The organism is Maribacter flavus (genome assembly GCF_008386635.1).
GTDB classification, from domain to species: Bacteria; Bacteroidota; Bacteroidia; order Flavobacteriales; family Flavobacteriaceae; genus Maribacter; species Maribacter flavus.
In genome coordinates this window covers 1112532-1170202 of the sequence record NZ_VUOE01000002.1, presented here as the reverse complement: position 1 = coordinate 1170202, position 57671 = coordinate 1112532, and the positions used below count along the sequence as shown (strand labels likewise).

Genomic DNA, 57671 nt, shown 5'->3' with positions numbered 1-57671 from the left:
ATAATGTCCTTGTGTACCTCCAACCCCAATGGCAACATCGTTGCCCATTACTTGGGCACATACCATGGTCATTGCCTCACATTGTGTAGGGTTTACCTTGCCCGGCATAATAGAACTACCTGGTTCGTTCGCCGGAATGATTATTTCCCCTATTCCCGATCTTGGTCCCGATGCCATCATTCGTATGTCGTTTGCAATTTTGTTCAACGAAACCGCCAATTGCTTCAGTGCCCCATGGCTCTCAACAATGGCGTCGTGTGCGGCCAGGGCCTCAAATTTGTTTTCTGCGGTTTTAAAGGGTAAACTGGTAAAATCTGCAATGTATTTGGCTACTAGTACGTCATAGCCTTCGGGTGTGTTCAGTCCGGTACCAACGGCGGTTCCTCCCAAGGCAAGTTCGCTCAAGTGGTCCAAGGTGTTGTGCAATGCCTTTAGCCCATGGTCCAATTGGGAAACATATCCGGAAAATTCCTGCCCAAGGGTTAGGGGAGTGGCATCCATCAAATGTGTCCGACCAATTTTAACAACATCCTTAAATTCCTTTGCTTTTTTATCCAAGGTATCCCTTAATCGCTTTACTCCGGGAACGGTTACCTCCACGATTTTTTTATACGCCGCAATGTGCATGCCCGTTGGGAAGGTATCGTTTGAAGATTGGGATTTATTGACATCATCGTTGGGTTGAATGGTCTTTTCACCTTCCCCGATGACCTTTCCCGCAATTTCATGGGCCCTGTTGGCAATCACTTCGTTCACGTTCATATTACTTTGGGTGCCAGAACCTGTTTGCCAAATTACCAATGGAAATTGTTCATCATGTTTACCAGCCAAAATTTCATCACAGACTTGGGAAATTAGGTCTCTTTTTGCTTCGGACAATACGCCTAACTCGCAATTGGCATATGCGGCCGACTTTTTCAAATACGCAAAACCGTAAACTATATCCAATGGCATGGATGCCGAAGGTCCAATTTTAAAATTATTACGGGAACGTTCCGTTTGTGCCCCCCAATACTTATCCTTGGGCACTTGTACTTCGCCCATAGTGTCTTTTTCTATTCTGTAATTCATGATGTTAATTATTTTGAATAACAAATTTAGGGGTTTGCCCAATTTTTTGGACTTCAATGCCTATTAAATATTTTTTTAAGTTTGACTTGGAAAATGTATCATTTTCAAAGTATCTTTGGAACATAAAACGAAGTATCATGTTTGAATTTGACCAATATTTAGGATTTCTAGCTTTTTTAACCATACTTACCATAGGTTTTTGGTTAATGATATTCTTGTTGACTTTTGTAGTACCATATTGGTTGTTTGGAAATATTCGTGAGCTTTTGAAGGAAAGACGTGAAAAGAAAAAAGCCGCAAGACAGGCTTAAAATATAGTAATTAAAAAGGGGAAGCATTTTGCTTCCCCTTTTTTTTGTATTCGTTTCTCCATTAACTTCCAAATTCTTCATCGTCTCCGGAGTCGTCCCTTTGCTGTCTTCTTTCACGCTGCTTTTGCTGGTTAATTCGATATACAAAGGAAAGATTGAATTGCCTTACCCGCCATTGAAATTCACTATCTGAAGTAAACGTAGGAGTCTGTGTGAAAGACATACGCTTTCTTGAGTTTAATAAATCGCTAACATTAAAGGCTATGGTGCCATTGTCTTTTAGAATGTCCTTACTAAATGCCAGATTTATGGAAAAAATGCCTTCGTTTTCTGTTTGGGCATTGTTGGTGGGGCCCCGATAGAAGGCGTTTGTTTGCCAATCAATTTTTCCTGGTAATGTAACCTTGGAACTAAATCTAGAAAACCAGCTCGTGTTTTTGGCGCCAAAATCCACACCATTAAATATACCGCTGGAATTAAACTGGAAAAAGTTAAAACTTCCGTTGATTCTCCACCATTTAAAGGGGTTGTAAAGTATGCCAACTTCTCCACCTATTCGCTTATTGGTTGAAAGATTAATGGGCAAAGAGCGTATAATTGCGATACCATCTGTTGTAAGTTGACCTGTTTCTTCTTGGATTCTTTCAAAGGAATTTGTCTCTTTTTGATAATACACAGAAGTTGTAAGTGTAATTTTTTCCCATCTTTTTAGATATCCTATATCATAGGCATTAGCAAAGGCTGGATCCAAATCAGGATTACCTTGAAAAATATTTGTTCTACTGGAAAACGAGGGAAATGGGTTTATGAAGAATCCCCTAGGTCTATTGATACGTCGATTATAACCCAAAGAAATATTTTCGTTTTCGGCTAGTTCATAAATAAGGTTCAAAGTGGGGAAAAGGCCCAAATAATTCTTGTTGAAATCCAAATCAATTTCCGGTCCCAAAATTTCCCGTAATGTTTCAATATCTACGCCGGTTACTTGACCTTTTAACTGTGTGTTTTCCAGTCTTAGACCAGCAAGAAATGAAAATTTCCCGTATTTGTTCCCATATTGGGTATACAGCGCATTTACGTTTTGATTAAAGATAAAACGGTTTGTCAAGCCTGGATTGGGTTCAAAAACACCAGTATTAGGATTACGTTGCTCCAAGGCGAAGTCATTGTCGTTTTCCTCAAAATTACCTCTATAGCCCGCCTCAAATTGTGCATCTCCCATAGGAAGTACATAATCAACCTGTACCAGTACTTCATTTTGTAATTCAATCTGATCTATGTTTTGAGCATCAATAATGGAATCCGTAGGAAAAAATTGGTCTTCACTAATTATGATGGGTTTTATCTCCTCATCAAAGGAATATTGAAAGTCAGCCGTTAATTTATGTCCTTCATCATTAAAATTATTGTTGTAATTAAGTGAAAGTTGATAGCTCTTTTCATCCTCTAATTCAATTTCCCTTCTTAAAGTTCTGCTATCAATATTTGTACCTATGAAACGTGTTGTATTATTATCCGTAACATCTTCTCCATCGTTCAACCTTCCAAAGCCACTAATGGTCAATGAAGATTGATCTGTTAGAAAGTATTCTATTCCTAAATTGGCATTAAATCCGCTATTGTTTCTATTGATATCCCTATCCTCGATAATTCGGTCAAAGGCACCATTAAAATAGGTGTTGTCAAAAAAGCCGTTTCCGGGACCTTTGTTATACCTATAGCCTATAGTAGTAAAAATATTGAAGTTGTCCGTACGAAGGTTAAGGTTTGGAGTAATGGAAAACGCATCTGGATAGCCTACAGTTGTATTTATGGTACCATTAAATCCACGGGTCTTTTCTTTCTTTAAAACGATATTTAAAATACCGGCGGTGCCTTCTGCATCATATCTCGCGGATGGGCTCGTAATCACCTCCACTTTTTCAATAGCATCAGCAGGTAGCTGTCTAAGTGCATCCGTGGAACCAAAGCCCGCAAGGGCGGAAGGTCTACCATTGATCAATATCCTTACGTTTCCATTTCCTCTAAGGGCTATGGCACCATCTACGTCTACAGTAACTGAAGGAATGTTATCCAAGGCATCACTTATGGTCGCACCACTATTCGTTAAATCCTTTCCTACATTATATACCTTTTTGTCCAAGCGTACCTCTACGGTGGTGCGTTCTCCAACTAACTCTACTTCGTTCAGTTGTGCAACATCCAGCGCAAGTTTAATGGTGCCTAAATCCGTGGATTTGGTAAAATTTTGATTAGGAAACTCCTTTGATTTATAAGAGATATATTCTATTCGTGCATTGTATCTTCCAGGACCTACTTCTACGGAAAATTTACCGTTGATATCCGTAATTCCGCCCGTAACCCGTTCTGGATTATCAACACTTTGTAGTACCAAAGTTGCATATTCCAAAGGTTGGTTATTTTCTTCATCTAGAACCGTACCTGTAATCGTTACAGGAGATCGACCGTTCCCTGGGCCTCCTTCTGGTCTTTGACTTATAACTTGTAAAGTGAATAATAGTAGGAGTAAAGGGAAAAGTTTTCTCATAGGTTTAGTTTTTGTCTTTCTTTCGTTGTTTCTTTTTTTCTTTTTTGTTCTTTTTTATGGTTTTGTCCACTCCGTTTTTTTGGAGTTCTACAAATGCCTCATATTTTTCTAGAGGTAAACTTGCTTTTAATTCTTCATCCTGCCGCTGCGTAATCTTATCATAGACCTCACGCATTTTTTCAGGTGGAAGTTTTAATATTTGTGCCTCAATTCTTTCCTGAACGTATTTTTTCAATATTGAACTTAGAATGGCACTTTCAAAATCGTTCAATTGCAAGGCCTCTTTAATGGAGGGCATTTCACCGTCTACCAATTCTTCGGCCGTCTTGGGCTTTACCTCTTCGGGAGTTTCTTGGGCCTGTGGTATGGCACTTCGTCCTCTTCCATATCCATAACCCCTACCATAACCATATCCTCCCATACCATTTCCAAACTGGGCGTATGTTTCTACACCAGCGAATAGAAATAGGGTCAATGTGATAATGCTTAAGCGATTCCATTTCTTTGTACTATTCATAATGTTTGATTTTGAAATTGAACTTTGGTTTAAGTCGCTTTGGTTAATTATTTGTTAATAGTTTCCGCGATTTTAAGGAACCTTAAGAAATCAGGGTCTTAATATTTTCTGGTGGCCTACCTATTACCGCCGTGTTGTTTTTTATAACTATCGGTCTTTCAATGAGTTTTGGGTTCTCTATCATGGCATCTAGGATTTCTTCTTCGGTCAAAAGACGATTTCTATAGTTCTCTTTCCATATTGTCTCGTTTTTACGGACCAAATTCTCCGCCGAGATACCCAAACACTGAAGAACTTGTCGCAGTTCCTCCTTTGAGGGAACATCTTCCAGATATTTAACCACTTCAAACTCCTTGCCAGAATTCTCCAAAATTTCCAGACCCTCCCTTGATTTTCTACATCTTGGATTGTGATAAATTTTAATCATTGTTAAAATATAATGTGTTTATTCCTCCTCTTTTTGTCCCATCATCATAAGGTAGGCCTTTAAAAAGGCATCTATCTCCCCATCCATGACCGCATCCACGTTGCCCGTTTCTTCGGCCGTCCGTACGTCCTTGACCAATTTATAGGGGTGCATTACATAATTCCGTATTTGCGAACCCCATTCTATTTTCATTTTGGAAGACTCTATTTCCTGACGGGCCTCCATTTTTTTCCGCAGTTCTATTTCGTAAAGTTGGGACTTCAACATTTTCATTGCGGTGGCCCTATTGTCATGCTGACTTCTGGAATCAGAACAAGATATTTGTATGCCCGTAGGATGGTGAACCAATTGCACCTTTGTCTCCACCTTGTTGACGTTCTGTCCTCCCGCGCCACTAGACCTTGCTGTGGTGATGGTGATATCCGCCGGATTTACGTCTATCTCTATACTATCGTCCACCAAAGGATACACATAGACAGAAACAAAAGAGGTGTGTCTTTTGGCGTTACTGTCAAACGGGGAAATTCGTACCAATCTGTGAACGCCGTTCTCACCTTTTAGCCATCCAAAGGCATATTCACCATCAATTTCCAAGGTGACCGTTTTAATACCGGCAACGTCACCTTCCTGAAAGTTCAGTTCCTTTACCTTGTATCTATTTTTTTCGGCCCACATCATGTACATCCGCATTAACATGGAGGCCCAATCGCAACTCTCGGTACCGCCCGCACCTGCGGTTATCTGCAGTACGGCGGGAAGTTCATCACCCTCTTCGGAAAGCATATTCTTGAACTCCATTTTTTCCAAGGAATTCAAGGCTTTTTCATATTGAGTTTCTACTTCTTCCTCCGATACTTCCCCTTCCTGAAGGAACTCAATAAGCACTTCCAGATCGGTTACCAATGTCTTGGCGGCATTGAAGTCATCCACCCATTGCTTTTTGGACTGGATGTATTTCATTTGTGCCTGTGCCTCTTGGGGATTGTCCCAAAAATCGGGTGCCAAGGTCTTTTCCTGCTCGTTCTCTATTTCAATAAGTTTGGCATCGATGTCAAAGATACCTCCTTAACGCACCAAGGCGATCAATAAGACCTTTATAATGGTCTGTAGTTACTATCATCTGAGATAATTTTCGGTAAAAATACTATTCTTTTTTACCAAATTTGATATAGTTTGTTCCGATTATTGCTGTATGAGGCGTTGCTGATTTTTAACGACAACGGAATACGTAGTTATATGGTTCTCGGCCGAATGGATTACGCGCTTCTCCGGTAAACAATCCATGGAATCCTTGCCATGGCAGATTTTGATGTAATCGGCATTGACCACCCTATTGTTGGTAGGGTCAAATCCCAACCAACCGTAACCAGGGACAAAGGCCTCCGCCCAAGCATGTATTTGCCCGTCGCCAAGGGATCCATTCTCACGATTCACAAAGCCCGATATATATCTACAAGGTATATTGTTGTTTCGGCCCACGGTACAGAAAAGATGTGCCAGGTCCTTGGAATTGCCCAATTTTGAATCCAGGATTGTCTCCATTCTAGACGTGCCCTCAGGTGCTCCCGATGCAAATTGGAACTTGGAATGTATCCAAAGGTTCAACTTTACAAGGTTTTCAAAAATTCCCTTATTTGGGTCGAACTGGTAGCAACCATTTTTGCCCTTCGGTAATCCCGTAAGTGGGGTTGCCCGTAAAAAACGCTCAAAGTGCACCTTATATTTGAGCGAGCCGATTTCCTCTAGTGTGTTTAGAATATCCTCGGACTTCGTTGGCTCGGGCATTTGTAGCAGGGAAGTACGTACTCTAAAGGTAGCTTTAAAGGAAATTTGGCTGAACGCCTTTTTTGGGTGCACCTTAATGGTTTTAAATCCAAAACCGTTTATTGATAATTGGTTCACACAGTGGGTGGAGTTTGAAAAATCGAATTCCAGTATCTCTTGGAACTCGTTTTCCATGGGGATTATCAGGAATTGCCAATACCCTTCGGCCACCTCATTTTCAAAAGTAGTATTGGATTCGTACAGAATGGTATGCTCTTTCCACATCTTGGATGTAAAAATAGCCTATTTGTAGACATTAATAGTTGAAAAACTCTTCGTCTACCTTATTGCTGATTTCCTCCAGACTTTTGAGAATACTTTCTATAAAGGATTTTATATCCTTTTCAATTTCCTCTATGTATTTGAATTCATATTCGGATCGAACGCGGCCAATCAGAAACGCTGTGGATTCCTTATTGTATTTTCTTTCTGGGTTTAGAATTTTCACATGCTCGTAAAACTGGTTCAGGGCATTCATGACGGACCTTGGGCAATTGGGGTTCAAAATGAGGAATTCCAAGGTGGATATGCTAGTAGGCGGTTTTTTATAGTACCTGCGCATCATGTCATAGGACTCCGCACATTTCAGTAGTGTGGTCCATTCAAAACTTTTCCGAAAACCATCCTCAAAATCGCTCTGAGACAATAATGCGTCGTTATATTTGGAATTGATCATACGGGTAATCTGTGTCGCCCTTTCAATATTTACGCCCATCATGATGATGGCATAAACGGAATCGTGCAATAGCGTACCTCTAATTTTACCCCTAAGTATAGCGCTCATTTCCGTCACATTGGTCGTGAAATCATGGAGCCCGCTTCTTACGAAAACCTCTTTGGGATAATTTAGGACAAAATGGTAGAATTTGTTGATGGATTCATAGAGTTCCGTAGAAATAAGGTCCCGTGCACTGTTGGCATTTTCCCTGGCATATTTTACATTGTTCAAAATGGACGATACAAAACTGGGGTCCACGCCAATTTTGAACAATACCTCTTCCTCCACCAGTGTTCCATTGGAATCCTTATCAGGTTCCCCAACCATAAACAACATCGACCTAAGAACAAACTGTCTGTCCTGGGAAATTTGGTTTGGTGCGTCCAGGGACGAAAAATAATTGACGTTCATATAACGCGCAATGTGCTCGGAACGTTCAATGTATCGTCCCATCCAGAAAAGATTATTGGCTACTCTTGCTAACATGTAGTATTTATTTTTTTAAGACCCAAGTGTCTTTTGACCCGCCGCCTTGGGATGAGTTCACGATTAAATTTCCTTTTTTCAACGCCACGCGGGTCAATCCGCCTTTTAAAACGAACTCCTTGTCCTTGCCTAGAATGGTAAACGTTCTTAGATCTACATGACGCTGTTCAAAAGATTCGGAATCATCGATATAGGTGGGATGTACGGAAAGTGACATGATGGGCTGGGCGACATATTTTCTTGGATTTTCCTTTACCTGTTTTCGTACTTCCTCAATTTCCTGTTGGGTAAGCCTGTTGCCTATGGAGATACCATAACCACCTGCTTCGTCCACAGGTTTTACGACCAGGTCCTTTATATTTTCCAATACATATTGCAACTCGTCCGGTCTGCTACAATGATAGGTATGCACATTGTTTAGGATGGGTTCCTCTTTCAGGTAATATTTAATGATGTCCGGCATATAGGTATAAACCGCTTTATCATCGGCGACTCCCGTGCCAGGTGCGTTTGCAAGTGTTACGTTCCCTTTTTTGTAAGCGGCGAATAGGCCCGGTACGCCCAAAGCGGAATCCGGCCTAAACTCCAATGGATCCAAAAAAGCATCGTCAATTCGCCTGTAGATGACATCCACTTTTTCAGGTCCCTTGATGGTTTTCATGTACACAAAATCGTTTTCCACGAACAGGTCACGTCCTTCTACAAGTTCGACCCCCATGGTCTTTGCCAAGTAGGAATGTTCATAAAAAGCGGAATTATACATGCCCGGGGTAATTACAACGCAATTTGGGATATCTACACCTTTTGGTTTTACGGATTCCAATTGCTCCAAAAGGTTTTCTGCGTAGTCCGTAACCGTATAGGTCTGGTAATGGTTAAAAACCCCAAAGAGGGCCCGTTTCAGGGCCGTGCGGTTGCAGATTACGTAGCTCACTCCGGACGGACATCTAATATTGTCCTCCAAAACATAATACTGGCCATCTTTGTGTTTAATGATATCGGTTCCCGATATATGATTGTAAATGCCACCGGGTGGATTGAGCCCGTTCATTTGATCCAAGTAATTGGCCGAAGACGTAATGAGTTCCAAGGGAACGACCTTATCCTTTAATATATTCTTATCGTGGTAAATGTCCCACAGAAAAAGGTTCAATGCCTTGGCTCTTTGAATTGATCCCCTTTCAATGATGTCCCACTCCTCCGGGTCGATAATTCTTGGGAATAGGTCGAAGGGAAAAATCTTTTCCTGAACATTGTCCTCACCATATACCTGAAAGGTTATTCCCTGATTGAAAAAAGATGCTTTGGCCTTGGAGTTAAGGTTGATATAATCCTGGATGGAATGCCCGCCATAAATATCAAAAAGCTTTTGATAGATATCCTTTATGTTTCCTTTGCTATCGTAAATTTCGTCATATAAATCAGGGTTTCTCTGATAGGAGGAAAAAATTTGGTTCTCAACGTTAGACATACAATTTGTTTTCATAAAAGGTAAAAAATTTTATAGAAAAAACGCTTAGTATTTCAACATAAATAGGGTGCTTAAATTTACTTTTCTATAAAAATCCTGCGACTTTTTTGTTTAAAAACGTGTTTCTCCAATTAGGACACCATCGGTTAAGAATTTAGCCGTAAATTATCTATTTTTAACTCCTAACTAAATTTTGAAACCAAACATCCAAGATGCTTTTTTCACGTATTCATTTGCGACTTATTGGATGTAAACAGTAATTTTTAAGAATCAATACCCATTAATAAATGAAAAATGCATCCCCGTTATGGCTGTTTTTGGCCATACTATCCCTATCACCGGTTTTTGGTCAGTTTTCAGAGAAAAAGAAGGATTTCCAAAAGTTTGAAGGCCTTTTCGATTTCTATTACGATTCCAAAACCGACAAAATTTATCTAGAGGTACCCCAATTGGAAAAGGAGTTTCTATATGTTTCTTCCTTAAGCAGTGGCATCGGAAGCAATGATATTGGCTTGGACAGGGGGCAATTGGGAAATGAACAAGTAGTCTTTTTTAGGAAGGCCGGAAACAAGCTCCTTTTGGTACAGCCTAATTTAAAGTTTAGGGCCTTGACGGACAATGCCCTTGAAAAGAAATCCGTGGAGCAGGCCTTTGCAAAATCCATTTTATATGGTTTTCCCATTGAAGAGGAAAAAGATGGGAAATATATTATAGATATATCGGGGTTTTTAGTGCAGGATACCCATGGTGTTACGGAAAGACTCCAAAGCACCGATCAGGGAAGTTATACGCTGGACAAGGAAAAAAGTGCCATGGCGATGGACCGCACCAAGGCCTTTCCAAAAAATATTGAATTTGATATTACCCTAACCTTTAAGGGAAGTCCCAAAGGAAGCTATGTGAGAAGTGTGGTGCCCAACCCCGGATTGATTACCGTGGCCCAGCATCATTCATTTGTGGAACTCCCCGATGACAATTTTGAAAAGCGCGAGTTCGACCCCAGGTCAGGGGCCTATCCCTTTTCCTATTACGATTATGCGACTCCCGTTGAGGAGTCCTTGATAAAAAGGTTTATCCCTAGGCATCGGTTGGAAAAGAAAAACCCCGATGCCGAGGTCAGTGAAGCGGTAGAACCTATAATCTATTATTTGGATAACGGAACCCCGGAACCTGTTCGTAGTGCCCTTTTGGAAGGTGGCAGGTGGTGGAACCAAGCATTTGAGGCCATTGGGTATAAGGATGCTTTTCAGGTAAAAATGTTGCCGGACGATGCGGATCCCTTGGATGTTCGCTATAATGTCATTCAATGGGTGCACAGATCTACTAGGGGATGGAGCTATGGTTCCAGCGTAGCGGATCCCAGAACCGGTGAAATAATTAAAGGACATGTTAGTTTGGGAAGTTTACGGATCCGTCAGGATTTTTTGATAGCACAGGCTTTGATGAACAAGCCTTTTGAGGAAAGGGACGATAATTACCTGCCTATGTTGGATTTGGCCTTGGCGAGAATCCGTCAGTTATCGGCACACGAAATAGGGCATACTTTGGGCTTTTCGCACAACTTTGCCGCCAGCACCAATGGAAGGGCTTCAGTGATGGATTATCCACATCCCCAGTTTTCGGTCAAAAATGGTGAAATCGATTTTTCCAATGCGTATGATACGGGCATCGGGGAATGGGACAAGGTAATCGTGGCCTATGCCTACAGCGATTTTCCCAAAGGTACCAACGAGCGGGAAGCGTTGAACGAAATTTTGGAAAAAGCAACTTCGGATGGTCTACGGTACATATCCGATCAAGATGCGCGTCCACAAGGCGGGGCCCATGTATTTGCTCACCTTTGGGACAACGGAAAGTCCATCAGCGATGAATTGTTGGATATGTTGAAGATCAGGGAGACCGCTATTGCAAACTTCTCTATAGACAATATCCGCACCAATGAGGCCAATTCCGTTTTGGAAGATGTGTTTGCACCCTTATATTTTTTCCATCGGTATCAAACAGAAGCGGCAACAAAGATTATAGGCGGTTTGGATTATAACTATACCGTAAAGGGGGATGGCCAATTGACCGTTGCCCCTGTAGATAAGCGAACTCAGGAACAAACCTTAGAGGCAATTTTAAGGACCTTGGATGCCGATGAAATTGCAATCCCAAAGGAGAAATTGAGTTTGTTCCCTCCCAGGGCCATTGGTTTTGGAAGTACCCGGGAATCCTTTAACGGCAAGACGGGCGTCACCTTTGACGCACTTTCCGCTCCAGAAACGGCCGCCGATATGACCCTTGGACTATTGCTGCATCCGGAAAGGGCTTCCAGATTGATCCAACAAAAGGCGTTGGACCCAAACAATCTTGGATTGGAAGAGGTATTGGCCGAAGTGGTTTCCAATACCTTTGGAAGGAACCTGAAAAATCCCTATAGCAATGAGGTTCAGCAAAATATCAATTTTAGGGTGCTATTTCATCTGATGAACTTGGCAGCGAGTGATGCCGTCCATCCACAGGTAAATGCGATTGCCAACATGCAGCTCAAAAAATTGAATACCATGAATATGGAAAATGCGGCTATCAAAGGGGAAATTAGCCGTAGGATTACTGATTTTTACGAACACCCAGATGAATTTAAAGTTGTCGCTGCGCCAAAGATTCCGGATGGTTCGCCCATTGGCATGGATTGTTTTCATTAATTCAAAGTAGCTTCCTGTAATGACAATAAATTTGATAAGTGATACGGTCACCAAACCTACCGCTGGTATGCTGGATGCCATGATGTCTGCCCAAGTTGGGGACGATGTGTTCAAAAATGACCCTTCAGTTAATGCTTTGGAGGAGAAATTGGCTAAAATGTTCGGGATGGAGGCCGCCCTTTTCTTCCCGAGCGGTACCATGACCAATCAGACCGCCATAAAATTGCATACCCAACCCGGGGAGCAATTGATCTGTGATAAATATGCCCATGTTTTTAATTATGAAGGGGGAGGGGTGAGTTTTAACAGCGGCGTTTCCTGTCGGCTCTTGGATGGACACCGGGGCATGGTTACGGCGGCACAAGTAGAATCGGCCATAAATCCGCCGGATTTTTATCACAGTCCGTTGACTTCCTTGGTATGTATTGAAAACACGACGAACAAAGGGGGTGGTGCCTGTTGGGATATTGAGGAATTGAAGAAGATAAAGGCGGTATGCGAAAAGCACGGTTTGCATTATCATTTGGATGGCGCCCGATTATGGAACGCCTTGGTGGCTCAACATGAATCGCCAGAACAGTATGGTGGCCTCTTTGAAACCATCAGTGTGTGTTTGAGCAAAGGCTTGGGATGTCCGGTGGGTTCCGTACTTCTGGGAAGTAAGGAACATATTTACCATGCCTTAAGGATACGAAAAATATTGGGTGGGGGCATGCGCCAGTCGGGATTTTTGGCCGCCGCGGGAATCTATGCTTTGGACCATCATATTGACCGACTCTCAGAGGATCATCAAAAGGCGGCAGAAATTGGTGAGGAACTAACGAAGCTGTCCTTTATAAAGAAAGTGGAACCCATAGAAACCAACATCATCATTTTTGAAATTGAGGAGGATTTTATGTCCAGTGCCCACTTCAACTCCAAATTGCAGGAAAAGGATATCCATATCATAAGCATGGGGCAGGGAAAGTTGCGTATGGTAACGCACATGGATTATACCAATGAAATGCACGACTATTTTTTGGAAACCTTACGGCGTTTCTAGGTTATCTAAAATTGGCCCTTTTACGGTTCCAGGATGTTTCGTAGATTTTTGATGCCGTTTTCCATACCGGCTTCGGAGTTGTAAAAACCACTACTACCAATTACGGTTCCTTCATCGTTTTTTAGATTGAAAAGAAATTTACCCTCGAAATTCGTTTTGCGTTCAAACCTTTTGGTTGGAAGGTTGACATTCTTTAGTTCGTTAAGCGTGTGCTCCAAGGATTTGGAATCCTTGAATTCCACACTTTCCAAAAGCACTTTTCCAGTGGCAGATTTTACCACAAACTGGTAAAATTCATCATCCTTGTTTTTAACCTCGATCATACCAATTCTTTCTTTTAAAGATAGGTAATTTCAAAGAATAGGGACTGGAAAACTTTCAAGCCATCGCCATAAGGTTCAACGATAAGTCTTGTCTAGATATCACAACTCTATTTCTTGGGAGTGCCATGTAGGCCTGCCAAACAGTAGTTTACTTGAACAAAGAATCCATTCCTGGAATATTGGGCATTCCTTCCTTGGCAACAGCCGCCAATTCGGTTTCGTTTATGCTCGTCGCCCTTTTAATGGCCTTGTTCAGGGTTAAGATTAGAAAATCCTCCAACTGCTCCTTGTCGGACAAAAGTTCTTCTGAAATTTCGATTTTTTTTATTTCCTTATTGGCGGTGATAGTTACGGAAACGGACCCATCGGAAGATTTTTCATCGATAAGGACCGTGTCCATCCGCTTTTTGGTCTCTTCCACTTTTTTTTGGGTTTCCTTTAGTTTGCCCATCATACCCATCAAATCTCCGAACATAGCTGATTTTTTTGTTTTCGTTTATATTTCAAAGGTACTAAAATGTTCATATTCGTTGCGGATCCAAAATCGGCCTAACATACAGAAACGCTCCAAATAATAAGTTCTATTTTTGCGACCATCTTCAAATTGAAAAGAGAACAGAATGACACAGCGCAATGCACCGGTAGCCAAAAAACGACCTAAGGAATTAGTTGCCCATAACGATGTTAGAATCGATAATTACTACTGGCTTAACGAGAGGGAAGACCCTGAGGTTTTGGCCTATTTGCAAAGTGAAAACGACTTTTACAATGCCATGACGGCGCATACCAAAGCTTTCCAAGAGGCACTTTTTAAGGAAATGAAGACCAGGATCAAGGAAGATGATGCCTCCGTACCCTACAAGCTAGATGAATATTGGTACAAGACCAGATATGAAGTAGGGGGTGAATATCCCATTTATTCCCGTTTCAAGGAAACCTTGGATTCCGAAGAAGAAATCATGTTCAATGGGAACGAGATGGCAGAAGGTTTCGAATATTTTAGTTTGGGCGGAATCGCGGTCAGCCCCAATAATACTTTGGCCATTTTTGGTGTGGATACCGTTTCAAGAAGGGAATATGCACTTCAGGTAAAGAACCTCGAGACAGGTGAAATATATCCAGATAAAATAGAGAATACCACAGGTGGCGGTGTTTGGTCCAACGATAACAAAACCTTTTACTATACCAAGAAGGAACCGGTTACCCTAAGATCGGATAAAATATACAAACACGTTCTGGGAACCCCCGTAGCAAAGGATGAGTTGGTGTTTCATGAGAAGGATGATACTTTTAGCACCTTTGTGTACAAGACAAAATCTAAAAAGTATATTGTAATAGGTTCCCATAGTACCTTGACCTCGGAGTTTCAGATGCTCTCCTTGGAAAATCCGGAAGCAGGGCTTAAAATTTTTTCACCAAGGGAGCGGGGCGTGGAATATTCCATTTTTCATTACGGGGACTCTTTCTATATCCTGACAAATAAGGACGGTGCTACCAATTTTAAGTTAATGAAGGTGGGAGAGGATAGCACGGAATCCAGGAATTGGCAAGAGTTCATTCCGCACAGGGAGGATGTGCTATTGGAAGATGTTGATATTTTCAAGGATTACTATGTCCTTTCCGAAAGGGAAAACGGACTCAACCAGATTCGGATAGTCCGTTGGGACGGTTCGGATGCCTATTACTTGCCTTTTTCAAGTGAGACTTATACAGCCCACGTGGGCAACAATAGGGATTTTGATACCCAAATTTTAAGATATAGTTATAACTCATTGAGAACTCCAAGTTCTGTAATCGATTTCAATATGGCCACCAAAGAGGAGACCGTTCTGAAAGAACAGGAGGTGCTTGGAGGAGGTTTCGATAAGGACAATTATATTGAAGAACGTCTTTGGGCCACGGCAAGGGACGGGATAAAAATTCCTATTTCCTTGGTATACCATAAGGATACGGTTTTAACCAAGAATACCCCGCTTTTACAATATGCCTATGGTTCCTACGGCTACACCATCGACCCCTATTTTTCAACCGTACGCCTGAGTTTATTGGACCGGGGTTTTGTCTATGCCATTGCCCATGTAAGGGGTGGTGAGTATTTGGGGAGGAAGTGGTATGAGGATGGAAAGCTTTTAAAAAAGAGGAATACGTTTACGGATTTTATCGATTGTTCCGAATATCTCATTGATAGGCAAATGACCAGTCCAGATCATCTATATGCCATGGGCGGTTCCGCAGGCGGACTTTTGATGGGGGCGGTCATAAATATGGCGCCGGAGCTTTACAACGGGGTAATTGCTTCCGTACCCTTTGTGGATGTGGTCACTACAATGCTGGATGATTCCATTCCCCTTACTACCGGGGAGTACGACGAATGGGGCAATCCGAATGATTTGGAATACTACAACTACATGAAATCCTATTCCCCGTATGACAATGTAAAGGCCCAGCATTATCCCAATTTGTATGTTTCCACAGGATTGCATGATTCCCAAGTCCAATATTTTGAACCTGCTAAGTGGGTCGCCAAATTAAGGGAATTGAAAAAAAACGATACCCTTTTATTTTTTGATATCAATATGGAAACGGGTCATGGTGGGGCTTCTGGAAGGTTCGAGGCACTTAGGGAAGCTGCGAAGGAATATGCATTTTTGCTGGATTTGGAAGGAAAAATAGTACTGTAGAAAAAAAATAGTAGATTTGTAGCAAATTTTAACAAATCGTTGATTTGCTAAAAATAAAAATCATATCCCCCTATGGAAAATAAGATAAAGGCTAATAACAATATCTTAGAATTAATTGGGAAAACACCCTTGGTGAAACTTAACAGAATTACCGAGAATCTTACAGGTGACTTTTATGCCAAAGTTGAGGCATTCAATCCGGGTCACTCCTCCAAAGACCGCATCGCAATCCACATAATAGAAGAGGCCGAAAGGAAAGGTCTTTTAAAGGAAGGCAGTACCATCATTGAGACAACTTCAGGGAATACTGGTTTTAGTATTGCCATGGTAAGTATTATCAAGGGGTACAAATGTATTCTGGCGGTCAGTTCTAAGTCTTCTGCCGATAAAATCGATATGCTACGTTCCATGGGTGCGGAAGTGTATGTTTGTCCTGCCCATGTGAGTGCGGATGATCCAAGGTCCTACTACCAAGTAGCGAAACGTTTGCATGACGAAACCAAGAACTCCATATATATCAATCAGTATTTTAATGAATTGAATATGGAGGCCCACTATCGATCAACAGGTCCTGAAATTTGGGAACAAACAGCCGGACAGATTACGCACTTGGTGGCCTGCAGTGGGACGGGTGGTACTATTTCCGGTACGGCCCGATATTTAAAGGAACAAAACCCGAATATCAAAATCATTGGAGTAGACGCCTATGGTTCCGTTTTAAAGAAATATCACGAGACGGGAACCTTGGATACCAATGAAATCTATCCGTACAGGATTGAAGGATTGGGTAAAAATTTGATTCCAACTGCCACGGATTTTGAGATTATCGATGAATTTATAAAGGTCACCGATGCGGAAAGTGCACATACCGCAAGGGAAATTTCCAGAACGGAGGGCATTTTTGTAGGGTATACTAGCGGAGCCGTTATGCAGGCCGTGAAACAACTGGATGAATTGAACACCTTTGATGCGAACAGCAAAGTCGTTGTTATCTTCCCAGATCACGGTTCACGGTATATGAGTAAAATTTACAGTGACCAGTGGATGGAAGACCAAGGCTTTTTGGAGGCCAATCCAGTGGAAGCGAAACAGGAAATCCAGTTCATTAAGTAAGCTGAGGTTTAAGAATACTACCAAAAGCGGGCTTTTTGCCCGCTTTTTTTTATTCATAACTACCTTAGGGAAAGCCCACGAGGCATTCTTCGAAGACGAACTTTTAATTTCGTGACTAACCTAGGTATAGTAAACCCTTTGGCGGTGCCAATAAATTATTTGTGAATGCTGTCCAAAAATTTTTACTTTTGCAGGCAGAACCAAAACTAGGTGATGAGAGATTTATTTGAAAGAATCATAGAAAATAAGGGCCCGTTAGGTAAGTGGGCTTCACAAGCAGAGGGATATTTTGTATTTCCTAAATTGGAAGGTCCAATTTCCAATAGGATGAAGTTCCAAGGAAAGGATGTAATTACCTGGAGTATAAACGATTATTTGGGTCTTGCAAATCTACCCGAAATAAAAAAGGTAGATGGTGAAGCAGCAACGGAGCACGGAGCGGCGTACCCAATGGGCGCACGTATGATGAGTGGTCATACGGACTACCACGAGCAATTGGAACGGGAATTGGCAGAATTTTCCCAAAAAGAGGCTTCCTACTTGCTTAATTTTGGTTACCAAGGGTTTATGTCGGTTATCGATGCATTGGTTACAAAGGATGATATTATTGTGTATGACGTGGATTGCCACGCCTGTATTATCGATGGTGTTCGATTGCATATGGGTAAAAGGTTTACGTTTACCCATAACAATGCCGAGAGTCTGGAAAAGAACCTTGAGCGAGCCACCAAAATGGCGGACCAAACAGGAGGAGGTATTTTGGTTATCTCCGAAGGTGTTTTTGGGATGCGGGGCGAACAAGGGATTCTTAAGGAAATTGTCGCGTTAAAAAAGAAGTTCAACTTTAGGTTATTGGTAGACGATGCCCATGGTTTTGGAACGTTGGGCAAAACCGGAGCAGGTGCAGGTGAGGAGCAAGGTGTTCAGGATCAAATAGATGTGTATCTGGCCACATTTGCCAAATCCATGGCTGGTATTGGTGCTTTTGTTGCGGCCGATCAAGAAATAATCGATTACCTAAAATATAATTTGCGTTCCCAAATGTTCGCAAAATCCCTTCCCATGGTTTATGTGAAAGGAGCTTTAAAACGTTTGGACATGTTACGTACCATGCCGGAGCTTAAGGCGAAGTTGTGGGAAAACGTTAACGCCCTTCAAAATGGTTTAAAGGAGCGAGGTTTTGATATTGGGACCACTACTAGCTGTGTCACCCCTGTATATTTGAACGGTAGTATTCCAGAGGCGATGGCATTGGTAAAGGATTTGAGGGAAAATTACGGTATTTTCTGTTCTATTGTCGTATATCCAGTTATTCCTAAAGGATTGATTTTGTTGCGTTTGATACCAACGGCAACCCATACCATGGAGGATATTAGCGAAACTTTGGATGCTTTTTCCGCTATCAGGGACCGATTGAAAAACGGAACCTATAAAAGATTATCCGCAGCGGTTGCAGCGGCTATGGGAGAGTAGCGTTCGATTTTTCAATAAGTAATAAATAAAGCCCAAACATTAAGTTTGGGCTTTTTTATAGGCTTTTTCTATAGGTTCTTCTTCTTTTGTAAACCTCTGGGCTAAAGTGCTTCCACATTTGCTTTATGGCAATGTTTTCTTCCAACTCTGGAGTTCTGTAACACATTTTTATACCTTTTTCCGTGAATACCTTGTAATATTCATTGAATATGATGGCGGTAACACCTTTGTTCTGGTATTCAGGGTGGATGCCTATCAAATAAAAGATAGCATCCTTACTGTTCCTTTTTGCCGATAATAGATGAAAAATCCCAAAAGGTAACAATGTGCCATTGGCTTTTTGCAAAGCCTTGGAATAAGAGGGCATTACGATGGCAAAGGAAATTACCTTGTCATTTTTGTCCAGAATAAATTTGATGTACTCCGGATTGATAAAACTGATATATTTTTTTTTGAAATAGGCCTTTTGTATTTCGGTAATGGGAACAAAGGAAGAAAGCTTTGCGTAGGTTTCGTTAAAAAGGTCGAACATCTCGTCCACATAGGGCATAACCTCCTTGGTGCTTTTAAAGTTCATTTCTTTTAGGCCATACCTCTTTTTAACAATGTCATTAAGTTTGGTAAAGAGTGCAGGATCTGCATTACTAACGGGGAATTTGTTCTCCATGTACTCCTTCTCCTTTACAAATCCAAAATTGGCGTAATGCTTTTCATAATAGGGATGGTTATACCAAGTGACCATAGAGCCAATATGGTCAAAACCTTCCACAAGTACTCCTACTTTATCCAGATTGGAAAAACCTACCGGTCCCTCCATAAATTCAAGTTGATTTTCCCTTCCTATTTCCGCAACTTTTTCCAAAAGTAGTTTGGAGACATTGGGATCGTCTATAAAATCGAACCAACCAAATCGCATTTTCTTGATCTGTTGCTGCTCAATTTCCAATCGGTTGATGATAGCGGCGACCCTACCAACAATGGAATGATTTTTATAGGCTAGAAAAAATCGGGCATCCGCATCTTTGAACACGGGGTTTATATCCTTGTTAAAAGAGTCAAGTTCGTCCTTTATAATAGGGGGAACCCAATATTTGGAACCCTTGTAGAGCGAAAAAGGAAAGGTTACGAACTTCTTTAGCTCCTTGGTATTTGCAACCTCTTTTAATGTGATCATCGACGCTTCTTAGAAGCATCAATATTAGGAATATTAATCAATACCTAAAAATTAAGCAAAGGTTAAAAGTACTAAGGGTATCGAAATTTAGAAGTCAATTTCGCTGTCGTCCCTATTTCCTTTTTTTTGGGCCTTTTTGAGTTTTCTCAATTGCTTTTTGGACGGTCCCAAATCCACGTCTTCCGCACCGCTTCCCCGGGATTTTCTATCTTTTCGTTTCTCCTTTTTCATGGAGTTTTTCTTGATGGCACCCCCATTTTCATTGGACTTTTGGTCTTCGATGGGGACCAATTTATCTTTGTGGAAGTCAAACCTATAGGACCCCCCTATATTCACAAAAACACGGGACGGTGTATTTTTAAAACTTGCCCCTAGTCCCATATCTACTTGAAGTTGCTCATTGAACAAATAGGCAACCCCTCCACGTAATAATAAATCTGAATAGCGATCGCTTTGTATTCCCTGATGTTCCAAAAAGGTACTCCATTTGGGGTTTCTAAAGGCATGTGAGAAGGAAATTATATAACTCAATTCTGGGTCATCGGTTCCAATTCTATCATAAGCCGTATTGGTGATCATGACCATTCTTGGCGTCATCCTGCTTTGGGTGGCCAACATGACCCGCGGCGAAAAGGTGGGTTCTCCCGGATAGTAGGGATTGTCGCCCAAAACAAAATTGGCTCCCGCATACAGGGAGACGGCAGGCAACAAGTTTTTAAACTGGAACTTATGGTTGGCGCGCCAACTGTAAAGATTGGGTTTGTTCCGCTCCGGATTTTTATACGGGTCGTAGATTAAATACTTAAGACCCAATCTATTCCTGGAAAAATCCCTTCTCTTGGCCTTAAGGTCAAAGAATTCATATATAATATCCTGATCTTGAAAAGTACCTTCATAGTTTAGTTCCAAACGCTCAAACAACAATCCGTATCGCAATGAAAAGTTTGATCCCCAAGAATCGGATTGCGTGTTCAACAGTGTATGGTCGCTCTGTTCATAAAATAGACCCATTTCCAGCTGCACAACATTTCTTCCCACAGCATAAGCACTTACGGAAAGTCCAGGCCTGTTAGAATTTATAACATCCGTATATTGGGCCAGGACGGACAAAGGCACAATCAATAAAACCAGTAGTTGTAATAGGATTCTTTTGCTACTAAAGGGCTTGCCCATGGAAACGACTTTATAATTATTTTAATACTTTGAATCTAGTTATACAACGTGATAATTGTATTTTTGATATGTAGCAATCCAAATAAATGGCATTTTTAAAAACAATCCTGGTAATTCTATTGGTGTACTACCTGCTGAAAATTTTGGCAAGGATGTTCGCGCCTAAAATATTGAATTACGCGGCTAAAAAGACCGAGTCGCATTTTAGGAAGACCTTTGAAGGATTCCAGCCAGAATCCAATCAGCAAGAGGAGCAAGTAGGTGACGTTATCATCAAAAAAAAGTCGGCCAAGAAAAGGAGCAATTCCGAAAAAGTTGGGGAATATATCGATTTTGAAGAAATAGACTAGTTATCTTTGTCTAACCAACCACCGGAACATGAAGAAAGGTCTAAAATTCTTTATTACCCATTTTTTTGTCACCGTATTCCTTATCATCGCCGCACTGGCCTACTTTCATCCAGTACTTCAGGGAAAGGTAATTTTTCAGAATGACATTGCCCAGTACACGGGCATGGCCAAAGAACAAAACGATTTCAGGAAAAGAACGGAAACAGAGCCTTACTGGACCAACAGTGCTTTTGGGGGCATGCCCACGTATCAGTTGGGGGCAAACTATCCCCACAATTACGTCAAGGAATTGGATCGGGCCATCCGATTTTTACCAAGGCCCGCAGATTATCTATTTCTTTATTTTATCGGATTTTATATTCTTCTCTGTTGTTTGAAGGTCGATTATAAACTGGCCATTGTAGGGGCTTTGGCCTTTGGCTTTTCGAGCTATTTGATCATTATTATTGGAGCGGGACACAATGCAAAGGCCCATGCATTGGGATATTTGCCCATTCTTTTGGCGGGTATCGTGTTGGTATTTAGAAAGAAATACCTATCCGGATTTTTACTGGCGGCCTTGGGAATGGCATTAGAAATTGTGGCCAACCACTACCAAATGACCTATTATTTCATGTTGCTGGTACTGGTTTTGGGGATAGCGTATTTGGTCGATGCCATCAAACGAAAGGAATTAAAACACTATGTTATCTCGGTTGGAATTTTGGTAGCGGCTGTCGCATTGGGTATTGCCGCAAATGCCACAAGCCTTCTGGCCACGAAGGAATATGCAGATTGGAGTACCAGGGGCAAAAGTGAACTGACCATTAATCCTGATGGTTCCCCAAAGGCGAGCACGGATGGATTGAGCAAGGAGTACATCACGCAATGGAGTTATGGAATTACGGAATCCTTAAACTTGTTCGTTCCCCGGCTATTTGGTGGGGCAAGTCAGGAAAACCTAGGTGAGGACTCAAAATCCTTCAACTATTTGATAGACAAAGGACTGCCCAGGTCCAGTGCCTTGGATTTTGTTAGCGGACTACCTCTTTATTGGGGAGAACAACCCGGGACATCCGGTCCTGCCTACATTGGGGCCATTATATTTTTCCTGTTTATTTTGGGATTGTTCTTGGTCAAGGGAAAACATAAGTGGTGGTTGTTGTTCGGGGTGTTGATGTCGTTGATGCTTTCCTGGGGAAAGAATTTCAGCGGACTCACAAACTTCATGATCGATTATTTTCCGCTGTACGATAAGTTTAGGGCGGTTTCCTCCATCCAGGTCGTATTGGAATTATGTGCGCCCCTCTTGGCCATCTTGGCCTTGAAAAAGATATTTTCACCTAAAGTCCCTCCCTCGGATAAGTTGAATTCCTTAAAATATGCCGGAGCGGTAGTTTTGACTCTAGGAGTCTTGTTGTTCCTTGTCAAGGGAATGTTCGATTTTACGGGGCCTTCGGACGAACGGTTGCGCATGACCGGTTTAGAGGAACTTCCTGAAATGTTGCGACTGGACCGTAAGGCAGTGTACACGAACGATCTTATTCGGTCATTGATTTACGTGTTGATAACCGCTAGCTTGGTCTGGTTGTACCTCAAAGGGAAACTCAAGGAGAATTGGGTCGTATTGGGTATCGGAATGCTCGTGGTATTTGATTTGGTAGGGGTGAACCTTAGGTATGTGAACGCCGATAATTTTGTGGCCAAACGGAGGATGCTGGAGCCGTTTCAGGCTTCGGAAGCGGATAAGCTGATTATGGAAGACGATGGGGTATATAGGGTTTTTGATCAAACCGATGGTTTTGATTCGGCAAAAACGGCCTATTTCCATCAAAGCATTACGGGATACCATGCGGCCAAACCTGCCGGTATACAGGACTTGTATGAATTCCATATCTACAAGGGGAATCTTTCCGTATTCAATATGTTGAACGTTAAATATGTGATTCGGCAAGATCAGGAAGGCAACATATTTCCCATTCAAAATCCAGATGCCAATGGAAATGCTTGGTTTGTTAGAAAGCTAAAGCCCGTAGAATCTGCCAACGAGGAGATACTCGCTTTGGATAGTCTGGACACAAAGAACGTCGCAGTCTATAATTCCGAAAAAGTAAACAATATCAATCGTCTTGATTTTCAAGTGGATTCCACCGCCACTATTCAATTGACGGATTATGAGCCCAATCATCTGACCTACAGTTCCTACAATCCTAATGCGGGAGTCGCGGTTTTTAGTGAAATGCACTACCCACAAGGTTGGAACGCCTATTTGGATGGACAACGCACCGACCATTTTAAGGTAAACTATGTGTTAAGGTCCATGCGTGTACCCGAGGGAAAACATACCATTGAATTTAAGTTTGAGCCGGAAGTCGTAGAACAAGGTAGCACGATTGCCTTGGCAAGTACCATTCTCCTTGGTTTGGTGCTTTTGGGTGGCATTGGATATTCTTTTTGGAGAACCAAAAAAGGAGAAACTTCCCAATGAAACGCGCTTTGGTCATCACGTATTACTGGCCCCCGGCAGGCGGCCCCGGAGTACAACGATGGTTAAAGTTTGTATCCTATTTTCGGGATTTTGGTGTGGAGCCGGTGGTTTACATTCCCAAAAATCCACATTATCCTTTAATGGATGCATCCCTGCTTGCGGATGTTCCAATCGATATTAAAATCATAAAACATAAAATCTTCGAACCCTATGGACTCTCAAAATTGATATCCGGCAGGAAGACCCAACGGATAAGTTCCGGGGTCATTTCCGAGAAGAATCAGTCCGTATTGGAACGGATCATGCTTTGGATACGGGGAAATCTTTTTATTCCCGATGCCCGAAAATTTTGGGTGAATCCGTCCGTTAAATTATTGGGTCCTATTTTGAAGGAGGAAGGGATAGAAACCATTATTACTACCGGACCCCCGCACAGTGTACATCTTATCGGACTTAAATTAAAGGAGCAATTGGGGCTGCAATGGATAGCCGACTTTAGGGATCCCTGGACCTCTATTGGCTATCATAAAAAACTGAAGCTAACGACATCGGCACAAAAAAAGCATAAGGAACTTGAGCGAAAGGTCTTGAATACTGCCGATAAAATCGTGGTTACAAGCAAGACCACGAAGCAAGAATTCCAGGGCCTTACCCCAAAACCCATCAAAGTAATCACCAATGGTTATGACATGGGGGAAAGAAAGCCCGTTACCTTGGATGAAAAGTTTACCATAGCCCATATTGGATCTATGCTTACCAAACGAAACCCATGTAAATTATGGAAGGTGTTGGGTGAATTGGTGCGCGAAAATCCGGAATTCAAAGAATCCCTACAATTAAATTTTGTGGGCGTCGTGGGGCAGGACATCCTGGATTCCCTGAACGAATTTGGTTTAAATGAATATGTCATCATCATTGGCTATGTACCACATGAGGAGGCGGTTTTATATCAGCAAAAATCACAAGTATTATTATTGGTGGAAATCGATTCCGAGGAAACAAAAGGAATCATTCCTGGAAAATTCTTTGAATATGTACGTTCAGGAAGGCCTATTTTGGGTATTGGGCCTGAAAATTGGGAAGTAGCGGAAATGATATTGGAAACGACATCGGGCGAGGTTTTTAACCACACCCAGGAGTCGGAGCTTAAGATGGTACTTTTAAACTGGTTTCAGCAGTTTCAGAATAATTCATTAAAATCATCGGCTACGAATATTGAGCGCTACAGCAGGCGTGAACTAACGAGGCAATTGGCAGATTATATTTAGCATGGGCATCGTACTAAAACAATCCTTGAGCAATACCATGGTTACCTACCTTGGATTTGCCATTGGTGCGGTAAATACGCTATTTCTATATACTAATTTTATGCAGCCGGAACATTATGGTCTGGTTCAATTGATTTTGTCCGTATCCGGGGTTCTTATGCCTATCTTGGCCTTTGGAGTGCCCAATAGCCTTGTAAAGTTTTACAGTAGTTTTAATACCGAAAAGGAGCAGGACCAATTTTTGGGCATGATGCTTTTTCTACCGTTGCTCTTTATCGTTCCTATAGGTGTAATCAGTTTTTTTGCCAATGAGGCCATTGGGAAATTGCTATCAAATGAAAACCCGGTTGTGCGGGACTATGTTTGGCAAATATTCCTGATCGGAATTTCCATGGCCTATTTTGAGGTTTTCTACGCATGGGCCAGAATCCGGATGAAGTCGATTTTTGGAAATTTCATGAAAGAGATTTTTTGTAGGATAGGGCAGAGCCTTTTACTGGTTCTCCTTTGGTTGCAGGTACTGGATGTGCCCCAATTCATCAATGCCTTGGTGGGGTTTTACATTTTGAGAGTGGCTATCATGAAGTTGTATGCGTACCGACTTCGGTTTCCAAAATTGACGGCTGTACTACCTTCCAATTGGCGGGAAATCCTTCAATACAGTGCCTTGATAATCTTGGGAGGGTCTACCGCCATTGTACTTATGGAGGTGGACAAGGTCATGCTCAACAATTATTTGCCCATTGAAAACGTGGCCTTTTATGCCGTTGCAGGCTTTATGGCTACCGTAATTGCCGTACCCAGTAGGGCGATGCATCAAATAACCTACCCCATGACGGCCGAATATATCAACGCCAATGATATGAAGTCGCTTGGAGGATTGTATCGGAAAAGCTCCCTGACCTTATTCATAGTTTCATCCTTGCTGCTGATTTTAATACTGCTGAATTTACAGGATCTGTACAAACTTTTGCCATCGGATTATAGTGAGGGATATATCATTGTGTTTTGGATAGGTTTGGTAAAAGTCTATGATTCCTTGTTGGGCAACAATAACTCTATATTGTTCAATTCCAAATACTATACATCCGTGTTGTTTTTTGGTGTTTTATTGGCCATTTTGGCGATAGGTTTCAATCTTTGGTTGATACCAAAATTTGGGCTGCAGGGAGCTGCCATTGCCAGTTTTTCGGCGTTTTTTATTTACAACTCATTGAAGTTGTACTACGTGAAAACCAAGTTTGGTCTTCAGCCTTTCACAAAGGAAACTTTAAAAGTCCTTTTGTTGGTACTAGGGTTGGCGCTTGTTTTTTCCGCGATACCGTTTTCATTTCACCCCATCTTAAATATAGGGGTCAAAAGTATTTTAATTTCGGTGGTTTATTTATTGATACTTTATAAATTCCGAATTTCAGAAGATATTCATGCCGTTTTGCATAGATATTTGGGTAGAAAATAATTTATATTTGACGTGATTCTTCCGATTTTCGTAAACCGTACTGCTCTTTATAAACTTTAAGCAAAACTAAAAATAGGTTTACAATTAAGGGACCAAAAATTAGTCCTACAAATCCAAAAAGGGGTATCCCCAGAAGTACACCAATAAGGGTTATCAATGGATGGATGCTATCCAATTTTTGAAGTAACAAAAGCCGAATAAGGTTGTCAGTAGAACCTACCACGACCATTCCGTAAATAAAAATTCCCCACGCCTGAAAGTCGTTTCCACTGGCCAGACTCAAAACGAATACCGGAAAAATCCCGACAAAGGTCCCAATAAAAGGTATCATGGATCCTATGGTGACGATTACGAACCAAAACCACGGATTATCAATGTCGAAAATAAAAAAGCCTATAAGAGCGATAATTCCTTGTGCAATTGCTACCAAAGGTATTGCTATTGCGTTGGAACGGACCACCTTGTCTATTTCATTTCCCAGGGTAACCAATGTTTTATTGCTCAACGGAATATATTCCATTAAGGAATCCCTCATTTCCTTTGGACCTATGAGCATGTAATATAAGATGATCAAAAGTACCCCAATGGAAACAACTATGTTAAGGGTACCACTTGCAAAGCCCGAAAAGTTGTCAGTAACCCACCCCGATGCCTGTTGCGGGTCAATGGCATTTGAAATATCATAACCTAAATGCTTTTCCAATACGAAGACTTGTTCCTTAAAAGCACTGATAACTTGTTCCGATTTATCGGCCAAGTTACCAATTTTAAATCCTAGCATATAAATGGCACCGGATAATGGGATGCAGATGCCAATGCTGGCCAAAGTAATCAGAATAATTGCGGACCACCTTTTTCCCAATCGGGTCTTTTGGAGTCTTTTCATCCATTTTCTTAGGATGACATACAACGTAAGTGCTCCCAAAACCCCCGAAATATAGGGTAACATGGAGTCGAATATGAGCCAGCCAAAAAAAAGAATCAATATTAGCAGTAATAATTGCCGGATCAACTTTGGATGTATTTTTTTCAATCTACTTATGGAATTAGGTTTTTGGGAAGCTACCAGGTTTTGATCAAATAGATTGATGCACATGGTGAAATATGTAGTCTAATTGCAATTTGTATAAAATTAAATTGGATTAAAATATGTCAAAGAAATTCCTATCAGCAAAAAAAAGCCCCGCAGCAAACGAATTTGCTACAGGGCTAAACAACTAACCAACCTAAAAACTATCTTTAATTATTCATAATTCCTTCGAGAAGCTGATCTTGAATTGCTACTTCTGGTAGTACCTCGGGACGGTGCTTTATTCACCGACCTTGTAGATCTGCTTACCGTGCTCCTATCGTTAGAAGGAGTTTTGGAAACGGTCCTTTTAACGGTTCTCTGGGTTACGGTTCCACGATCGCTACCACGGTTCACCGTACTTCTTTTGACAGGTGCATTATAGGTAGTGGTACTTCTTTTAACCGTAGTACTTCTTGGGGTTCTGGTTACTTCCCTAGTGGATACTACTTTTCTTTTTTCGTTACCTCTGACCGTATTGTTACTACCTCGGTTTACCGTTGTGGCACTGCTTCTGTTCACGGTAGACGACCTTCTAACGGTATTGTCATAATTTCGTCCGTTGTTTCTTGAAGCTACACTTCTACCAGATTTAAAATCATCACTTCTTCTAGCCGTATTGGTATTGGAACGGACGCTGTTATTGTTTCTATAGGTCACGCCCTTATTACCTCTGTAGGAGTTCTCCCTAACCGCCACTCTATTGTCATTTCTATAAATACTGGCCCGCTCGCGCCTTACTTGATTGTACCTGTGCTCCCTACCGATCTCTACATAAGCCCTACGGGTGTTGAATCTGTAAGGTCTGTAATAGGTGTATCTAATTGGCGTGTAGAACCTTCTGTAAGGTCTGTTGAAAACCAAGGCGAATCCTATGGCCGGTCTTACGAAAAATCCATGGAATGGTCGGTATACATAATGTCTGTTATAGATGTTTATGAATCCGGTATGGTAATCGTAAAATCCCCTGTTATCATAGAAAACGAACATCCCACCAACGCTGCGTACCCTATTGTTTCTATATCTAATATCCACGTCGCCTATTTGGGTAACCCTACCATAATAGTCGTAATAAATAGGAACGTTTTCCACTTGAATCACCGCACCGTAATCATCATACTGTGCGTAAGGGCTATAATCATATCCTGAGTTGAAGGTTATTCCATTTCTTCTTCCAGTAACATAATCCTCAATGTAGAAATCGAACTCCCCATCTGGATATACTGAAAACGTAATGCCATTTTCAACAAAAATAAATGAGTTGTTGTACCTATAAGCATTGCGCGTTGCAACCTTATCTTCTACTGTACTTTTGGCCAAGACACCTGTAGTGCCCAAAATTACCGCCGCAAAAAGGAGTACAAAATTTTTCATGATATAAGGTTTTAAATTCTAAGTGCAACTATTTGCACTCGCCTGATATAAAACAAACAGCGTGCCAAAAATTTCTCAATCCATATAAAGTATTTATAAACAGAATATTAAAAAATAATTAACTCCCCTAAATTTCTATACTAAAGGGATTATAGCTTTACCTGAAGATATTTCGCCGTAAAAGATTTGGAGTTTTTTGCCACTTCCTCAGGGGTGCCCTCTGCCAAAAGATATCCCCCGTTTTCGCCGCCACCGGGGCCTAGGTCGATTATATAATCGGCACATTTAATAAGGTCAATGTTATGCTCAATTACTACAATTGAGTGTCCTTTCTTTATCAAGGCGTTGAAGGATTTCAAGAGTTTTTGGATGTCGTGAAAATGGAGTCCGGTCGTGGGTTCGTCGAATATAAAAAGTGCCTTGTCCTTTGTAGCACCTTTTACCAAAAAGCTAGCCAATTTGATACGTTGTGCCTCACCACCGGATAGGGTAGAGGAGGATTGCCCTAAGGTTACATAGCCCAAGCCCACATCCTGTAAAGGTTTAAGTTTGGCAACAATCTTATTTTGTAACCCAATTTCAAAAAAAGCGATGGCATCGTCAATGGTCATATTGAGAACATCATCAATATTCCTATCGTTGAAGGTGACCTCCAATACGTCCTTTTTAAACCGTTTTCCGTTGCAGGTATCGCATTCCAGATGTACATCGGCCATGAACTGCATCTCTACGGTGATTTCACCTTCTCCCTTGCACTTTTCGCATCGGCCTCCATCCACATTAAAGGAAAAGTGTTTCGCTTGATAATTCCTGATCTTGCTCAGTTTTTGGCCCGCAAAAAGGTTTCGTATTTCATCATAGGCCTTTATATAGGTAACCGGATTGGAGCGGGAGGAGCGCCCGATGGGGTTCTGGTCCACGAACTCCACATGTTTAATATGCTTATATTTTCCGTTGACGGAACTGAACTGGCCTGCTTTCTCACCATAACCTCCCGTTTCCTTAAGGATTATGGGATACAACAGCTTTTTTACCAAGGTGCTCTTTCCACTGCCCGATACCCCCGTGACCACGGTAAGCATATCCAAGGGAAAGGTCACGTTCATGTTTTTAAGGTTATTGGCTCTGCACCCAATAATTTCTATATGGTTTTTGGAAGTCCTTCTTTCGATGGGGACCTTTATTTCTTTGGTACCGTTCAAATAACTGGCAGTTAGGGAGGTGGAATTTAGGATATCCTCCATGGTGCCTTGGGCTACGATGTTTCCGCCATGGGTACCGGCTTCCGGGCCAATATCGATTACCTCGTCTGCAGCTTTCATGATATCTTCGTCATGTTCCACAACGATGACCGTATTGCCCAAATTCCTTAGGGACAGCAATACTTCGATTAGGTTTTCCGTATCCTTGGGGTGAAGCCCAATACTGGGTTCATCCAAAATGTACATGGAACCTACCAGGCTACTCCCCAAGGAAGTGGCCAGATTTATCCGCTGGCTCTCCCCACCGGATAAGGTATTGGACTTTCTATTCAGGGTTAGGTAATTAAGTCCTACTTTGTCCAAGAACCCCAAACGGGTATTGATTTCCTTTAATAGCCTGTCGGCTATTTTGGCATCATGTTGAGAAAGTTCCAAATCACTAAAAAATGGTATCAATCGCTCAAGGGGCAGTCCCACCAAATCCGAAATGGACTTGCCGCCAATTTTCACATATTCCGTCTCCGGCCTTAGCCTTTTCCCATTGCAAACATTGCATTTTGTCTTGCCGCGGTAACGGGAAAGCATCACCCTGTTCTGGATTTTATAACTTTTTTCCTCCAGTGTTTCAAAGAATTTATGAAGGCCGATGAAATGCTTGTTCCCGTCCCAGACCAATTTTTGTTGTTCTTCCGATAGTTCAAACCAGGGTTTGTGAATGGGAAAATCGAATTTATAGGCACTGTTCACCAACTGGTCGCGGTACCAGCCCATGCTTTCGCCCCGCCATGGAAAAACGGCATTTTCATAAATGGAAAGTGCCGTATTGGGTATTACGAGGTCTTCATCGATACCGATAACATCGCCATACCCTTCACATTTAGGACAGGCCCCATAGGGATTGTTGAAACTGAAAAGATGTACGTTCGGTTCTAGAAATGTCATGCCGTCCAGTTCAAACTTATTGCTGAATAGGCGTTGCTTCGAATTTTCCATCTCTTCAATGATACACTGCCCTTTCCCTTCAAAAAAAGCGTTGTCCACGGCATTTGCCAATCGGTTATAAAAATCTTCATCGTCCTTGGTTATGATTCGATCTACCACTAGGTCAAATTCCTTTCCAATATCGGCAGGTGCCTGATCTATTCGAATTATCTTGCCTTGGTATTTTATTCGGGCATATCCTTGCTTGGAAAATAACTGGAGCGATTTTACAGAATTCCTGTCCTCCCTAATTTTTATGGGGGCCAAGAGCAATAATTTTGTATCGGTTTCAAAGTTCTTAACGTATTCAATAACATCGGATACGGTATTCTTCTTTACCTCATTACCTGATATGGGCGAAAAGGTTTTCCCAATTCGGGCGTAGAGCAGCTTTATGTAATCGTAAATTTCGGTAGTAGTGCCAACGGTCGATCGAGGATTCGTTGAGTTTACCTTTTGCTCAATGGCTATGGCCGGGGCAATGCCTTTTATATAATCGACTTTGGGTTTGTCCAATTTCCCAAGGAATTGCCTAGCGTAGGAGGAAAGGCTTTCTACATACCTTCGTTGCCCCTCGGCAAAAAGCGTATCAAAGGCCAAGCTCGACTTACCGGAACCCGATAAGCCTGTTATAACTACCAATTTGTTCCTGGGAATTACAACATCGACATTCTTAAGATTGTGCAATTTAGCACCCTTTATAATTATGTTTTTTTTAGGGTCAACCTGGGATAGTGTAGTCATAGCATTCAATAAAATTGCAAAGATACACTATGGAGTTTAGCTAAAAATCCAAATGCCACAAATCTCATTTCATCGAGTAGTTTTTCACATTTTTTTTGGAGTATTTATTTTTTTATATATTTGAACTTCAATTAAAAACAAGTGCCTATAGCCTAAAATTACTTTTGAAGTTAAAAATGATGTAAAAATCCGCTTGCCCCATGGGCTTTCGGACCCCCAATTTAACCCACAAAAGTAAGGCTTATGATACAGGAACTTGAAGATTCCCATTTGGTTAAGGATTACATGAACGGTAATGAAAGGGCCATTGAGGTTCTAATCAACCGTCACAACGCACGTTTGACAGGTTTCATCTATTCCAAAGTAGGGGACCGGGAACTCACCGAAGATATTTTTCAGGATACCTTTATGAAAGTCATACGCACACTCAAGCGAGGTGCTTATAATGAAGAAGGTAAATTTTTGCCTTGGGTAATGCGTATTGCCCACAATCTAATTATAGACCATTTTAGAAAAAGCAATAGAATGCCCATGTGCGATGGAACGGATTCGTTCAACATTTTTTCGTTGATGGGTGACGAAAAATTAAATGCCGAAAAGCAATTGATCAAGGAGCAGATCGATACGGATCTGTTAAGAATGATAAAGGAACTTCCCGAGGACCAACAACAAGTTTTGCATATGCGTCTATTTAAGGATATGAGTTTTAAGGAAATTTCTGAAAATACGGGTGTAAGTATCAACACGGCTCTGGGCAGGATGCGCTACGCGTTGATCAACCTTAGGAAGCTTGTAGAAGCCAATAGTATAGTTTTAACGAATTAATTGGTAACAGGTCGAGTGGATCTACTATATTGGTTCCGTTGGCGTTTTTTAGATGTAACCAAAACGGAAGAATATGGAAAAAATTTACCAGACTACAGAAAACACTTCTAAAAAAGTATCCGCGAAACCTGAAACGATCAAGTTTCTACTGGATTATTCAAAATCACTCAATATAACGGAAGCCAAAGGCATACAATTTGAAAGTAATTTGAACTAGTTGTATCTTCTACCATACTACAGGAACCCCGGGAAAGCATTTCCCGGGGTTTTGTGTTTTATCGATTAAGGTACTACTAGCGGAGGTTTACCACATCCAGGTATTTACATAGCCTTTTTTAAATGGCGTAAGTAACTATTAAAATGTGTATTTATTGTATAGAAAATAAGTTTCCATGTTTTCACATCAGAAAAAGGCGGTTTTACAACATACTTTTTCCTACAGGGTGTGATTTATCTAGTTTTATATCAGAATTGAACGACTAATTACAATTAATTAATAACCAAATCAGGATCCCCACCCTGTCACCTAATGAAAGTAACTAATATGGAATTACAGATTGAAGATTCAGAACTAGTAAGAGATTATATCAGCGGCGATGAGAAAGCATTGGAAATCCTTATCCACAGACATAATCAACGTATTACAAGCTTTATTTATTCCAAAGTATTGGATAGGGATATAACCGAGGATATTTTCCAGGATACCTTTATCAAGGTTATCAAAACCCTTAAAAAAGGAAACTACAGTGAAGAGGGCAAGTTCTTACCTTGGGTAATGAGAATTGCGCATAACCTTATTATAGACCACTTTAGGAAAAATAAAAGGATGCCAATGTTTGAGGGGAATGAGGATTTCAATATCTTTTCTGTAATAGGTGATGACAAATTGAATGCCGAAAAGCAGTTGATCAAAGATCAAATTGATACGGATTTAAGGGAACTGATCGAAGAATTACCGGATGATCAAAAAGAAGTTTTGATTATGCGTATCTACAAGGATATGAGCTTCAAGGAAATTTCCGAAAACACTGGGGTTAGTATCAATACGGCACTGGGGAGAATGCGATATGCCCTGATCAACCTTAGAAAAATAATCGAAAAACACAATATTGTTCTAACGAATTAATCCTACTCAAGAATAGCTGAACAATATTTCCATTTTAGTTGCGTTAAATTAATGTAACAACAATGGAAATATGGAAAAAATTTACTCTAATTATCAGGAAAGAACTGAGTTTAAAAAAGTTTGCCCAAAAACGATCAACTTTTTGTTGAGTTTTTCAAAGGCTTTGTACGATGTAAAGTACAAGGACTTGGAGTTCGAAACTTATTTAAACTAGAATACAGACCCGCTTAGCGGGTCTTTTTTTTATGTAAGTATTCATCGATGACGGATTTCCTTCCAATCGTTTTGGTGATGATATCCTTCTCAAGATCCCAACCTCTGGCCGGCGAGTAATCCCTGCCGTACCAAATAATCTGTAGATGTAGGTCGTTCCATAATGGCTTGGGAAACAACCTTTTGGCGTCCTTTTCCGTTTGCACGACATTTTTTCCGTTTGAAAAGCCCCATCGGTACATCAACCTATGGATGTGCGTATCTACTGGAAATGCTGGTATACCAAATGCCTGTGAAACCACCACACTGGCGGTTTTGTGACCTACGGCCGGAAGTTCTTCCAATAATTCGATTTCCTTAGGAACCCCCCCGTTGTATTTTTCAATCAAGATTTTTGACAGTCCATGTATTCCTTTGGATTTCATGGGTGACAGCCCAACGGGTTTAATGATTTCCCTAATTTCCTCCACGCTCAGTTTTACCATATCAAAAGGATTGTCCGCTTTTTCAAAGAGTAGGGGGGTAATTTGATTGACCCTAACATCCGTACTTTGGGCGGACATGAGGACCGCGATCAAAAGGGTGTACGGATCCTTATGTTCCAGAGGAACGGGAATGGTGGGATATAGTTCCTGTAATTTTGAAATAGCGAAAGATACCTTTTCTGCCTTCGTCATTTTTGTTTAATTTTATAAAAATAATATTGAACAAAATATAAGATAATTGACTATGAAAACACTAAAGGAAGGGGATAAGGTCCCTCAATTTTCAGCCAAAGATCAAGACGGCAATACTATTAATTTATCCGATTATAGCGGAAAGAAATTGATTGTTTTTTTCTATCCCAAGGCAAATACCCCGGGCTGTACTGCCGAAGCATGTAACTTAAGGGATAATTATAAAGCTCTTCAAGATGCTGGTTATGACTTGCTTGGTGTTAGTGCCGACTCCCAGAAACAACAATCTAACTTTAAGAACAAGTATGATTTTCCATTTCCGCTCTTGGCCGATGAGGACCACACGGTCCTGAATATATTTGGGGTGTGGGGTCCAAAAAAATTTATGGGACGGGAATATGACGGTATTCACAGAAAGACGTTTGTAATCAATGAGGAAGGTAAAGTGACCAAGGTTATCGACAAGGTAAAGACCAAAGACCACGCCGCCCAGTTATTGGACTAAAAAAACCCCCGTATAGGGGGTTATTTTTTTTCTATTTCCTTTTCAATTTCTTCCGGTTTCGAAAGTTCTTTTTTGTTGAATAGGTTTTTCTCCTTGATGATTTCTGCAATACCTTCTGGCAGCATTTTTTCCCATCCGTCTTCACCGTTCATGATTTTTCTCAGTACGTCCCTAGAGAAAATATCCATGATATCCGGTTCATAGTCTATAATGTCCATGACCTTACCGTTATACTTGAAGAATTTGTAAAGCTCCTTCATCCTTGGATGCACCTTTACATTGTTGCTGGTCATGACCTGGCCGGTATCCGGGTTTTTCATTGGATACAGATACACCTGTAAATCTTTAAAGAATAATTTTCCGAAGGCCTCCAAAATACCACCGCTCAAGTGGCGATAGTACTTTTCATCAAAAATATCGACAAGATTGTTGACTCCCATGGTTAGTCCGATCCTATTCTTTGTGTAATTGTTGAAATACTCTACCAGTCTGTAGTATTCCTGAAACTTGGAAATCATAACGAAATGTCCAAGAGAGCACAGTAGTTCCGCACGGTCCATAAAATCTTCCTCGTCAATTTCTCCGGATGCTTTTAGGTTGGACAACGTGATTTCAAATATTACAATACTGTTTTCTTGATCAACCTGTGGATCTCTAACAAAAATGTCATAGGACTTATGGAACATGTCCATATTTACTTTGGTAACCGGTCTAAAACTACCTCTAAGGGCTAAAATATTCTTTTTGTAAAGTACTGCGGCAGGTAAAAGGTTGTTTCCGTCCGGACCGAACATTACCGCGTCGGTCATATCGTTTCTGATCAGTTGAAGGCTCATCAATCGGTTGTCCACATCCTTGAAATTGGGCCCTGAAAAATTGATCATGTCAATTTCCAAGGTGTCCTTGTCTATATGATCATATAGATATTTCAACATTTTCTTGGGCTTGTGGTACTTGTAAAAAGCACCATAGATCAAGTTAACTCCCAAGATACCTAAGGTCTCTTGTTGCAGCCTGGCCTCGTTTTGTTTAAATCGAACGTGCAGGACTATTTCGTCGTATTCTTTCTGTTTGGGGTCCAATTGATATCGGATACCTACCCAACCATGTCCCTTATAACGTTTTGAGAAATCTATGGTGGCAACGGTATTGGCATAGGAAAAGAAAACCCTGTTGGGGTGTTTTTCCCGGCTGATTCGTTCCTCCATCAACTGCATCTCATATTTGATCATGGTTTTCAGCCTGGCCTGGGTAACATAGCGGCCGTCTTCCTCCACGCCATAAATGGCATCGCTAAAATCCTTGTCATAGGCACTCATGGCCTTGGCAATGGTACCAGAGGCCCCGCCAGACCTAAAGAAATGACGAGCTGTTTCCTGTCCGGCCCCAATCTCGGCAAACGTACCGTAGATATCGGGATTAAGATTTATTCTTAAAGTTTTGGCTTTGATCGAGGGTATATTCTCAAAAACACTTTCTCTCTTTAAAACTGAGGCCATTCCTGTAAATTGTTTCAACAAAGTTATGAAGAAAGGGCAACCTAACGGCGAAACCAATCAAAAAAATGCGGCTTCCCATTAAATTACGTAGGGGCCTATCGCTTTGCCGTAAGCTTATTCCTATTTGGGCCGCTATTTCTTAAATAAGGATTACATTTGATGTATATGGATGAAGGCCTAAAAGTTACTTTTCTAGGAACGGGAACTTCCCAAGGTGTGCCCGTCATTGGCAGTGAACACCCGGTGTGTTTAAGCGAGGATCCCAGGGACAAAAGACTTCGGGTGTCCGTCTTGCTTTCTTGGGGAGGCTATAACTATGTGATTGATTGCGGACCGGATTTTAGACAACAAATGTTGGTCAATAAGGTTAAAAAACTGGACGGGATCCTGTTTACCCATGAGCATTCAGACCACACGGCGGGCATAGATGATATTCGGCCTTATTTCTTTAGGCAAGGGGATATTCCCATATTCGCCCATAAACGGGTGGTGAAGTCCTTAAAAAGACGCTTTGATTATATTTTTCAAGATAAGGACAGGTATCCGGGGGCACCTTCCGTAGCGATCAATTTGGTGGAAAAGGATGCCGATTTTGAGATAGGGGACAGACGGGTAACTCCCATTCAGGTTATGCACAACAGGCTAAAGGTTTTTGGCTATCGCATAGGTGGTTTTACCTATTTGACCGATGTAAAATCGGTTGCCGAGGAAGAACTTGAAAAGATAGTGGGCACCAAGGTATTGGTGGTCAACGCCTTGCGCATAGAGCCGCACCATTCCCATTTTAATTTGGAAGAAGCACTGGACTTCGTTAAAAAGGTGAAACCACAGCGCACCTATTTTACCCACATAAGCCATTTGTTGGGTTTTCATGCCGAAGTTGAAAAGAGTCTTCCTAAAAATGTACATTTGGCCTATGATAATCTCACCATTTCGATATAACCCATGAAGAAGAACATATATTTATACCTGTTTATTTTTTCCGCCCTGATCTGTCTATATCTCGCGGTTAGAGGCAGTAAAATGTCCGAAGTGAATACGGCCAGGATACAAAGCTTGGAGGGCAAGGTTGAAAACCTTAAGGATTCCCTGCAACAAAGTGAATTGCGTGCTTTGGAAATGCAATATTTTTCCTTGGAGAACAATGACGATGCCCTGGCCTATTATGACCATTTGGAATTGGAAAATCCTACGCGTTATATTTCCGATAAATTACTGGAAACCAATGAATCCAAGGGTGATAATCCGCTGGTACCTTATGAGGGCATGCAAAACGATTTTAAGATCAACAAGATCAAGGTGCTGAATCACAAATGGATTTTGGCCGATTTTTCGGATGGAATGTACTGGGGCGAAATCTTGATTCGCTACGAGCTAAAGGACGATCTGGGTGTCGATTTTACCTTGATAGACCATTTATTATACACCCGAAGCAACTAGCGGTTTGCTTCCAGCCACTTTTTAAAGGCATAGAAATTTTGCGGTGCCACCCCGTGTCCCACAGGAAACTCCTCAAATACATGGGAAACTCCCAATTTGTTTAGAAGTAGCGGAGCCTTTTGCGCCCATTCAATCGGGATCACTTGGTCCACCTGTCCGTGCGAGGCATAGATTTTTAAGGAATCGAAATTATTTTTGATGTATCCTTCTTTTAGAATCCGCTCGTTGATATAGCCGCTTAGGGCGACCACTCTTTTGATTTTTTCGGGGTAGGAGAGGGCAACGGCATAGCTTAGGATGGTACCTTGACTAAATCCCAAAAGGGTTACATCCCCTTCATCCAAATGATAGGCAGTACAGGCCTCATCGATAAACGTGCGGATTTTGTCCCGGGATTCAATCGCCTGCGCATCGTCGCTCCATTTTCCCTGTTCGTTGTCAAAATGAATGGCGTACCAAGCATAGCCAAAAGGTTGCAGGGTATAGGGCGCCCTCACTGAAATGATGCAATACTCGTTGGGCAATTCGTCCGCAAAGGAATAAAGGTCTTCTTCATTGCTGCCGTAACCGTGCAACATAAACAGTACGGGGGATTTTCCCTGCTTTATGGAGGAAGGTTTTATGATGTGTTCCAAGGATAAGGGGGCCGTCGTCATGTGCTATTGAATAAAGGTGAACCATTTTTGAAAATAGGTCCCAATGATGGGGACAAGTTGCTTTTTGTTGTTCAAGGCACCCAAAAACCCATAAAACCAAAGGGCCAGATAACAAATATAAAGTCCGTAAAGTCCGTACTGATTGTACCAAACACTGGAAAAAAGCGCAAAGGCATGGAACAATAAGTGTATCCCAAAAGCCTGCCGTATATGGAACCTGGCAAATTCATGTTTGGGCTCCACGTTCATGGTAATGGCGATAAGGGCCCCAATGAGGGTCAAATAGGATATGATGGCCGTGTTTTTTCCGGCTACTGCATTTGCTGCCATACTATTCGTTTAATTGGACTTGATTGTTGGCAATGGTCCCCAGCACTTTACCCTTCAAGGTATGGCCCAGAAAAAGACTGTTCTTTGAACTACTATTTATATGTGATTCCGTAAAGGTATATTCCTTCGTTGGGTCAAAAAGCGTCAGGTTGGCCTTGGCGCCTTCCTTTAGTTGCGGGTTTTCGATTCCGAAGGTTTCCCTGCCCCGGGTTAGGATGTCAATGGTTTCCTCGATTGAAAAGAGTTGGTTCAAGGCCCCAAAACTACTTTCAAGTCCTATCGTACCGTAATCGGCATTGTCAAATTCTACCTTTTTTAGTTCTATGTTCAAGGGGGTATGGTCACAGGTCACAAAATCGATGGTGCCATTTTTAACCGCTTTTAGGAGTTCCTTGGAGTCCTTGGAAGTTCGTAACGGCGGAAGGACCTTGTAATTCGCATCAAATTCTTCCAACGTGTCGTCCGTATGGAACAGGTTGTGAACGGCCACGCTACAGGTTACCTGCAGCCCTTTTTTCTTGGCCGCTGCCACCAGTTTTACGGAATCTGCGGTACTTATGGTGGGGATGTGCAGTTTACCACCGGTATATTCCAGGATGAACAGGTCCCTGGAAACCTGAAGTTCTTCGGCCATGGCGGGTATGCCCTTTAATCCCAGTTTGGTACTTACGACTCCTTCGTTTACGATGCCCTTTCCGGCTATATGGGTGTCCAGCGGAAAGCTTATCACCATACCGTCAAAATTTTGTGCGTACTGCAGGGCGATTTTCAACAGGTTTGGGTTGGAAACGGCATGCTTGAAATCGTAGAAGCCTACGGCCCCTGCGTTCTTCATATCGTACAGTTCTGCCAAGGCTTCCCCTTTGCCGCCAACGGTGAGGTTTCCCAAGGGGTGCAGCTTGCTCAAATGCCCCTTGCCCGCGTTTTTTAGAAAGACGATATCAGAACTACTATCCGGCAGCGGAAAACTGTTGGGATTTAGCACGATGTCCGTAAATCCGCTCTTGGCGGCCGTATGTAGCCCATTTTTAATGGTTTCCCTTTCCTCATAGCCCGGTTCGCCAAAGCTAATCCCGGTATCCATCCATCCTAGGGAAACATGTAGATCAGGAATGTCTACAATTTTGGTCTTCGCCGGCGCATCGATAGAGGTGGCAATCTTTTCTATGAGGCCGTTCTTGATTAAAATATCCCTCTTCTTAAGGTGGTTTTCCTTGGTTGCCCCATTTACAATCTTTACCGATTTAAGAAGTATGTTCATCTAAGCCTTATTTTAAGAACCTCTGAAGTGCGGATTCCATTAGTACAAAAACCAGTGCTAAAATAGCAAACCATTTCCAAAATTCGTTGACGCTGTTTGATTTTTGGACATCCTCAAAAAAACGGGAAATGGAGTCAAAGACCCGGTCATTTTCAATGGTATCGATATCCAAATATCTGAGCTCACTTTCCTTGCGGTCGTAGTTGAAACTTATTTGGCCAAGGGCCTCATTACCGTTGCTAATTTGAAAGATTCCGTCCGTTTTGGGGTTTTCATCAAAGGTCAGTTGCACTTTTTTGGGCAGGGATATTTGTTGGGGAATAAACTCATAATCTTCCTTTGCAACCTTCAAAATTCGGTCCTTGGAAAGGGAAATGGGTATTTCCAAAGTCGCTTGGGTCCCTAGGGTCTGGTACAGTTGGGGCAATTTTAGGCTGTTGCGGGCCATGTTGTAAAATGTGGGAACGATGAGGGGCGAATTCTTAAAATTGGAGTTTTGCTGGTTTAAGGCCGATGCAAAGAAAAAGGTGTTTTCGTTCCCTGTCAAAAATGCGTTCCCGTTCTGGAACGTAAGGAGTTTAGGACCTTCGGAACGTATACTATAGAAACTTTCCACCTTTGGATATTGGAAATTGGTCACCTGCTTGTTGAACACGTTTTTATAGATGGGATGCTCGAACGCAATACCGGAAATGGAGGCCTTCTGGGGTAGCAGCGGGCCGTAGCTCGTATTGAGATAGGATGCGGAAAGACCGTTATAGGAGGCTATATCAATGCTCTGTGCGGGAATCACCACAAAGCTGCCCCCGTTCGCAACAAAGGTACGTAACGTACTTTGCAATCCGGCGGGAATCTGTTCCAATTCATTCAATACCAATAAATTATAGTCTTCAATGGCACTGTAATTCACTTGGCCCAAGGGCGTAGTTGTGAAATCAAATTCATCCGGGCCGTAAATTCTTCTGAGGAATTCGGGGTCGTTTTCCGAGATGGCCAGCACCCTGATTTTCTTCGGACTGTCCAAATTGAAATAAAATTCGTTGTCGTAGGAAAGTCCGGTGTCCGAAATAACGATCCTACCGGCGATGGGCGCATTTTCGGGTACGGAAAAAGTGACCGATGCGCTCCTGCCGTTCGCAAAGGGCGCAGCTGTTTTCGCAATTAGATTGTCCCCATTATAAAGGGAGACTGGGTGGCTTTCCAGGGTTTCATTGGAGGATAACAATGCGGTCAATTCAACCACCGCATTGTCCGATTCCGAAATATAGACCGAATCAATGGACACGTTCACCAAATCCTGGGGCACCTGTTTTATAAAATAGATGTCGGGGTTTTCCTCCGTATCGGGTAGGGGTCCCAAGCGTTCTTGAAAATCGGAAATAAAAACGGTCCTTTTAATAATGTCCGGGTCGTTTTGGAAGAGGGTAACGCTGCGCAACAGCACCTGGTCCAAGGACAGTTGATTGGTGCTGGGTGCCAGGTCGATGAGCTCATTTTGTATGTCCGCAATTTCCACGTCCTCGAACACCCGATCATTGGTCAACAGGGAAAACGAGCTGTTTTTTGGAACGTTCTGTATGATTTCCTGCACCATGTTCTGCAGGAGGGTACCGTTGTCCAATTTCGCCCCCATGCTAAAGGAATTGTCCAGGTAGATGACCGTTTGCTGGGGTTTTAGTGCATTTTCATTGGCACTGAAGGGCTGGGCGAACGCAAGGATCAAACTGGCAAAGATCCCCAGTCGGGCCAAGAGGATGAGCCACTTTTTGAGTACACTGCTCCTTCTGGATTCAGAAACGACCTTTTTGAGCAGTTTTACATTGGTAAACGGCGTTTTTTTGAATCTGCGGAGCTGAAAAAGATGGATAATAATTGGAATGGCTAGAAGCAAAAGGGCCCAAAGAAGTTCTGGATATTTAAACTGCATTCCTTAACGTGATTGGTCAAAGATAGGGATTTTGTTCGTAGGAGTAGACGCGGTTTTTTATTCTTCTGGTGATTATCGTAACCGAAAAATCAGCAGAAAAAGAAATAGTCCGTCATGTGCTTCAAACCCAGTTTCTTAAAGTAGCCTCTTATTTCCTCTTGGGCCATTTCATTGGCTACGGTCACGATGCTTTGTGAAGCACCGATTTTATCCAGTTCTTGAAACGGAAGTAGGGTCTTGCCATAAATTTTCTTCCCGATTTTCTTTGGGTTGTCACAGATCCATGTGAATTCGATATGCTGTTCGATCAGGGATTTGGCAATCTTTTTCCCCTTAAAACCCGCGCCCCAGACCACGAGCAGGCGTTTTGGATCATAATCCAGCTTTAAAAAATAATGGAGCTTGATGTCCAAAAAATAGTTCTGGGCGTAGTGTTCGCTGGTTCGGGAAGTGCGGTGGTCATAGTCCCTCCAATACAGCAAGGTTTTATCGCAGGGAATGATGTTGAGTCCGGCTTCATAGAACCGAAAGGTAAGGTCGTAATCCTCTGGATATCGAAATGGGTTAAAACCGTCACAGGCATCAAAATCGGTTCTATGCACCATCCAGCAGGGGGAGGGAATGACACATTCCTTATAGATTTCGCTAAAATTGCTGCCCTTTGCCGTGAGTCGGTTGAGCCATTTTTCATAGCGGTCGTAGCCATCGCTGATGCCTCGGTGCGAGAAATATGTTACCTGCCCCACGGCAACATGTCCCGGGCCATGTTCCAGCAACGAATTTGTCATAATCTGTAGTCGGTCTGGGGTCATGATATCGTCGGAATCCATCCGGGTGATGAAGGTTCCGCTGCTTTTGGCATAAGCCGTCTGCAAGGCATGGATCACACCGGCACCGGAATTTGCAAAGACCTTGATACGCGTATCCCGACAGACATATTCCTGTACGATTTGCAGACTTTCATCCGTGGAGTGGTCGTTCACGGCGATGACTTCCCAAGATGGGTAGGACTGTGCCAAAATAGAATCCAGGCATTCCCGGAGATAGGGCGCCGTGTTTTTAAAGGGAATAAGGATGCTTACCAAGTTTGCCTTCATTCCGGAAAAGTACTAAAATAAGCACTTTATAAGCAGCATTTAATGGGACGGTAACTTCTATGGCTTTGTAGACCGGAGCCATTGTTGCCATCTACAATGCCTTACGGTCCTCCTTTTCCCTATTTTGGGGCATGAATAAAGGACCTGATTTTGAAAAATCCAACTAAAACATATCCTGGAAAATAGCATAAAAAATAGAAGTTTGAGGTCCCTTTCAATGACCAAATAATATAATCGTTGGCTCTCATTCTTGAAGGTCAAAGAACGATTATTGATTTTAACTATTAACGTAATACCTACTTTTGGTCAAAGATCTTTCCATAGGCTTTCGCCTCTAGAGGGGTTTACCTCATCATTTTGGACATTCACAACATAAAATTGCCATTGTCTTCATTATTCTTAAAATTGGTTTATTATTAGAAAAAATGAGTGTTCGCAGTTTTTTGGTTGTTTTACTGTTATTGTCCTCCATATTGGCGGTTGCACAGAATCTACCGCCAGTTGGCAATGACGATTTTTACAATGTGGGTTACCAAATCCCATTGGCGATAGATGACCTGCAGGGTGTTTTGGCGAATGACACGGATGCCAATTTTGGCACCAACCTTCGATCTAGGACAGCTCCTGTTAGCGGACCAAGTTCAGGAAGCCTTACCTTAGATACTGATGGTAGTTTTTTGTACACTCCCAATACAGGGTTCGTTGGTACTGATAGTTTTACCTATAGGGTATGTGATGAGGGTACTCCAACGGAGGTAGTATCCAGATTTGATTTTGACGATCCCAATTTGGCCCTGGCTACCATTGGACCAAATGCAACTTCTGTAAATCCTGCCGCAGGTCAGACAGGTTGCGGAATCTATTTTCCATCAGGTGCCGGTGGTTCTGCAGGTTTTGACATCAATATACCTAATACGGGAGGTATTTTTGATTTTACCAGTTTTACGGTTTCCTTTGAATACGAAGATCAAGAAAGTACTGCAGATATAATTACTGCCGGAAATTTTAGGGTATACCACATTTCGGGCAATAATATGGGGCTACGGGTAGACGTTATCAATGGATCAACCGGTTTGCCGGATTCCTTTACTGTGAATTTAGGAAGTTTTGTTTCCGGTAATGTGCCATATACCATACATTATGACGAACTCTCCGGAAACGTTACCTATACGGCAAATGGTGCAACCAGCGTTTTTGCATTGGCACCCGCCTTTTCTCCCCTAAATACGGGGTTGGCTACAAACATTATTTTGGGTAGGTTCATGGATGGTAGTGGATCTTCAAGGCCCTCATTGTGCAGTATGGAATTTGTGGACAATAGCTACCTGTGCGATACCGCAACGGTATATTTAAACGTTGTCGCCAATATCGTGACCAATAGAAGAATTACGTATAGGGTAAAGCGCAATTGACGAGCCTTTGTTGTTTTTATCCTATCCTTATACTTTCCAAATGGCACCTATGACCTAAGGAATTTAATACATTACGCATTGTGGACTGGGTGGCAAAAGTTGTAGAAGAAATGGATGCCATCGGATTTTTTGAATATTTCTACTATTGGATTATTTATTTGAATTGAAGCAGGTGGTAAGGCTTCCAGTTTATGGTATTTCCCGGAATAGGCACGACTACGTACACACAAAAACCCTCCACAAATAGCGTTTGTTGGTTTTGTATGTTCAATCGTTTATGAGATTGGACTTTTGGTAATAAGGAATTTACTTCGTGCATCCCAAATGGGTATCCCGGGCAAGCATAAAACCCTTCACAAACTGCGTTTGTTGGTTTTGTATTTTCAATCGTTAATGAAATTGGACTTTTGGTTATAAGGGATTCACTTCGTGCATCCCCAATGGTAATCCCGGGCAAGCATAAAATCCTTCACAAACTGCGTTTGTCGGTTTTGTATTTTCAATCGTTAATGAAATTGGACTTTTGGTAATAAGGGATTCACTTCGTGCATCCCAAATGGGTAATCCCGGGCAAGCATAAAACCCTCCACAAACTACGTTTGTTGGTTTTGTATTTTAATCCGCTTACAAAAGCAGGCTTTTGACGCTTCTTAAAGTACAAAACCCGCAACTCTCGTTGCGGGTTTCTTTTGCGGAGGAAGAGGGATTCGAACCCCCGGAGGTGTGACCCTCAACAGTTTTCAAGACTGCCGCATTCGACCACTCTGCCATTCCTCCTTAGCGGGTGCAAATATAAAACCCTTTTTTTATCTTTTACAAACTTTCGAGACTTAATTCCACAAAGGGTATCAATCCATTGTTTTAGGGATGGGGAAAATCATGAATCATTTTGGTTTTATTTCTTTTATGTTGAGATATGATTGTATTTTAGATTTTTAAGTTTTACCAAGTGATGAACCGAATTAAAGAGGTTTTGGACAGGAAAGGAATAAAGCAAACTTGGTTGGCTGAACAACTCGGAAAGAGTTGCAATATGGTGAACGGATACGTCCAGAACCGACAACAGCCTAGACTTGAAATTCTCTTTGAGATTGCCAAAATCCTTGAAGTAGAAGTGAAAGACTTAATTAAAGAAGAAAAAAACTAACTATATGTCTGAAGACCAAAAGAAACTATTGGAAAGCCAATTGTGGGGCATTGCCAACTTACTCAGAGGAAAAATAAGTGCGGACGATTACCGCGATTACATACTTGGTTTTATCTTTTACAAATACCTATCAGAAAAGCAATTGCTCTATGCCAATGAATTGCTTGTTGGTGAAGCGGTAACTGATTACACAAAAGTAACTGACCAAGACACCTTAGAAGCCATCAAGGAGGAGTCTTTACTGAAATTGGGTTATTTCTTAGAGCCTTCTCAACTTTTTTCAGTATTAGCTGCTAAAGGAAATGCAGACACAGAAAGCGAAAGCAACTACATTTTAGAAGACCTAAAATCTGTGCTTAATCATATTGAGCAAAGTACTATGGGTACAGAATCCGAAGAGGACTTTAACGCATTGTTTGAAGACTTGGATTTGAACTCAACCAAAATTGGAAGAACAGTTGGTGCTCGAAATGAAATCATTGTAAAAATCTTGATGTATTTGGACAAGATTGATTTCAAATTAGAAGAAATTGAATCGGATGTGTTGGGTGATGCTTACGAATACTTGATAGCCAAATTTGCAGCAGGAGCAGGAAAAACAGCAGGAGAATTCTACACGCCTCAACAGGTTTCTAAAATACTAGCCAAAATTGTTACCACAGGGAAATCAAAAATAAAATCCGTTTATGACCCAACTTGTGGTTCGGGTTCTTTGCTTTTACGAGTAGCTAAAGAAGCTGATGTAAGTGAGTTTTACGGACAAGAATTAGGACGCACCACCTACAACCTTGCCCGCATGAACATGATTTTGCATGATGTGCATTTCCGTGAGTTCAACATTATGCAGGAAGACACCTTGGAAAATCCGCAACATTTAGACAAACGCTTTGAAGCAGTGGTAGCCAACCCGCCTTTTTCTGCTCATTGGAAAAGTGATGCCAATCCATTGTTTAATACGGACGAACGCTTTAGCCAATATGGACGTTTAGCACCTAAAACCAAAGCAGATTACGCCTTTTTAACCCACATGCTCTATCAGTTGGCAGACAATGGCATAATGGCAAGTGTATTTCCGCATGGCGTTTTGTTTAGAGGAGCAGCCGAAGGGCATATCCGTGAGTACATCATTAAAGAAATGAACGCCTTGGATGCTGTGATTGGGTTACCTGCCAATATCTTTTACGGCACCTCTATTCCTACCTGTATTCTAGTACTTAAAAAATGCCGTGAGGTAGATGACAACATTGTGTTTATTGATGCCAGCGGAGACGACCATTTTGTAAAAGAAGGCAACCAAAACGTATTGCGAGATGAAGATGTAGAACGTATTGTAAATACCTATCGCAACCGGGAAACAGTAGACAAATACAGCTATGTAGCCCCTTTGGCTGAAATAGCCGAAAACGATTACAACCTGAATATTCCACGCTATGTGGATACGTTTGAAGAAGAGGAGCCTGTGGACTTGGATGCAGTTTCTGCGGAATTGAAAACCATTGAAAGCGATTTGCAAAGCACCAATGAAACCATTGCAGAATTCTGTGCTGAACTGAATATCTCAACACCATTTTAAATTATGGCAGAAGTACAATTAACACCTTTGTTGAGATTTCCTGAATTTGAGAATAATTGGGAAACTCTAACATTAGAGAAAATGTCATCAAGAATTGGAGATGGAATTCATGGCACACCTCAATATGACGAAGAAGGTGCATACTTCTTTGTAAATGGAAATAACTTGTCTAATGGTAGAATTGAAATAACCGAAACCACCAAGAAAGTTTCAGAGGAAGAACAACAAAAGCACTACCGCGAATTGAATGACAGAACTATTCTAATGTCTATCAATGGAACAATTGGAAATCTTGCATATTACAACAATGAACCAGTAATGTTGGGCAAAAGTGCAGCTTATATAAATCTGTTACCTGACTTTGAGATTAGTTATGTATTCAATTACCTATCAACAAGAAAGATTCAAGCGTTTTTCCATTCTGAGCTGACAGGTTCAACAATAAAAAATCTATCGCTTCGAACAATACGAGAAACCAAGCTTCATCTTCCTACTGATACCCCCGAACAACAAAAAATAGCCTCATTCCTAACAGCAGTTGACGCACGCATCCAACTCTTGCAAAAGAAAAAAGCCAAGCTTGAAGAGTACAAGAAAGGCGTGATGCAAAAACTCTTTTCGCAAGAAATCCGCTTTAAAAATGAAAACGGTAATGACTTTCCTGATTGGGAGGAGAAGAGGTTGGGAGAAATTGGAGCAACATTTAATGGCTTAACAGGTAAAACCAAAGATGATTTTGGAGAAGGAAAACCTTATGTACAATACATGCAAATTTTCAGTAATTCTAAAATTATCATTGAGGACTTTGGTCTAGTTAAAATTGATGAAGGAGAAAATCAAAGCAAGGTTCAATATGGGGATGTGTTCTTTACGACTTCCTCAGAAACGCCAAATGAAATAGGTACTGCTTCTGTTATGCTTGATGAAATTGGAGATGTATTCTTAAATAGCTTTTGCTTTGGATTTCGCCCGAATTCACTTTCTGAACTTGTTCCATACTTTTCTCGCTACTTGTTCAGAAGTGCACTTTTTAGAAGAGAAATAATAAAACTAGCACAAGGAAGTACACGGTTCAATATGTCTAAGGTAGAATTAATGAAACTGAAAGTATTTCTGCCAAGAGAGAAAGAACAAATCAAAATAGCTGAATTTTTAACTTCTTTGGATGATTCAATTGAATCAATTGAGAATGAAATTGACGCTTCAATGGAATACAAAAAGGGTTTACTTCAAAAAATGTTTGTGTGATATGGAGAAAACCCGAGCCATGATATCAGCAAACGCAGAAAAACATTCTCATTTTGAGGAGTACTTCAAAATTATTGAAATAATAGAAGAGCATACACTCATTAATCCTGATGTCTGTATTGAAAGTTGTAAGGCTTTAGTAGAAGGTATCTCAAAAACGATTCTTATAAACCTTGATAACACAAAAACAACCGAAAATATAGATAAAGATGACTTACCTAAATTGTTCAAAGATGCAATGCGAATATTATCCGATGAATGTGAAGATTTAGATGGAGATTTTGCAGCTAGGTTTTCTGCAATAATTCAGGTGATTGGTGAAATAAGAAACAAACGAAGCGATATTTCACATGGCAGAATGGCACCTAAATTCATATTCAGTTCTTCCAAATTAGCTTCTACAGTTGTGAATATGACCGACAGTATGTTAGAGTATATCTTGGAACACTATTTCAGTTTAAACCATACTTCGGACAGTGCATTAGACTATGCTTCAAAAAAAATGAAAGCTTATAATGATTGGCTCGATGAAAGTGTCGAATTTCCTATTAAAAAAGCACGTTTTAGCAAATTACTTTTTGAAAATGATTATGATGAATATGAAAATAGGTTTCGAAATGAATTCAGTCAGGATATCGAAGAAGAATTAAAAGAGGCTGTATCAAGCATTGTTGATAGCCTTTTTATATCTGCGACAAAAAGAGAATCTAAAATCAAGAAGAAAATACCAGTTGAAACTAAAAAAGAAGCGGCCGTCATTACAGCTGAAAAAGAAAAGACTGCAGAGCAAGAAGAAAAGATAATTGAAAAACTAGTTTCTGACTTTGATGAAGATACTTTTTGGTCGGAGGCTAAGAATCGAGCTCTTCAAGAATTTGCAGAGGCAGAAAATTTAAAAAGTGAAGAATTAATAGAGGTGGTTAATGAATATCTATTCAGCGAAAAACCACCATTAAGAGACGATGTGGCTAAAACCATGAACGAACGACCAAAACTATCAGAGTTCAAAACAGTAGTTCCAAATTTGACAGAAAAAATAGTGGCTTTTGCCAATGACCTAAAAAATCCAGAAGCAGAAGCATGACCACACAGCCCGAACAAATATTAGAAAACAACTTAGTTACTCAGCTTGAAAAGTTAGGCTATAAAAAAGTGGTAATACGTGATGAAAATGACTTATTGGCTAATCTCAAAAAGCAACTAGAAAAACACAACAAAGTACAGTTAAGCTATAACGATTTTAAGCAAATCCTGAATTTCATCAACAAGGGAAATGTATTTGAACGGGCTAAAATATTGCGAGACCGTGTGCCTTATACCAATGACAAAGGCGATACCAAAACGGTAGAACTCATCAATCAAATTCATTGGTGCCAAAATGAGTTTCAAGTGACGCAGCAAATCGCCATGAAAGGCACGCACAAAAACCGCTATGATGTAACAATTCTCATTAATGGTTTGCCATTGGTTCAAATAGAATTGAAGCGAAGAGGTTTAGAACTTAAAGAAGCATTCAACCAAACCAATCGCTACGAAAGACATTCGTATTGGGCAGGTCATGGCTTGTTTCAATTTGTACAAATATTCGTCATTAGCAATGGCGTAAACACCAAGTACTATGCAAACTCACCACTAAAAGCACGCTCGTTCAAACAGACTTTTTATTGGGCTGACGAAAAAAACCGTTTGATTACCCAATTGGCGGCATTTTCAGATTTGTTTTTAGAGCCTTGCCACATTTCTAAAATGATTACCAAATATGTGGTGCTCAACGAATCGCAAAAAATATTGATGGTGCTTCGCCCCTATCAATTCTATGCAGTTGAGAATATTGTAGAGCGGGTAAAAACAACTACCAAGTACGGTTACATTTGGCACACCACAGGATCGGGTAAAACCTTAACTTCCTTCAAGGCGGCTCAAATCCTAACCAACTTAAAAGAGGTGCACAAAGTAGTTTTTGTGGTAGACCGCAAGGACTTGGATTATCAAACTACAAAAGAATTTAATGCTTTCAGTAAAGGAAGTATTGATGGAACTAATAACACCAACACCCTAGTCAAACAACTTGCAGGCGATAACAAACTGATTGTTACGACCATTCAAAAGTTGAATACTGCCATTAGCAAAACCCGCTATTTGGGTAAAATGGAAGCTCTGAGAAACGAACGAATTGTATTCATTTTTGATGAGTGCCACAGAAGTCAGTTTGGTAAAACCCATGAAGACATCAAGAAGTTCTTTTCAGAATGCCAGATGTTTGGGTTTACAGGTACACCCATCTTTGAACCCAATGCAGGTACAAACCAATATGGTAAACGAACAACAAAAATGCTTTTTGGTGATTGTTTGCATAAATACGTAATCACAGACGCAATTAGGGATGAAAATGTATTAAAGTTCTCTGTTGAATATATAAGAACCTTCAAAAAGAAAGATGAAATTTTTGACATCAATGTAGAAGCCATTGATGAAAAAGAAGTAATGGATGCGCCCATGCGTTTAGACAACATTACCGAATACATTATTGCTAATCATAATCGAAAGACACATAGCAGAGAGTTTACAGCTATTTTCTGCGTTTCAAGTGTCCCCATTCTTATTGAGTATTACAAATTGCTTTTAAAGAAAAAAGAAGAAGGCAAGCACAATCTTCGATTGGCAACCATTTTTTCATATTCAGCAAATGAGGAAGACAAAGATGCGGTTGGTTTTGTAGATGATGATGAGTTTTTAATGGCTGCTGAACCCCATGCAGAATACAATACTCAACATACAAGAGATGAATTAGAAGATTTCATCAAACACTACAACAAACAGTTTGGAACAAACTACACGAGTAAAGACAATCAATCATACTACAACTATTACAACGACATAGCCAAACGTGTAAAACACCGCCAAATTGATGTTTTGGTTGTTGTAAATATGTTTCTGACAGGTTTTGACAGCAAACACCTGAATACGCTTTATGTAGACAAGAATCTTAAATATCACGGATTGATTCAAGCCTATTCCAGAACAAATCGAATTCTCAATGAAGTAAAATCACAAGGAAATATTGTTTGTTTTAGAAACCTGAAAGATGCAACAGATGAGGCCATAACTCTTTTTTCAAATAAGAATGCCAAGGATGAAATCATCATGCAGCCGTATGAAGATTACGTGGCAAAATTCAACCAAGCATTTATCTCTTTATTAGAGATTGCACCAACTGTAAACAGTGTCAATGACTTGCCGAGCGAAGAGGAAGAATTATCATTCATACAAGCTTTCCGTGAATTAATGCGATTGAAAAACGTATTAGCAACCTTCACCGAGTTTCAGTTTGCCGACTTGTCCATGACTGAACAATCTTTTGAAGATTATAAAAGCAAGTATCTCGACTTATATGACAAGGCAAAAAGTCAGAACCAGAAAGAGAAGGTCAGTATTTTAGGTGATATTGATTTTGAATTGGAATTGATTCATCGTGACGAAATCAATGTTGCGTACATTTTAAAACTACTTGCAAAACTGAAAGACGCATCACCAGAAGAACACGAGAAACAGAAGAAAGCACTGATTGAAATTGTTGCAGGTGACGCTCAACTGAGAAGTAAGCGAGAATTGATTGAGAAGTTCATTCAAGAGAACTTACCGCACATTTCAGATTCAGACGATATTCCAGAAGAGTTTGAAAATTATTGGAGTGAGGAGCGGAAAGAAGCACTCAAGAAATTAAGTGAAGAAGAGAATTTGGACAGTGAAAAGCTTCAAGAAGTAATTGGCAACTATCTCTTTACGGAAAAGAAACCGCTGCGAGATGACGTAATCGGACTTTTAAATAAGAGACCAGCCTTAAAGGAAAGAGCGCCTATCGCCGAAAGAGTAACTGATAAGATATTACGCTTTGTAGAAACATTTATTAACGGTATTTCAAGACCATAAACAAATAATTTGAATAAAAAATTACTTTCCCCATCGCTGGCGCGAGCATCATGCTCGTGCCGCGTTACCCCAAATCATTTAGGCAGTTCCACTAATAAACCGACCAATGAAAGGACAATATAGCAGAGCCAATCGCACAAGAACGAACAAAAAACAAATCCAAATGAAATATGTCTTCCCTTTTATTGCCCTCGCGGTACTTTTGTTCTCCTGCCAACCCAAAACAGATAAAACGGACAAATCCCAACCGCATACCCCGGTAATTATCGGGGCCAAAACCCCACTTACCAAAACCTACATAGACCCCGGTCCGGGGTATTCCCAAGCGGTGGTGGTGGAAGCGAACGGTATAAAGACCATCCATATCTCCGGGCAAGTGGGCACGGGCCCCAATTTTGAAAGCCAGTTAAATGAGGCTTTGGAGGGGCTCTTAAAAACCTTGGAACATTCAGGGGCCAGCTTTGAGGACGTGGTCAAGTACAATACCTATGTTGTGGATTACCAACCCTCCTATCTTGATAGCTTTAGAACCGTTCGCAAACAGCTTTTAGGGGACAAGGATATGCCCGCCAGCACCTTGGTGGGCGTAGAGGCCTTGGGTAAGCCGGAATGGAAGGTGGAGATCGATGCGATAGCGGTAGTGGAAGGAAGAGAGTAATCTACCCTCTTTGACTAGGGTGGGGTTAAAATCCCCTCCGTCTTGTGCGGTGCACAATCCACCTCCCCTTGGTTAAGGGGAGGAGCCCTTTTGCCCCTCTATTCTTCGGAGAAGGAAACAGCACAATTAACTTTAGCGCATAGCAACTGGCCTATTTTGCGTTTCGATAGAAATTAAGGAGTTTTCACTATAGTGCTAGGAAGGCATCCAAAGAGCACTGGACAACGTACAAGCGGTCTGGATGCTGCGGCCGTGGAAAATCCGTAAATTTCAAGAAGCGGAAAATCAGCCTAGCGTTTTTTCGTTCTTTTTTGGGCGATGCAAAAAAGGACAATAATCAAAACGTTTAGAACCCTTCGCAAACAGCTTTTAGGCGATAAGGATATGCCCGCCAGCACCTTGGTGGGGGTAGAGGCCTTGGGTATGCCGGAATGGAAGGTGGAGATCGATGCGATAGCGGTCGTGCAAAAGAAATAAAAAGTCATTTTGAACCATTGGAAAAAATTTTCTTTGAAATGTGAATGACATTTTTTTGAACGGAGTGTGTAGATTTCAATGGTGGTACTATGCTTATAAATAAGAGTTGGTATTGTCCGTTGAAAATCAGCAATAATGAAAGAAGGGTTGGAAGTGCGGTACGCTAGCACAACGCATGTAAACCCGATAGTGAATGGTGCGCAGCAATTGCCTATTTTCAACTTGATTTTATTGCTTCGTTTTTTTATCAAGAAAAAAATGAAGGGAAAGCCACGAGTATAGATGCAATCTAAATATCCGGCAATTATTATTTTAAGAATTATGTCATTGGTAACCGTATAACATGCGTGCGGGAAATCCAATTTCAAAATAGATTTCTCGTCGCTTAGCCTGTCTTGAGCGACAGTCGAAAGACGCTGCGAAATGACCTTTGCCGGGGCAAGCATCATGCTCGTGCTCTATTACCGCATTAAAGCTTTCGCGTTGAAAAGTAATTCAGACTGCTAAGATTTGCTATCCGTCCTTTTTCCCGCTAACACAACCTGTACCAATTCGCTAGCACTCTTTTATTTTTAGTAAATCCCCAAATTCGAGCATATTTAGTTAACTATTCCTCGATTGCACTTGATAACAGGTGTTAAATAAAACATAAGTTTTTCCACCAAAAGCGTATTACAATTAGATTTGAGTTACCAACAAAATCAAACGACCACCTTTTTAACATGAAGTTCAAATATATCATTTACGTGCTGCTCGCCGTGGGTTTGGGAGGCATGATCGTATACCGTATCAATGCCAATGCGGCTATCGGGCAATCGGCCAAACCGGCCAATGAGACCGCCAAGACGACCGTGAAGGGTATGGTGCTAAAGCCCAGAAAATTCGATGATGCCATTTCGCTTTCCGGTACCTTGGAGGCCAATGAACAAATTGAGATCCGGAGCGAGGTTTCGGGCATCGTAAAGAGCATCAACTTTCAGGAAGGAAGTAAGGTTTCAGAGGGGCAGGTACTTTTTAAAGTGGACGATGTGGAACTTCAGGCCCAACTTTCCAAAGCCAAAACGGCCCAAAAACTGGCCGCTGAAAATGAACGTAGGGCCCAATTGTTGTTGGACAAGCAAGCGATCAGTCAGGAAGAATACGACATCGCCAGTGCCGATTTCCAGTCGGCCAGCGCGGAGGCTTCCCTCATTTCGGCCCAATTGTCCAAAACGGTCGTTCGGGCACCTTTTTCGGGCACCATTGGCTTGCGCTCCATATCGGTCGGGACCTATGTCACTCCCACCACCCCGGTCGCCAAGCTCGTAAATACGAACCAGTTGAAGATTACCTTTTCCATTCCGGAAAAATATGCCTCCCAGATACGAAAGGGCTCCAACCTTACCTTTAAAACGTCGGATGCCTCCAGGGACTACTCGGCCACCATCTACGCCATAGAACCGGAGGTAGAGATTGCCACCAGAACCTTGCGCATGCGGGCCGTTGCGGATAATTTGGACGGCACGTTGTACCCGGGTGCCTACGCCAATGTGGTGTTGCCCCTACAGACCGTCGATGACGCGCTTTTGGTTCCGTCGGAGGCCCTGATACCCGTACAGAACGGGAAGAAAATTTTTGTAGCGGAGAATGGAAAGGCCAAGGAAATCGATGTGGAAATCGGTGCCCGCACAGGCTCTGAGGTACGTGTGCTTGCCGGGCTGAACGTAGGCGATACCGTATTGACCTATGGGGTCATGGCCTTAAAGAACGGTGCCGAGGTGAACGTAGAGATAGAGGAATCCAATCAAAACCCGGCCGAGTAATGAACCTGTCCACACTTAGTATAAAACGGCCGGTACTTACCATTGTAATGAACATTACCTTGGTCTTGTTCGGGGTCATCGGGTACACCTATTTGGGTATCCGGGAATTTCCATCCATAGACCCTGCGCAGGTTTCCGTACGGACAAATTATGCCGGGGCCAATGCGGATATCATCGAGTCACAGATTACGGAGCCGTTGGAAAAGGCGATAAACTCCATAGATGGCATACGGAACATTACCTCTTCCAGTGTACAGGGTTCCAGTTCCATCAGCATCGAGTTCAATCTGGATAAGAATCTGGAGGATGCCGCCAACGATGTTCGGGATAAGGTTTCCCAGGCCTTACGGAGTTTACCTGAGGACTTGGATGCTCCGCCGGTGGTCTCTAAGTCGGATGCCGATGCGCAACGGATCCTTTCCATGACCGTACAGAGCGACGATAGGAACATTTTGGAATTGTCAGATTATGCCGAAAACGTCATAACGCCCAGGATAGAGACCATTCCCGGAGTGAGTAGTGTACAGATTTGGGGCCAGCGCAGGTATGCCATGCGCCTTTGGATCGACCCGATAAAATTGGCTTCTTACGGATTAACGGTGGCCGATGTGCGCAGTGCCCTCTTGGCCCAGAATGTGGAACTGCCATCAGGCAAACTAACGGGTGAAAATACGGAACTCGCCGTAAAGACCATTGGAAACCTGCAGACGGAGGAGCAGTTCAACGATATCATTATCCGGGCCGAAGGTGAAAAATTGGTACGGTTGAGCGACATCGGTAAGGCCACGTTGGAAGCGGAGAACATGGAGACCAAGATGAGCGATTCCGGTCAGCCCATGGTGGCGACTGCCGTTATTCCACAACCCGGTACCAACTATCTGGAAATTGCCGAAGCCTTCTACGAAGAGTACGAAAAGCTCAAAAAGGATTTACCAGAGGGATTTAAGTTAAACGTTGTTATTGACGACACGGTTTTTGTAAAAAAGGCCGTAACCGAAGTAGGGGAAACCTTGTTGATATCCATCATTCTGGTCATCCTGGTCATCTATCTGTTCTTTAGAAACTGGTCTATGGCCCTGCGTCCCCTGATCGACATTCCCGTTTCCCTCATTGCCACGTTTTTCATCATGTGGATGTTCGGGTTTTCCATAAATGTATTGACGCTATTGGCCATCGTACTGGCAACCGGTCTGGTAGTGGACGATGGTATTGTGGTCACGGAAAACATCTATAAAAAAGTGGAAGAGGGCATGCATCCCATTGAAGCGGCCATTAAGGGCTCCAACGAGATATTCTTCGCCGTTATTTCCATTTCAATCACCTTGGCAGCGGTTTTCCTTCCCGTGATTTTTTTGGAAGGCTTTGTAGGCCGGTTGTTCCGGGAATTTGGGGTGGTTCTGGGGGCGGCCGTATTGGTGTCCGCCTTTGTTTCCCTTTCTTTGACGCCGATGTTGAATGCCTATTTGATCAAACCCGGAAAGCAGAAACAGTCCAAATTCTATCATTTTACGGAGAAGTATTTTGTAAAAATGAACCAATCCTATGCCGAAAGCCTGCGGGGATTCATGAAGCGCAAATGGCTTAGCTTTCCCATTTTGATAGCTTGTTTGGGGCTTATCGCACTTTTTTACACCTTGCTTCCAAAAGAGACCGCCCCGTATGAGGACCGAAGCTTTGTAAGCCTAAGCGTAACCGCACCAGAAGGTTCTTCCTATGACTATATGGACCGATTAATGACGGATATAACGGAAATGATCAATGATTCCATCCCTGAAAAGAAGGTGAGTTTGGTACTGACTTCGCCGGGGTTCGGTTCGTCGTCCGTGAACAGTGGAAGGGTCTTTATGGCCATTGTGGACCCCAGTGAACGGGAACGTTCCCAAAATGACATTGCGAATGATTTGGGTAGATGGGC

At 41.7% G+C, this 57671-nt stretch carries 48 protein-coding genes and 1 tRNA gene (2 of these 49 cut by a window edge); 26 read left to right on the top strand and 23 right to left on the bottom strand.

Going from position 1 to position 57671, the window contains the following annotated elements; genetic code table 11:
* Positions 1-1071 carry the 5' portion of a class II fumarate hydratase gene (gene fumC, locus F0361_RS15430; RefSeq protein ID WP_154919924.1) on the bottom strand. 327 nt of this gene lie to the left of the window's left edge, so 1071 of the gene's 1398 nt are visible here — the first part of the coding sequence; it begins with the start codon at positions 1069-1071; the stop codon falls past the left edge of the window.
* A 137-nt stretch (positions 1072-1208) separates the two neighbouring features.
* Here fumC and F0361_RS18800 point away from each other — a divergent pair, with 137 nt between their 5' ends.
* A complete protein-coding gene (locus F0361_RS18800; RefSeq protein ID WP_162850213.1) occupies positions 1209-1382 on the top strand; it encodes a hypothetical protein in 174 nt (57 codons plus the stop codon).
* A gap of 61 nt (positions 1383-1443) precedes the next feature.
* On the opposite strand, the gene F0361_RS15425 is transcribed toward F0361_RS18800, so the two are convergent.
* The 7 genes from F0361_RS15425 to F0361_RS15395 all read right to left on the bottom strand — a co-directional run bounded on the left by F0361_RS15425 (position 1444) and on the right by F0361_RS15395 (position 9373).
* Positions 1444-3930 (bottom strand): TonB-dependent receptor domain-containing protein, encoded by a 2487-nt coding sequence (locus F0361_RS15425; protein WP_154919921.1) that lies wholly within the window; start codon positions 3928-3930, stop codon positions 1444-1446.
* 4 nt (positions 3931-3934) lie between these two features.
* Positions 3935-4447, bottom strand: a complete 513-nt coding sequence (locus F0361_RS15420) for a hypothetical protein (RefSeq protein ID WP_154919918.1) — start codon at positions 4445-4447, stop codon at positions 3935-3937.
* A gap of 82 nt (positions 4448-4529) precedes the next feature.
* The gene (gene arsC, locus F0361_RS15415) at positions 4530-4874 is read right to left on the bottom strand and encodes an arsenate reductase (glutaredoxin) (protein WP_154919916.1); all 345 of its coding nucleotides are present in this window, start codon (positions 4872-4874) and stop codon (positions 4530-4532) included.
* A gap of 18 nt (positions 4875-4892) precedes the next feature.
* A protein-coding gene (prfB, locus tag F0361_RS15410) for a peptide chain release factor 2 (RefSeq protein ID WP_154920312.1) occupies positions 4893-5991 on the bottom strand; the annotation gives its coding sequence in 2 pieces (ribosomal slippage) (positions 4893-5927 and positions 5929-5991; 1098 coding nt in all).
* A 65-nt stretch (positions 5992-6056) separates the two neighbouring features.
* Positions 6057-6923, bottom strand: coding sequence for a transglutaminase-like domain-containing protein (locus tag F0361_RS15405; protein WP_154919913.1), 867 nt, complete (start codon positions 6921-6923; stop codon positions 6057-6059).
* 31 nt (positions 6924-6954) lie between these two features.
* On the bottom strand, positions 6955-7902 hold the full coding sequence (locus F0361_RS15400; protein ID WP_138258360.1) for an alpha-E domain-containing protein: 948 nt from the start codon (positions 7900-7902) through the stop codon (positions 6955-6957).
* Positions 7903-7909: 7 nt separating this feature from the next.
* A complete protein-coding gene (locus F0361_RS15395; RefSeq protein ID WP_154919911.1) occupies positions 7910-9373 on the bottom strand; it encodes a circularly permuted type 2 ATP-grasp protein in 1464 nt (487 codons plus the stop codon).
* Between the two features lie 287 nt (positions 9374-9660).
* On the opposite strand from F0361_RS15395, the gene F0361_RS15390 reads away from it, so the two are divergent.
* Together F0361_RS15390 and F0361_RS15385 are read left to right on the top strand one after the other, a co-directional pair.
* Positions 9661-12060 (top strand): zinc-dependent metalloprotease, encoded by a 2400-nt coding sequence (locus F0361_RS15390; protein WP_154919908.1) that lies wholly within the window; start codon positions 9661-9663, stop codon positions 12058-12060.
* A gap of 19 nt (positions 12061-12079) precedes the next feature.
* Positions 12080-13102 (top strand): threonine aldolase family protein, encoded by a 1023-nt coding sequence (locus F0361_RS15385; RefSeq protein ID WP_154919905.1) that lies wholly within the window; start codon positions 12080-12082, stop codon positions 13100-13102.
* A 20-nt stretch (positions 13103-13122) separates the two neighbouring features.
* Here the strand turns inward: F0361_RS15385 and F0361_RS15380 are convergent, their stop codons facing one another.
* Together F0361_RS15380 and F0361_RS15375 are read right to left on the bottom strand one after the other, a co-directional pair.
* On the bottom strand, positions 13123-13425 hold the full coding sequence (locus F0361_RS15380; RefSeq protein WP_154919902.1) for a YegP family protein: 303 nt from the start codon (positions 13423-13425) through the stop codon (positions 13123-13125).
* Between the two features lie 148 nt (positions 13426-13573).
* Positions 13574-13900 carry a YbaB/EbfC family nucleoid-associated protein gene (locus F0361_RS15375; RefSeq protein WP_154919900.1) on the bottom strand — a complete coding sequence of 109 codons (327 nt, stop codon included), beginning with the start codon at positions 13898-13900 and terminating at the stop codon, positions 13574-13576.
* A 145-nt stretch (positions 13901-14045) separates the two neighbouring features.
* Between F0361_RS15375 and F0361_RS15370 the strand changes: the two genes are divergently transcribed.
* The 3 genes from F0361_RS15370 to F0361_RS15360 all read left to right on the top strand — a co-directional run bounded on the left by F0361_RS15370 (position 14046) and on the right by F0361_RS15360 (position 18692).
* Positions 14046-16106, top strand: a complete 2061-nt coding sequence (locus tag F0361_RS15370) for a S9 family peptidase (RefSeq protein WP_154919898.1) — start codon at positions 14046-14048, stop codon at positions 16104-16106.
* A gap of 72 nt (positions 16107-16178) precedes the next feature.
* Positions 16179-17219 carry a PLP-dependent cysteine synthase family protein gene (locus F0361_RS15365; protein ID WP_138258367.1) on the top strand — a complete coding sequence of 347 codons (1041 nt, stop codon included), beginning with the start codon at positions 16179-16181 and terminating at the stop codon, positions 17217-17219.
* Between the two features lie 213 nt (positions 17220-17432).
* Positions 17433-18692, top strand: coding sequence for an aminotransferase class I/II-fold pyridoxal phosphate-dependent enzyme (locus F0361_RS15360; protein WP_138258368.1), 1260 nt, complete (start codon positions 17433-17435; stop codon positions 18690-18692).
* Between the two features lie 55 nt (positions 18693-18747).
* Here the strand turns inward: F0361_RS15360 and F0361_RS15355 are convergent, their stop codons facing one another.
* Both F0361_RS15355 and F0361_RS15350 read right to left on the bottom strand, forming a co-directional pair.
* Positions 18748-19866, bottom strand: coding sequence for a GTP cyclohydrolase (locus F0361_RS15355; RefSeq protein WP_154919896.1), 1119 nt, complete (start codon positions 19864-19866; stop codon positions 18748-18750).
* 87 nt (positions 19867-19953) lie between these two features.
* Positions 19954-21039: a transporter gene (locus F0361_RS15350; protein WP_154919894.1), complete on the bottom strand. Its 1086-nt coding sequence runs from the start codon at positions 21037-21039 to the stop codon at positions 19954-19956.
* A gap of 86 nt (positions 21040-21125) precedes the next feature.
* Between F0361_RS15350 and F0361_RS15345 the strand changes: the two genes are divergently transcribed.
* Genes F0361_RS15345 through F0361_RS15330 form a run of 4 tightly spaced genes read left to right on the top strand, consistent with a single transcriptional unit; the run spans position 21126 to position 26583 of the window.
* A complete protein-coding gene (locus F0361_RS15345) occupies positions 21126-21389 on the top strand; it encodes a DUF4834 family protein (RefSeq protein ID WP_138258371.1) in 264 nt (87 codons plus the stop codon).
* 28 nt (positions 21390-21417) lie between these two features.
* A complete protein-coding gene (locus tag F0361_RS15340; protein WP_154919892.1) occupies positions 21418-23856 on the top strand; it encodes a YfhO family protein in 2439 nt (812 codons plus the stop codon).
* The gene (locus tag F0361_RS15335; RefSeq protein ID WP_154919890.1) at positions 23853-25124 is read left to right on the top strand and encodes a glycosyltransferase family 4 protein; all 1272 of its coding nucleotides are present in this window, start codon (positions 23853-23855) and stop codon (positions 25122-25124) included. Before F0361_RS15340 ends, F0361_RS15335 begins: the two co-directional genes overlap by 4 nt.
* 1 nt (position 25125) lies before the next feature.
* On the top strand, positions 25126-26583 hold the full coding sequence (locus tag F0361_RS15330) for an oligosaccharide flippase family protein (RefSeq protein WP_154919887.1): 1458 nt from the start codon (positions 25126-25128) through the stop codon (positions 26581-26583).
* A gap of 1 nt (position 26584) precedes the next feature.
* On the opposite strand, the gene F0361_RS15325 is transcribed toward F0361_RS15330, so the two are convergent.
* The 3 genes from F0361_RS15325 to uvrA all read right to left on the bottom strand — a co-directional run bounded on the left by F0361_RS15325 (position 26585) and on the right by uvrA (position 31953).
* Positions 26585-27679 carry an AI-2E family transporter gene (locus tag F0361_RS15325; protein ID WP_317131741.1) on the bottom strand — a complete coding sequence of 365 codons (1095 nt, stop codon included), beginning with the start codon at positions 27677-27679 and terminating at the stop codon, positions 26585-26587.
* A 147-nt stretch (positions 27680-27826) separates the two neighbouring features.
* Positions 27827-29026, bottom strand: a complete 1200-nt coding sequence (locus F0361_RS15320; protein WP_154919884.1) for a hypothetical protein — start codon at positions 29024-29026, stop codon at positions 27827-27829.
* A gap of 149 nt (positions 29027-29175) precedes the next feature.
* Positions 29176-31953 (bottom strand): excinuclease ABC subunit UvrA, encoded by a 2778-nt coding sequence (gene uvrA, locus F0361_RS15315; RefSeq protein WP_154919882.1) that lies wholly within the window; start codon positions 31951-31953, stop codon positions 29176-29178.
* Between the two features lie 243 nt (positions 31954-32196).
* Here uvrA and F0361_RS15310 point away from each other — a divergent pair, with 243 nt between their 5' ends.
* From F0361_RS15310 to F0361_RS15305, 3 genes are all read left to right on the top strand, one after another.
* Positions 32197-32778 (top strand): RNA polymerase sigma factor, encoded by a 582-nt coding sequence (locus tag F0361_RS15310; protein ID WP_154919880.1) that lies wholly within the window; start codon positions 32197-32199, stop codon positions 32776-32778.
* A 73-nt stretch (positions 32779-32851) separates the two neighbouring features.
* The gene (locus F0361_RS18795; RefSeq protein ID WP_162850214.1) at positions 32852-32995 is read left to right on the top strand and encodes a hypothetical protein; all 144 of its coding nucleotides are present in this window, start codon (positions 32852-32854) and stop codon (positions 32993-32995) included.
* A 327-nt stretch (positions 32996-33322) separates the two neighbouring features.
* Entirely contained in the window at positions 33323-33904 is a 582-nt protein-coding gene (locus F0361_RS15305; RefSeq protein ID WP_154920308.1) for an RNA polymerase sigma factor, read from the top strand.
* 227 nt (positions 33905-34131) lie between these two features.
* On the opposite strand, the gene F0361_RS15300 is transcribed toward F0361_RS15305, so the two are convergent.
* A complete protein-coding gene (locus tag F0361_RS15300) occupies positions 34132-34794 on the bottom strand; it encodes an endonuclease III domain-containing protein (RefSeq protein WP_154919878.1) in 663 nt (220 codons plus the stop codon).
* Between the two features lie 52 nt (positions 34795-34846).
* Here F0361_RS15300 and bcp point away from each other — a divergent pair, with 52 nt between their 5' ends.
* Positions 34847-35299: a thioredoxin-dependent thiol peroxidase gene (bcp, locus tag F0361_RS15295; protein ID WP_154919876.1), complete on the top strand. Its 453-nt coding sequence runs from the start codon at positions 34847-34849 to the stop codon at positions 35297-35299.
* A 20-nt stretch (positions 35300-35319) separates the two neighbouring features.
* Here bcp and F0361_RS15290 read toward each other — a convergent pair whose 3' ends face one another.
* A complete protein-coding gene (locus F0361_RS15290) occupies positions 35320-36798 on the bottom strand; it encodes a nucleotidyl transferase family protein (RefSeq protein ID WP_138258381.1) in 1479 nt (492 codons plus the stop codon).
* Positions 36799-36963: 165 nt separating this feature from the next.
* On the opposite strand from F0361_RS15290, the gene F0361_RS15285 reads away from it, so the two are divergent.
* Positions 36964-37740 carry an MBL fold metallo-hydrolase gene (locus F0361_RS15285; RefSeq protein WP_154919874.1) on the top strand — a complete coding sequence of 259 codons (777 nt, stop codon included), beginning with the start codon at positions 36964-36966 and terminating at the stop codon, positions 37738-37740.
* A gap of 3 nt (positions 37741-37743) precedes the next feature.
* On the top strand, positions 37744-38238 hold the full coding sequence (locus F0361_RS15280; protein WP_154919872.1) for a hydrolase: 495 nt from the start codon (positions 37744-37746) through the stop codon (positions 38236-38238).
* Here F0361_RS15280 and F0361_RS15275 read toward each other — a convergent pair.
* The 5 genes from F0361_RS15275 to F0361_RS15255 all read right to left on the bottom strand — a co-directional run bounded on the left by F0361_RS15275 (position 38235) and on the right by F0361_RS15255 (position 43509).
* Positions 38235-38894 carry an alpha/beta hydrolase gene (locus F0361_RS15275; RefSeq protein ID WP_154919870.1) on the bottom strand — a complete coding sequence of 220 codons (660 nt, stop codon included), beginning with the start codon at positions 38892-38894 and terminating at the stop codon, positions 38235-38237. The two genes, F0361_RS15280 and F0361_RS15275, sit on opposite strands and share 4 nt — an antisense overlap.
* 3 nt (positions 38895-38897) lie before the next feature.
* A complete protein-coding gene (locus F0361_RS15270; RefSeq protein WP_138258385.1) occupies positions 38898-39224 on the bottom strand; it encodes a hypothetical protein in 327 nt (108 codons plus the stop codon).
* A 1-nt stretch (position 39225) separates the two neighbouring features.
* Positions 39226-40485 (bottom strand): dihydroorotase, encoded by a 1260-nt coding sequence (locus F0361_RS15265; RefSeq protein ID WP_154919868.1) that lies wholly within the window; start codon positions 40483-40485, stop codon positions 39226-39228.
* Positions 40486-40492: 7 nt separating this feature from the next.
* Positions 40493-42412, bottom strand: coding sequence for a BatA domain-containing protein (locus tag F0361_RS15260; RefSeq protein ID WP_154919866.1), 1920 nt, complete (start codon positions 42410-42412; stop codon positions 40493-40495).
* A gap of 89 nt (positions 42413-42501) precedes the next feature.
* Positions 42502-43509 (bottom strand): glycosyltransferase family 2 protein, encoded by a 1008-nt coding sequence (locus F0361_RS15255; protein ID WP_154919864.1) that lies wholly within the window; start codon positions 43507-43509, stop codon positions 42502-42504.
* A 425-nt stretch (positions 43510-43934) separates the two neighbouring features.
* Between F0361_RS15255 and F0361_RS15250 the strand changes: the two genes are divergently transcribed.
* Entirely contained in the window at positions 43935-44921 is a 987-nt protein-coding gene (locus F0361_RS15250; protein WP_154919862.1) for an Ig-like domain-containing protein, read from the top strand.
* 692 nt (positions 44922-45613) lie between these two features.
* Here F0361_RS15250 and F0361_RS15245 read toward each other — a convergent pair.
* Positions 45614-45698: transfer RNA gene (locus F0361_RS15245), tRNA-Ser, on the bottom strand.
* A 175-nt stretch (positions 45699-45873) separates the two neighbouring features.
* On the opposite strand from F0361_RS15245, the gene F0361_RS15240 reads away from it, so the two are divergent.
* The 9 genes from F0361_RS15240 to F0361_RS15200 all read left to right on the top strand — a co-directional run.
* Complete coding sequence (locus F0361_RS15240) at positions 45874-46068, top strand: helix-turn-helix transcriptional regulator (protein WP_154919860.1); 195 nt, start codon at positions 45874-45876, stop codon at positions 46066-46068.
* A gap of 4 nt (positions 46069-46072) precedes the next feature.
* A complete protein-coding gene (locus F0361_RS15235) occupies positions 46073-47641 on the top strand; it encodes a type I restriction-modification system subunit M (RefSeq protein WP_154919858.1) in 1569 nt (522 codons plus the stop codon).
* A gap of 3 nt (positions 47642-47644) precedes the next feature.
* Positions 47645-48889: a restriction endonuclease subunit S gene (locus F0361_RS15230; RefSeq protein ID WP_154919856.1), complete on the top strand. Its 1245-nt coding sequence runs from the start codon at positions 47645-47647 to the stop codon at positions 48887-48889.
* A 1-nt stretch (position 48890) separates the two neighbouring features.
* Positions 48891-49973: a type I restriction endonuclease subunit R, EcoR124 family gene (locus tag F0361_RS15225; protein ID WP_161598249.1), complete on the top strand. Its 1083-nt coding sequence runs from the start codon at positions 48891-48893 to the stop codon at positions 49971-49973.
* Positions 49970-52819 carry a type I restriction endonuclease subunit R gene (locus F0361_RS15220; RefSeq protein WP_154919852.1) on the top strand — a complete coding sequence of 950 codons (2850 nt, stop codon included), beginning with the start codon at positions 49970-49972 and terminating at the stop codon, positions 52817-52819. The genes F0361_RS15225 and F0361_RS15220 overlap by 4 nt, the downstream gene beginning before the upstream one ends.
* A gap of 163 nt (positions 52820-52982) precedes the next feature.
* Positions 52983-53477 carry a RidA family protein gene (locus F0361_RS15215; protein WP_161598248.1) on the top strand — a complete coding sequence of 165 codons (495 nt, stop codon included), beginning with the start codon at positions 52983-52985 and terminating at the stop codon, positions 53475-53477.
* Positions 53478-53795: 318 nt separating this feature from the next.
* Positions 53796-53954, top strand: a complete 159-nt coding sequence (locus F0361_RS15210; protein ID WP_154919850.1) for a RidA family protein — start codon at positions 53796-53798, stop codon at positions 53952-53954.
* A gap of 722 nt (positions 53955-54676) precedes the next feature.
* Positions 54677-55756 carry an efflux RND transporter periplasmic adaptor subunit gene (locus F0361_RS15205; protein ID WP_154919849.1) on the top strand — a complete coding sequence of 360 codons (1080 nt, stop codon included), beginning with the start codon at positions 54677-54679 and terminating at the stop codon, positions 55754-55756.
* Positions 55756-57671: the 5' portion of an efflux RND transporter permease subunit gene (locus tag F0361_RS15200; RefSeq protein WP_154919848.1), read on the top strand. It continues 1165 nt past the right edge of the window; only the first 1916 of its 3081 coding nucleotides appear in the window; its start codon is at positions 55756-55758; its stop codon lies beyond the right edge, outside the window. The genes F0361_RS15205 and F0361_RS15200 overlap by 1 nt, the downstream gene beginning before the upstream one ends.

Excerpts from the sequence above, each read along its gene's own strand:
- F0361_RS18800 (WP_162850213.1), top strand. The coding sequence starts at position 1,209 with ATGTTTGAATTTGACCAATATTTAGGATTTCTAGCTTTTTTAACCATA.
- F0361_RS15425 (WP_154919921.1), bottom strand. The coding sequence starts at position 3,930 with ATGAGAAAACTTTTCCCTTTACTCCTACTATTATTCACTTTACAAGTT.
- F0361_RS15420 (WP_154919918.1), bottom strand. The coding sequence starts at position 4,447 with ATGAATAGTACAAAGAAATGGAATCGCTTAAGCATTATCACATTGACC.
- arsC (WP_154919916.1), bottom strand. The coding sequence starts at position 4,874 with ATGATTAAAATTTATCACAATCCAAGATGTAGAAAATCAAGGGAGGGT.
- F0361_RS15405 (WP_154919913.1), bottom strand. The coding sequence starts at position 6,923 with ATGTGGAAAGAGCATACCATTCTGTACGAATCCAATACTACTTTTGAA.
- F0361_RS15400 (WP_138258360.1), bottom strand. The coding sequence starts at position 7,902 with ATGTTAGCAAGAGTAGCCAATAATCTTTTCTGGATGGGACGATACATT.
- F0361_RS15395 (WP_154919911.1), bottom strand. The coding sequence starts at position 9,373 with ATGTCTAACGTTGAGAACCAAATTTTTTCCTCCTATCAGAGAAACCCT.
- F0361_RS15390 (WP_154919908.1), top strand. The coding sequence starts at position 9,661 with ATGAAAAATGCATCCCCGTTATGGCTGTTTTTGGCCATACTATCCCTA.
- F0361_RS15385 (WP_154919905.1), top strand. The coding sequence starts at position 12,080 with ATGACAATAAATTTGATAAGTGATACGGTCACCAAACCTACCGCTGGT.
- F0361_RS15380 (WP_154919902.1), bottom strand. The coding sequence starts at position 13,425 with ATGATCGAGGTTAAAAACAAGGATGATGAATTTTACCAGTTTGTGGTA.
- F0361_RS15375 (WP_154919900.1), bottom strand. The coding sequence starts at position 13,900 with ATGTTCGGAGATTTGATGGGTATGATGGGCAAACTAAAGGAAACCCAA.
- F0361_RS15370 (WP_154919898.1), top strand. The coding sequence starts at position 14,046 with ATGACACAGCGCAATGCACCGGTAGCCAAAAAACGACCTAAGGAATTA.
- F0361_RS15365 (WP_138258367.1), top strand. The coding sequence starts at position 16,179 with ATGGAAAATAAGATAAAGGCTAATAACAATATCTTAGAATTAATTGGG.
- F0361_RS15360 (WP_138258368.1), top strand. The coding sequence starts at position 17,433 with ATGAGAGATTTATTTGAAAGAATCATAGAAAATAAGGGCCCGTTAGGT.
- F0361_RS15355 (WP_154919896.1), bottom strand. The coding sequence starts at position 19,866 with ATGATCACATTAAAAGAGGTTGCAAATACCAAGGAGCTAAAGAAGTTC.
- F0361_RS15350 (WP_154919894.1), bottom strand. The coding sequence starts at position 21,039 with ATGGGCAAGCCCTTTAGTAGCAAAAGAATCCTATTACAACTACTGGTT.
- F0361_RS15345 (WP_138258371.1), top strand. The coding sequence starts at position 21,126 with ATGGCATTTTTAAAAACAATCCTGGTAATTCTATTGGTGTACTACCTG.
- F0361_RS15340 (WP_154919892.1), top strand. The coding sequence starts at position 21,418 with ATGAAGAAAGGTCTAAAATTCTTTATTACCCATTTTTTTGTCACCGTA.
- F0361_RS15335 (WP_154919890.1), top strand. The coding sequence starts at position 23,853 with ATGAAACGCGCTTTGGTCATCACGTATTACTGGCCCCCGGCAGGCGGC.
- F0361_RS15330 (WP_154919887.1), top strand. The coding sequence starts at position 25,126 with ATGGGCATCGTACTAAAACAATCCTTGAGCAATACCATGGTTACCTAC.
- F0361_RS15325 (WP_317131741.1), bottom strand. The coding sequence starts at position 27,679 with ATGTGCATCAATCTATTTGATCAAAACCTGGTAGCTTCCCAAAAACCT.
- F0361_RS15320 (WP_154919884.1), bottom strand. The coding sequence starts at position 29,026 with ATGAAAAATTTTGTACTCCTTTTTGCGGCGGTAATTTTGGGCACTACA.
- uvrA (WP_154919882.1), bottom strand. The coding sequence starts at position 31,953 with ATGACTACACTATCCCAGGTTGACCCTAAAAAAAACATAATTATAAAG.
- F0361_RS15310 (WP_154919880.1), top strand. The coding sequence starts at position 32,197 with ATGATACAGGAACTTGAAGATTCCCATTTGGTTAAGGATTACATGAAC.
- F0361_RS18795 (WP_162850214.1), top strand. The coding sequence starts at position 32,852 with ATGGAAAAAATTTACCAGACTACAGAAAACACTTCTAAAAAAGTATCC.
- F0361_RS15305 (WP_154920308.1), top strand. The coding sequence starts at position 33,323 with ATGGAATTACAGATTGAAGATTCAGAACTAGTAAGAGATTATATCAGC.
- F0361_RS15300 (WP_154919878.1), bottom strand. The coding sequence starts at position 34,794 with ATGACGAAGGCAGAAAAGGTATCTTTCGCTATTTCAAAATTACAGGAA.
- bcp (WP_154919876.1), top strand. The coding sequence starts at position 34,847 with ATGAAAACACTAAAGGAAGGGGATAAGGTCCCTCAATTTTCAGCCAAA.
- F0361_RS15290 (WP_138258381.1), bottom strand. The coding sequence starts at position 36,798 with ATGGCCTCAGTTTTAAAGAGAGAAAGTGTTTTTGAGAATATACCCTCG.
- F0361_RS15285 (WP_154919874.1), top strand. The coding sequence starts at position 36,964 with ATGGATGAAGGCCTAAAAGTTACTTTTCTAGGAACGGGAACTTCCCAA.
- F0361_RS15280 (WP_154919872.1), top strand. The coding sequence starts at position 37,744 with ATGAAGAAGAACATATATTTATACCTGTTTATTTTTTCCGCCCTGATC.
- F0361_RS15275 (WP_154919870.1), bottom strand. The coding sequence starts at position 38,894 with ATGACGACGGCCCCCTTATCCTTGGAACACATCATAAAACCTTCCTCC.
- F0361_RS15270 (WP_138258385.1), bottom strand. The coding sequence starts at position 39,224 with ATGGCAGCAAATGCAGTAGCCGGAAAAAACACGGCCATCATATCCTAT.
- F0361_RS15265 (WP_154919868.1), bottom strand. The coding sequence starts at position 40,485 with ATGAACATACTTCTTAAATCGGTAAAGATTGTAAATGGGGCAACCAAG.
- F0361_RS15260 (WP_154919866.1), bottom strand. The coding sequence starts at position 42,412 with ATGCAGTTTAAATATCCAGAACTTCTTTGGGCCCTTTTGCTTCTAGCC.
- F0361_RS15255 (WP_154919864.1), bottom strand. The coding sequence starts at position 43,509 with ATGAAGGCAAACTTGGTAAGCATCCTTATTCCCTTTAAAAACACGGCG.
- F0361_RS15250 (WP_154919862.1), top strand. The coding sequence starts at position 43,935 with ATGAGTGTTCGCAGTTTTTTGGTTGTTTTACTGTTATTGTCCTCCATA.
- F0361_RS15240 (WP_154919860.1), top strand. The coding sequence starts at position 45,874 with ATGAACCGAATTAAAGAGGTTTTGGACAGGAAAGGAATAAAGCAAACT.
- F0361_RS15235 (WP_154919858.1), top strand. The coding sequence starts at position 46,073 with ATGTCTGAAGACCAAAAGAAACTATTGGAAAGCCAATTGTGGGGCATT.
- F0361_RS15230 (WP_154919856.1), top strand. The coding sequence starts at position 47,645 with ATGGCAGAAGTACAATTAACACCTTTGTTGAGATTTCCTGAATTTGAG.
- F0361_RS15225 (WP_161598249.1), top strand. The coding sequence starts at position 48,891 with ATGGAGAAAACCCGAGCCATGATATCAGCAAACGCAGAAAAACATTCT.
- F0361_RS15220 (WP_154919852.1), top strand. The coding sequence starts at position 49,970 with ATGACCACACAGCCCGAACAAATATTAGAAAACAACTTAGTTACTCAG.
- F0361_RS15215 (WP_161598248.1), top strand. The coding sequence starts at position 52,983 with ATGAAATATGTCTTCCCTTTTATTGCCCTCGCGGTACTTTTGTTCTCC.
- F0361_RS15210 (WP_154919850.1), top strand. The coding sequence starts at position 53,796 with ATGCAAAAAAGGACAATAATCAAAACGTTTAGAACCCTTCGCAAACAG.
- F0361_RS15205 (WP_154919849.1), top strand. The coding sequence starts at position 54,677 with ATGAAGTTCAAATATATCATTTACGTGCTGCTCGCCGTGGGTTTGGGA.